At 58.9% G+C, this 57671-nt stretch carries 41 protein-coding genes and 1 pseudogene (1 of these 42 running past the window's edge); 23 read left to right on the top strand and 19 right to left on the bottom strand.

The window, feature by feature from the left end; all coding sequences use genetic code 11:
• Positions 1-275 precede the first annotated feature (275 nt).
• Together recO and pdxJ are read left to right on the top strand one after the other, a co-directional pair.
• Positions 276-965, top strand: coding sequence for a DNA repair protein RecO (recO, locus tag GBC55_RS17105; protein ID WP_162438716.1), 690 nt, complete (start codon positions 276-278; stop codon positions 963-965).
• Positions 966-1031: 66 nt separating this feature from the next.
• Positions 1032-1763: pseudogene (pdxJ, locus tag GBC55_RS17110) on the top strand (pyridoxine 5'-phosphate synthase); the annotation flags it as partial.
• 9 nt (positions 1764-1772) lie between these two features.
• Here pdxJ and mltF read toward each other — a convergent pair.
• Positions 1773-3233 carry a membrane-bound lytic murein transglycosylase MltF gene (mltF, locus tag GBC55_RS17115; RefSeq protein ID WP_162438717.1) on the bottom strand — a complete coding sequence of 487 codons (1461 nt, stop codon included), beginning with the start codon at positions 3231-3233 and terminating at the stop codon, positions 1773-1775.
• Positions 3234-3507: 274 nt separating this feature from the next.
• On the opposite strand from mltF, the gene purL reads away from it, so the two are divergent.
• Together purL and GBC55_RS17125 are read left to right on the top strand one after the other, a co-directional pair.
• On the top strand, positions 3508-7404 hold the full coding sequence (gene purL / locus GBC55_RS17120; RefSeq protein ID WP_162438718.1) for a phosphoribosylformylglycinamidine synthase: 3897 nt from the start codon (positions 3508-3510) through the stop codon (positions 7402-7404).
• Between the two features lie 5 nt (positions 7405-7409).
• On the top strand, positions 7410-7721 hold the full coding sequence (locus GBC55_RS17125) for a YqfO family protein (protein WP_162438719.1): 312 nt from the start codon (positions 7410-7412) through the stop codon (positions 7719-7721).
• A gap of 195 nt (positions 7722-7916) precedes the next feature.
• On the opposite strand, the gene GBC55_RS17130 is transcribed toward GBC55_RS17125, so the two are convergent.
• The 3 genes from GBC55_RS17130 to GBC55_RS17140 form a co-directional block, all read right to left on the bottom strand.
• Positions 7917-8738 carry a peptidoglycan DD-metalloendopeptidase family protein gene (locus GBC55_RS17130; RefSeq protein WP_162438720.1) on the bottom strand — a complete coding sequence of 274 codons (822 nt, stop codon included), beginning with the start codon at positions 8736-8738 and terminating at the stop codon, positions 7917-7919.
• A gap of 3 nt (positions 8739-8741) precedes the next feature.
• The gene (xseA, locus tag GBC55_RS17135; protein WP_162438768.1) at positions 8742-10121 is read right to left on the bottom strand and encodes an exodeoxyribonuclease VII large subunit; all 1380 of its coding nucleotides are present in this window, start codon (positions 10119-10121) and stop codon (positions 8742-8744) included.
• 125 nt (positions 10122-10246) lie between these two features.
• Entirely contained in the window at positions 10247-11143 is an 897-nt protein-coding gene (locus GBC55_RS17140; RefSeq protein WP_162438721.1) for a LysR family transcriptional regulator, read from the bottom strand.
• A 100-nt stretch (positions 11144-11243) separates the two neighbouring features.
• On the opposite strand from GBC55_RS17140, the gene GBC55_RS17145 reads away from it, so the two are divergent.
• The 4 genes from GBC55_RS17145 to guaA all read left to right on the top strand — a co-directional run bounded on the left by GBC55_RS17145 (position 11244) and on the right by guaA (position 16138).
• Positions 11244-12011: a sulfite exporter TauE/SafE family protein gene (locus GBC55_RS17145; protein ID WP_162438722.1), complete on the top strand. Its 768-nt coding sequence runs from the start codon at positions 11244-11246 to the stop codon at positions 12009-12011.
• A 190-nt stretch (positions 12012-12201) separates the two neighbouring features.
• Positions 12202-12750: a sugar ABC transporter ATPase gene (locus tag GBC55_RS17150; protein ID WP_162438723.1), complete on the top strand. Its 549-nt coding sequence runs from the start codon at positions 12202-12204 to the stop codon at positions 12748-12750.
• Between the two features lie 241 nt (positions 12751-12991).
• Positions 12992-14461: an IMP dehydrogenase gene (guaB, locus tag GBC55_RS17155; RefSeq protein ID WP_162438724.1), complete on the top strand. Its 1470-nt coding sequence runs from the start codon at positions 12992-12994 to the stop codon at positions 14459-14461.
• A 99-nt stretch (positions 14462-14560) separates the two neighbouring features.
• Positions 14561-16138 carry a glutamine-hydrolyzing GMP synthase gene (gene guaA / locus GBC55_RS17160; protein WP_162438725.1) on the top strand — a complete coding sequence of 526 codons (1578 nt, stop codon included), beginning with the start codon at positions 14561-14563 and terminating at the stop codon, positions 16136-16138.
• 151 nt (positions 16139-16289) lie between these two features.
• On the opposite strand, the gene treR is transcribed toward guaA, so the two are convergent.
• On the bottom strand, positions 16290-16994 hold the full coding sequence (gene treR / locus GBC55_RS17165; protein WP_162438726.1) for a trehalose operon repressor: 705 nt from the start codon (positions 16992-16994) through the stop codon (positions 16290-16292).
• A gap of 237 nt (positions 16995-17231) precedes the next feature.
• On the opposite strand from treR, the gene treP reads away from it, so the two are divergent.
• From treP to GBC55_RS17190, 5 genes are all read left to right on the top strand, one after another.
• A complete protein-coding gene (treP, locus tag GBC55_RS17170; RefSeq protein ID WP_162438727.1) occupies positions 17232-18674 on the top strand; it encodes a PTS system trehalose-specific EIIBC component in 1443 nt (480 codons plus the stop codon).
• 115 nt (positions 18675-18789) lie between these two features.
• Positions 18790-20439, top strand: a complete 1650-nt coding sequence (gene treC / locus GBC55_RS17175; protein ID WP_162438728.1) for an alpha,alpha-phosphotrehalase — start codon at positions 18790-18792, stop codon at positions 20437-20439.
• A 94-nt stretch (positions 20440-20533) separates the two neighbouring features.
• On the top strand, positions 20534-21757 hold the full coding sequence (locus GBC55_RS17180) for a carbohydrate porin (protein WP_162438729.1): 1224 nt from the start codon (positions 20534-20536) through the stop codon (positions 21755-21757).
• A gap of 44 nt (positions 21758-21801) precedes the next feature.
• The gene (gene ptsP, locus GBC55_RS17185) at positions 21802-24336 is read left to right on the top strand and encodes a phosphoenolpyruvate--protein phosphotransferase (protein ID WP_162438730.1); all 2535 of its coding nucleotides are present in this window, start codon (positions 21802-21804) and stop codon (positions 24334-24336) included.
• Positions 24337-24338: 2 nt separating this feature from the next.
• Entirely contained in the window at positions 24339-24632 is a 294-nt protein-coding gene (locus tag GBC55_RS17190) for a PTS transporter subunit EIIB (protein WP_162438731.1), read from the top strand.
• A 131-nt stretch (positions 24633-24763) separates the two neighbouring features.
• Here GBC55_RS17190 and GBC55_RS17195 read toward each other — a convergent pair whose 3' ends face one another.
• Positions 24764-26836 (bottom strand): TerD family protein, encoded by a 2073-nt coding sequence (locus tag GBC55_RS17195; RefSeq protein ID WP_162438732.1) that lies wholly within the window; start codon positions 26834-26836, stop codon positions 24764-24766.
• Positions 26837-27344: 508 nt separating this feature from the next.
• On the opposite strand from GBC55_RS17195, the gene GBC55_RS17200 reads away from it, so the two are divergent.
• On the top strand, positions 27345-28721 hold the full coding sequence (locus GBC55_RS17200; RefSeq protein ID WP_162438733.1) for a multicopper oxidase family protein: 1377 nt from the start codon (positions 27345-27347) through the stop codon (positions 28719-28721).
• Positions 28721-29218: a tRNA adenosine(34) deaminase TadA gene (gene tadA, locus GBC55_RS17205; protein WP_162438734.1), complete on the top strand. Its 498-nt coding sequence runs from the start codon at positions 28721-28723 to the stop codon at positions 29216-29218. Before GBC55_RS17200 ends, tadA begins: the two co-directional genes overlap by 1 nt.
• A gap of 131 nt (positions 29219-29349) precedes the next feature.
• Here the strand turns inward: tadA and cmoB are convergent, their stop codons facing one another.
• From cmoB to GBC55_RS17250, 9 genes are all read right to left on the bottom strand, one after another.
• Positions 29350-30306 (bottom strand): tRNA 5-methoxyuridine(34)/uridine 5-oxyacetic acid(34) synthase CmoB, encoded by a 957-nt coding sequence (cmoB, locus tag GBC55_RS17210; RefSeq protein ID WP_162438735.1) that lies wholly within the window; start codon positions 30304-30306, stop codon positions 29350-29352.
• Positions 30303-31082, bottom strand: coding sequence for a carboxy-S-adenosyl-L-methionine synthase CmoA (gene cmoA / locus GBC55_RS17215; RefSeq protein ID WP_178114314.1), 780 nt, complete (start codon positions 31080-31082; stop codon positions 30303-30305). The genes cmoB and cmoA overlap by 4 nt, the downstream gene beginning before the upstream one ends.
• Before the next feature lie 177 nt (positions 31083-31259).
• Positions 31260-31895: a lysoplasmalogenase gene (locus GBC55_RS17220; RefSeq protein ID WP_162438737.1), complete on the bottom strand. Its 636-nt coding sequence runs from the start codon at positions 31893-31895 to the stop codon at positions 31260-31262.
• 1 nt (position 31896) lies between these two features.
• Positions 31897-32289, bottom strand: coding sequence for a protease inhibitor I42 family protein (locus tag GBC55_RS17225; protein ID WP_162438738.1), 393 nt, complete (start codon positions 32287-32289; stop codon positions 31897-31899).
• A 130-nt stretch (positions 32290-32419) separates the two neighbouring features.
• Positions 32420-32872: a hypothetical protein gene (locus GBC55_RS17230; RefSeq protein ID WP_162438739.1), complete on the bottom strand. Its 453-nt coding sequence runs from the start codon at positions 32870-32872 to the stop codon at positions 32420-32422.
• Positions 32873-33046: 174 nt separating this feature from the next.
• The gene (gene lon, locus GBC55_RS17235) at positions 33047-35464 is read right to left on the bottom strand and encodes an endopeptidase La (protein ID WP_162438740.1); all 2418 of its coding nucleotides are present in this window, start codon (positions 35462-35464) and stop codon (positions 33047-33049) included.
• A gap of 314 nt (positions 35465-35778) precedes the next feature.
• Complete coding sequence (locus GBC55_RS17240) at positions 35779-36078, bottom strand: DUF6124 family protein (protein ID WP_162438741.1); 300 nt, start codon at positions 36076-36078, stop codon at positions 35779-35781.
• Positions 36079-36621: 543 nt separating this feature from the next.
• Positions 36622-39033 carry a glucose/quinate/shikimate family membrane-bound PQQ-dependent dehydrogenase gene (locus tag GBC55_RS17245; RefSeq protein ID WP_162438742.1) on the bottom strand — a complete coding sequence of 804 codons (2412 nt, stop codon included), beginning with the start codon at positions 39031-39033 and terminating at the stop codon, positions 36622-36624.
• A 214-nt stretch (positions 39034-39247) separates the two neighbouring features.
• The gene (locus GBC55_RS17250; RefSeq protein ID WP_162438743.1) at positions 39248-40630 is read right to left on the bottom strand and encodes a carbohydrate porin; all 1383 of its coding nucleotides are present in this window, start codon (positions 40628-40630) and stop codon (positions 39248-39250) included.
• Positions 40631-41035: 405 nt separating this feature from the next.
• Here GBC55_RS17250 and GBC55_RS17255 point away from each other — a divergent pair, with 405 nt between their 5' ends.
• Positions 41036-41266, top strand: a complete 231-nt coding sequence (locus GBC55_RS17255) for a VF530 family protein (RefSeq protein WP_162438744.1) — start codon at positions 41036-41038, stop codon at positions 41264-41266.
• A 2-nt stretch (positions 41267-41268) separates the two neighbouring features.
• The gene (locus GBC55_RS17260; protein WP_162438745.1) at positions 41269-41913 is read left to right on the top strand and encodes a Pr6Pr family membrane protein; all 645 of its coding nucleotides are present in this window, start codon (positions 41269-41271) and stop codon (positions 41911-41913) included.
• 295 nt (positions 41914-42208) lie between these two features.
• Here the strand turns inward: GBC55_RS17260 and GBC55_RS17265 are convergent, their stop codons facing one another.
• Positions 42209-42994 (bottom strand): siderophore-interacting protein, encoded by a 786-nt coding sequence (locus GBC55_RS17265; protein ID WP_162438746.1) that lies wholly within the window; start codon positions 42992-42994, stop codon positions 42209-42211.
• Positions 42991-43566, bottom strand: a complete 576-nt coding sequence (locus GBC55_RS17270) for a PadR family transcriptional regulator (RefSeq protein ID WP_162438747.1) — start codon at positions 43564-43566, stop codon at positions 42991-42993. Before GBC55_RS17270 ends, GBC55_RS17265 begins: the two co-directional genes overlap by 4 nt.
• A 503-nt stretch (positions 43567-44069) precedes the next feature.
• Here GBC55_RS17270 and GBC55_RS17275 point away from each other — a divergent pair.
• From GBC55_RS17275 to GBC55_RS17300, 6 genes are all read left to right on the top strand, one after another.
• Positions 44070-44564: a CS1 type fimbrial major subunit gene (locus GBC55_RS17275; RefSeq protein WP_162438748.1), complete on the top strand. Its 495-nt coding sequence runs from the start codon at positions 44070-44072 to the stop codon at positions 44562-44564.
• 112 nt (positions 44565-44676) lie between these two features.
• Positions 44677-47202, top strand: coding sequence for a CS1-pili formation C-terminal domain-containing protein (locus GBC55_RS17280; RefSeq protein ID WP_162438749.1), 2526 nt, complete (start codon positions 44677-44679; stop codon positions 47200-47202).
• Between the two features lie 4 nt (positions 47203-47206).
• Positions 47207-48421, top strand: coding sequence for a hypothetical protein (locus GBC55_RS17285; RefSeq protein ID WP_162438750.1), 1215 nt, complete (start codon positions 47207-47209; stop codon positions 48419-48421).
• A 44-nt stretch (positions 48422-48465) separates the two neighbouring features.
• On the top strand, positions 48466-49209 hold the full coding sequence (locus tag GBC55_RS17290; RefSeq protein ID WP_162438751.1) for a molecular chaperone: 744 nt from the start codon (positions 48466-48468) through the stop codon (positions 49207-49209).
• A gap of 33 nt (positions 49210-49242) precedes the next feature.
• Positions 49243-49743, top strand: a complete 501-nt coding sequence (locus tag GBC55_RS17295; RefSeq protein ID WP_162438752.1) for a CS1 type fimbrial major subunit — start codon at positions 49243-49245, stop codon at positions 49741-49743.
• 65 nt (positions 49744-49808) lie between these two features.
• The gene (locus GBC55_RS17300; protein ID WP_162438753.1) at positions 49809-51011 is read left to right on the top strand and encodes a hypothetical protein; all 1203 of its coding nucleotides are present in this window, start codon (positions 49809-49811) and stop codon (positions 51009-51011) included.
• Between the two features lie 83 nt (positions 51012-51094).
• On the opposite strand, the gene GBC55_RS17305 is transcribed toward GBC55_RS17300, so the two are convergent.
• Complete coding sequence (locus tag GBC55_RS17305) at positions 51095-55903, bottom strand: NEL-type E3 ubiquitin ligase domain-containing protein (RefSeq protein WP_162438754.1); 4809 nt, start codon at positions 55901-55903, stop codon at positions 51095-51097.
• Between the two features lie 161 nt (positions 55904-56064).
• Positions 56065-57671, bottom strand: partial view of a transglycosylase domain-containing protein gene (locus GBC55_RS17310; protein ID WP_162438755.1) — the 3' portion only. The gene runs 1525 nt beyond the window's last position; only the last 1607 of its 3132 coding nucleotides appear in the window; the start codon falls outside the window, past its right edge; its stop codon occupies positions 56065-56067.

Genomic DNA, 57671 nt, shown 5'->3' on the forward strand with positions numbered 1-57671 from the left:
TCGTCGGTTTGACCGATGCATTCCTTATCGGCGCTTTGGGTAGAAGGGGTGGGACGAGAAGTCTCCCACAGTCTGTACTGGTCAGAGTCAGAATCGAGTCTGTAGTCCCACCCCACCCCTTCAAGTCTAAACATACAAGCGAGCCTGCTCGCGATAGCGGTGTAACATTCAGCATTGATGCCGACTGTCACACCGCTATCGCGAGCAGGCTCGCTCCCACAGTGGTTTTGGGTGTTTCATAAGCCTGCGTTTCTTTATTGAGAACCCTGACTTCCATGTCGCAAACCCCGCCCATCGCCCAACCCGCCTTCGTACTCCACACCCGCGCTTACCGCGAAAGCAGTGCGCTGGTGGACTTCCTCACGCCGCAAGGTCGGCTGCGGGCGGTGTTGCGCAGTGCTCGGGGCAAGGCCGGGACATTGGCGCGACCGTTCGTGCCGCTGGAAGTGGAGTTTCGGGGGCGGGGCGAGCTGAAGAACGTCGGGCGTATGGAAAGTGCGGGTGTGTCCACCTGGCTCATCGGGGAGGCACTGTTCAGTGGCCTCTATCTCAATGAACTGCTGATTCGAATGCTGCCCGCTGAAGACCCTCTTCCTGGCGTATTCGATCACTATGCTGCGACATTGATTGCGCTGGCCGAGGGCCGTCCCCTGGAACCGCTGCTGCGTTCCTTTGAGTGGCGGCTGCTGGATGATCTTGGTTATGGCTTTGCGCTGAGTACCGACATCCACGGCGAGACGATCGCGCCGGATGGCCTGTACCGTTTGCAAGTGGACGCGGGGCTTGAGCGGGTGTATCTGCTGCAGCCCGGTCTGTTCAACGGCACTGAATTGCTGGCCATGGCCGAAGCCGACTGGTCGGCCCCTGGCGCGTTGTCGGCTGCCAAGCGTTTGATGCGACAGGCGCTGGCTGTGCATCTGGGCGGTCGCCCGCTGGTGTCCCGAGAGTTGTTTCGAAAGCCCTAGGGTCAACAGAGCCAATATCCCCGTGTATGCTGTGCACCGAACTTTCCCCTCTTCAGGAGCGCTTCCGTGACCACCAGCAATCGCATTCTTCTTGGCGTGAACATTGATCACGTTGCCACTCTGCGTCAGGCCCGGGGCACTCGCTATCCCGATCCGGTCAAGGCTGCGCTGGACGCGGAAGAGGCGGGCGCTGACGGAATTACCGTGCATCTGCGCGAAGACCGTCGGCATATCCAGGAGCGCGACGTACTGTTGCTCAAGGACGTTCTGCAAACCCGCATGAACTTCGAAATGGGTGTCACGGAAGAGATGATGGCGTTTGCCGAGCGTATACGTCCGGCGCACATCTGCCTGGTGCCGGAAACCCGCCAGGAATTGACCACTGAAGGTGGCCTGGACGTAGCGGGGCAGGAAGCTCGCATCAAGGCCGCAGTGGATCGCCTGGCGAAAATCGGCTGCGAAGTGTCGCTGTTCATTGATGCCGATGAGCGTCAGATCGAGGCCTCTCGTCGTGTTGGCGCGCCGGCGATCGAACTGCACACCGGTCGCTACGCGGATGCCGAGACGCCGACCGACGTGGCTGAAGAGCTGAAGCGTGTAGCGGACGGCGTAGCCTTCGGTCTGGCCCAGGGTTTGATCGTCAACGCCGGCCACGGTTTGCACTACCACAACGTTGAAGCGGTCGCCGCGATCAAGGGCATCAACGAACTGAACATCGGCCACGCGCTGGTGGCGCACGCGCTGTTCGTCGGCTTCAAGTCGGCGGTGTCGGAGATGAAAGCGCTGATTCTGGCTGCGATCTTTGCTTTAAAGCTGCGGCGTTTCCTGGCTCGGCTTGGTCTTGTCGATGCCCGGCACATGCAGGTTGCCCTCGGCCACTTGATCGCCTTCAAGCTGCGGCTGCGTGACCCAGGTCAGAATGTCGTAGTAGCGCCGAATGTTCGCCACAAAGTGCACAGGCTCGCCGCCTCGGGCGTAGCCGTATCGGGTTTTGCTGTACCACTGCTTTTGGGACAGGCGCGGCAGGATCTTCTTCACGTCCAGCCATTTGTCCGGGTTCAACCCTTCCTTGGCGGTCAGTTTGCGGGCGTCATCGAGGTGGCCGCTGCCAACGTTGTAGGCCGCGAGTGCAAACCAGGTGCGATCAGGTTCCTGGATCGACTCGTCCAGCTGATCCTTCATGTAGGCCAGGTACTTGGCCCCGCCCATGATGCTTTGTTTGGGGTCGAGCCGATTGGAGACGCCCATGGCCTGCGCCGTATTCTGGGTCAGCATCATCAACCCCCGAACGCCCGTCTTGGACGTGACGGCCGGTTGCCACAGGGACTCCTGATAACCCACCGCCGCCAGCAAGCGCCAGTCGACCTTCTCTTTCTTGGCGTAAGCCTTGAAGTGCTGTTCGTACTTGGGAAGCCGTTGCTGCAAATGTTGGGCGAAGGTGGTGGCGCCCATGTAGCCGAGGACATCGACGTGGCCGTAATAGCGATCCTTGAGCCGCTGCAACGTGCCGTTCTTCTTCACTTTGTCGAGGTAACTGTTGATCTCGTTGAGCAGGCTGTTGTCTTCGCCCGCTGCCACCGCCCAGCTCTGGTTGCTGGCGTCGCCCAGGTCGAAAGCGACCCGTATGTTGGTGAAGTAGACCTGGTTCATCGCCACTTCATTGGAGTCGACCAGGGTCAGATCGATCTGGCCTTCGTCAACCATCCGCAGCAGGTCCACGACTTCAACCGCGTCGGACTCTTCGTATTCAATGGCGGGGAATTTCTTTTTCAGCTCTGCCAATTGTTCGGCGTGGGTGCTGCCCTTGAGCACCATGATCTTCTTGCCGACCAGATCGCCTGCATCGGTTGGCCGCGATTGGCCATTGCGATAGATGATCTGGGGAGTGACTTCGAGGTAAGAGTGGGAAAACCGCACTTGCTTCTTGCGTTGCTCGCTGCTGACCAGACCGGCAGCAGCCATGACAGGGCCGTTAGGTTTGCCCACCTGATTGAACAGGTCATCAAGGTTGTCGGCGGTTTCGATTTTGAGCTCGACCCCCAGATCGTCGGCGAAACGCTTCACCAGCTCATATTCGAAGCCGGTTTCACCGTTGCGATCCTGAAAGTAGGTGGCGGGACTGTTTCGGGTAACCACCCGCAGCACACCATCCTCCTTTACGCGCTCCAGTGTGTTGGGTTTATCAACACACCCGTTGAGCATCAGGAAGAGTCCGGTTGCGATCAGCCATTTGGCGTACCGCGGACGCAAAGCCGTTGGGGAAAACATCTGCGCAGTATACGCAAAGGACCACGAGCGCCATATCTCGACAGCGAAGGGCTAGTCTGCTAGAGATCGAAAAACCGCTCCAGAGCCCGCAGGAATGGGCCTGAACGCTTATTTGTGACAGCAAAAATAACCCCGCATGCACTTCGATTTAAGGTTCGAATCCCCAGGCCGACGCCCGGGTATGGCCGCCCGTACCGTTTCGGGTGATGTCGCGGGCGGTTTAGGCTAGAATGCACGGCCTCAAAGCACACCCCTTCCCGAGGCTGTCCCGAAGATGTTGATCCTGCGCGGCGCTCCTGCCCTTTCTGCCTTTCGCCACAGCAAACTCCTTGAGCAACTGAGCCAGAAAGTCCCGGCTGTCAGCGGCTTGTATGCTGAATTCGCTCACTTCGCTGAAGTTACCGGCGTCCTGACCGGCGACGAACAGCAGGTGCTTGCGCGCCTTCTGAAGTACGGCCCAAGTGTTCCTGTCCAGGAGCCGACCGGTCGTCTGTTCCTGGTGTTACCGCGTTTCGGCACTATCTCGCCGTGGTCGAGCAAGGCCAGCGACATTGCCCGCAACTGCGGCCTGGCCAAGATCCAGCGCCTTGAGCGCGGCATCGCCTTCTATGTTGCCGGCCAGTTCAGCGACACCGAAGCGCAGTTGATCTCGGACGCCTTGCACGACCGCATGACCCAGATCGTTCTCGCCAGCCTCGAACAAGCCGCCGGCCTGTTCAGCCACGCTGAGCCGAAACCGCTCACCGCGATCGATGTGTTGGGTGGCGGCCGTGCCGCGCTGGAAAAAGCCAACACCGAACTGGGCCTGGCCCTGGCTGAAGACGAGATCGACTATCTGGTCAACGCCTTCATTGGCTTGAAGCGCAACCCGCACGACATCGAACTGATGATGTTTGCCCAGGCGAACTCCGAGCACTGCCGTCACAAGATCTTCAACGCCAGTTGGGATATCGACGGTCAGAGCCAGGAAAAAAGCCTGTTCGGCATGATCAAGAATACTTACCAGATGCACAGCGAAGGCGTTTTGTCCGCTTATAAGGACAACGCGTCGGTGATCGTCGGTAACGTTGCCGGCCGCTTCTTCCCGGACCCTGAAACCCGCCAGTACGGTGCGGTGCAGGAACCGGTGCACATCCTGATGAAAGTCGAGACGCACAACCACCCGACCGCGATTGCCCCGTTCCCGGGCGCGTCCACCGGTTCCGGTGGCGAAATCCGCGACGAAGGTGCCACCGGTCGCGGCGCCAAGCCAAAGGCTGGCCTGACCGGTTTCACCGTATCCAACCTGCAAATCCCGGGCTTCGAACAGCCGTGGGAAGTGCCGTACGGCAAGCCTGAGCGCATCGTTACCGCGCTGGACATCATGATCGAAGGCCCACTGGGTGGTGCCGCGTTCAACAACGAATTCGGCCGCCCGGCACTGACCGGTTACTTCCGTACCTTCGAACAGTCGATCACTACCCCGCATGGCGACGAAGTTCGTGGCTACCACAAGCCGATCATGCTGGCGGGCGGCATGGGTAACATCCGTGCCGAACACGTGCAGAAAGGCGAGATCACCGTCGGCTCCAAGCTGATCGTGCTCGGCGGCCCGGCGATGCTGATCGGTCTGGGTGGCGGTGCGGCTTCCTCCATGGCCACCGGCACCAGCTCGGCGGACCTCGACTTCGCCTCTGTACAGCGCGAAAACCCTGAGATGGAACGCCGCTGCCAGGAAGTCATCGACCGTTGCTGGCAGCTGGGTGACAAAAACCCGATCAGCTTCATCCATGACGTCGGCGCGGGTGGTCTGTCCAATGCCTTCCCGGAACTGGTCAACGACGGTAACCGTGGTGGCCGTTTCGAACTGCGCAACATTCCAAACGACGAGCCGGGCATGGCCCCGCACGAAATCTGGAGCAACGAATCCCAGGAACGTTACGTTCTGGCGGTCGGCCCGGCTGACTTCGAACGCTTCCAGGCGATCTGCGAACGCGAGCGTTGCCCGTTTGCCGTCGTCGGCGAAGCCACTGCCGAGCCGCAACTGACGGTCACCGACAGCCACTTCGGCAACAGCCCGGTGGACATGCCACTGGAAGTGCTGCTGGGCAAAGCCCCGCGCATGCACCGTTCGGCTGTACGTGAAAACGAACTGGGCGATGATTTCGATCCGAGCACCCTGGAGATCGCAGACTGCGTCGAGCGCGTTCTGCATCACCCGGCTGTCGCCAGCAAAAGCTTCCTGATCACCATCGGTGACCGCACCATCACCGGCCTCGTGGCCCGTGATCAGATGGTCGGCCCCTGGCAGGTTCCGGTCGCCGACGTTGCCGTCACTGCCACCAGTTTCGACGTTTACACCGGTGAAGCCATGGCCATGGGCGAGCGTACTCCGCTGGCACTGCTGAATGCTCCGGCGTCCGGCCGTATGGCCATCGGTGAAACCCTGACCAACATCGCCGCTTCGCGCATCAACAAGATTTCCGACATCAAACTGTCGGCCAACTGGATGTCCGCTGCCGGTCACCCAGGTGAAGACGCACGTCTGTACGACACCGTGAAAGCGGTCGGCATGGAATTGTGCCCTGAGTTGGGCATCACCATTCCAGTGGGCAAGGACTCCATGTCCATGGCCACGCGCTGGAACGACGAAGGCGTCGACAAAACCGTGACGTCGCCGATGTCGCTGATCGTGACCGGTTTCGCGCCAGTGGCTGACATCCGTCAGACCCTGACCCCGGAACTGCGCATGGACAAGGGCACCACCGACCTGATCCTGATCGATCTGGGTCGTGGCCAGAACCGCATGGGCGCCTCGATCCTGGCCCAGGTTCACGGCAAGCTCGGTTCCCAGGCTCCAGACGTTGATGATGCCGAAGACCTCAAAGCCTTCTTCGCGGTGATCCAGGGCCTCAACGCCGACGGTCACTTGCTGGCCTACCACGACCGTTCCGACGGTGGTCTGCTGACCAGCACTGTAGAAATGGCGTTTGCCGGTCACTGCGGTCTGAGCCTGAACCTCGACGGTCTGGCAGAAACATCCGCCGACATCGCTGCCATCCTGTTCAACGAAGAACTGGGTGCCGTGATTCAGGTTCGCCAGGACGCTACACCAGACATCCTTGCGCAATTCAGTGCTGCCGGTCTGGGCGAGTGCGTGTCGGTGATCGGTCAGCCGATGAACAACGGCCAGATCAACATCACCTTCAACGGCGAAACCGTGTTCGAAGGCCAGCGTCGTCTGCTGCAGCGTACCTGGGCTGAAACCAGCTACCAGATCCAGCGCCTGCGTGATAACGCCGATTGTGCCGAGCAAGAATTCGACGTGCTGCTGGAAGAAGACAACCCGGGCCTGAGCGTCAAGCTGAGCTTCGACGTCAACCAGAACGTTGCCGCGCCTTACATCAAGAAAGGCATTCGCCCACAGGTTGCCGTACTGCGTGAGCAGGGCGTCAACGGTCAGGTGGAAATGGCAGCCGCCTTCGACCGCGCCGGTTTCAGCGCGATCGACGTGCACATGAGCGACATTCTCGCCGGCCGTGTCGACCTGAACGAGTTCAAAGGTCTGGTCGCTTGCGGTGGTTTCTCCTACGGCGACGTACTGGGTGCCGGCGAAGGCTGGGCCAAGTCCGCGCTGTTCAACAGCCGTGCTCGCGACGCGTTCCAGGGCTTCTTCGAACGTAACGACAGCTTCACCCTCGGCGTGTGCAACGGTTGCCAGATGATGTCCAACCTGCACGAGCTGATTCCGGGCAGCGAGTTCTGGCCGCACTTTGTGCGTAACCGTTCCGAGCAATTCGAAGCGCGCGTGGCGATGGTTCAGGTCCAGGAGTCGAACTCGATCTTCCTGCAAGGCATGGCCGGTTCGCGCATGCCGATCGCCATCGCTCACGGTGAAGGTCACGCCGAATTCGCCAGCGAAGAAGCGTTGCTTGAAGCTGATCTGTCGGGTTGCGTATCGATGCGTTTCGTCGACAACCACGGCAAGGTCACCGAGAGCTACCCGGCCAACCCGAACGGTTCGCCGCGCGGCATCACCGGGCTGACCAGCCGTGACGGTCGCGTGACCATCATGATGCCGCACCCGGAGCGCGTGTTCCGCGCCGTGCAGAACTCGTGGCGGTCGGAAGACTGGAACGAAGACGCGCCGTGGATGCGTATGTTCCGTAACGCTCGCGTGTGGGTGAACTAAGCGTCGTGTACAAGCTCGCTTTCTTCGTCCCGGCCAGTCATGTCGAGTTGGTCAAGAGCGCTGTATTCGCTGCCGGTGGCGGGCGAATCGGCGCTTACGACCACTGTTCATGGCAGGTGTTGGGCCTGGGCCAGTTTCGCCCGCTGGACGGCAGTCAGCCGTTCATTGGGCAAGGTGGCCAGGTCGAACAGGTCGAGGAGTGGAAGGTTGAGCTAGTGGTGGCGGATGAGTTGATCGTGGCCGTAGTGGCTGCGTTGAAACTCAGCCATCCCTATGAAACACCGGCTTACGAAGTGTGGCGGCTTGAGGATTTCTGATCGTCTGGACCGCTGATATGAGAAACCCGCTGAAGCGTTTTCAGCGGGTTTTTTATTGTCCGGAGTTTGATGAGTGGGTGGAGATTTAAACCGTGAGAGCTGGCCTGCCAGCGATGGCAACCTGAAAGCCGAGGGCGGGTGGATCAAGATCAAAAGCCAGATCAAAAACCGTCGCTGAATTTTGCCGAATTTGATTCAAGGCTGAAACGCCCCAATAAATATCGCCGGATCAACCCGAGCATCATTCAGGCTGATGTTCCAGTGCATGTGCGGCCCGGTTGCCCGGCCGGTTGCACCAACCTTGCCGACCACGCCACCCCGGGCCATTTGCTGGCCGACTTTCACGTCAATCTTCGACATGTGGCAGAACATGCTGATGAACCCTTGGCCGTGGTCGACGAATACCGTGTTGCCATTGAAGAAGTAGTTGCCGATCAGAATCACCTTGCCCGCCGCCGGCGTCTTGATCGGTGTGCCGGCAGGTACGGCGAAATCCAGGCCGGCGTGAGGATTGCGTTCTTCGCCGTTGAAGAAACGACGTACGCCGAACTTGCTCGACAGTGGGCCGTTGACCGGTTTGTCCAGCAACAGGTTGCTCGGCGTGTTCGGGCTGAAGCTGCGGTAGGCCTGGATTTGCTCGGCCAGTTCACCCTCGATGCGTTTCAGGTTTGCCGGGTTCGGATTGACCTGCTGGGTATTTTTCAGGGTGATGTGCTGTTCCGGGTATTTCTTGTTGCCGACGATGAAGGGCAGGTTGCGGCCGCCGCTGGTGACCTGCTGCGTGCCCGGTTTGACGGTCAGCGGCACGCCGACGATGGCCAGCCAGTTGTTCTGTTCCTTGACCACCAGTACCGGTTTGCCCTGGTAGCTGGCTTTCGGCGCCTGGGCGGATGCGCCCAGATCAACCACCGCCACGCCGCCCGGTACCGGCTTGTTCAGCAGGCGGGTGATGTAGCTGTCAGCGTGGGCGTTGAAGGTCAGGCACAGCAGAAACAGCGAAGCTAAGAAACGCGGCATGGATCAATCCAGTAAAGAAAGGGTGACAGGCGTCAGGTGATTATCTTCGACCCGAACGTGCAACTCGCCTTCGCCAAGCTTGGCTTTCAGGCGCTGGCCGGTGTGCGTCTGGGCGGCGTTACGAATTGCGTTGCCGCGTTCATCCAGCAGAATGCTGTAGCCGCGGCCAAGGGTCGCCAGCGGACTGACCACATGCAGTGTCTGCATCTGGCTTTGCAGCTGCAGACGCCGGCCTTTAAGGCCTTCACGCATGGCGCGGGGCAGGCGTTCGGCAAGGCTATCGAGGCGCTGGCGCAACATCGCCAGTTGCCGGCCCGGATGCTGGCCGGCAAGGCGTGTTTCCAGGCGGATCAACCGCTCGCGACGGGTATTAAGGTTGCGTTCGAACGCGCGGCGCATGCGCATGTCCAGGTCGTCCAGGCGTTGCGCTTGCTGACGCAGGCGTTCGCCGGGATGACGCAGACGACGTGACATGCCTTCCAGGCGCAGACGGTCGCGCATCAGACGATCGCGGATACGCATGACCAGACGTCGATGCAGGCTTTCGACCCGGCGAACAAGATCGCTGGAATCCGGTGCCAGCAGCTCGGCGGCGGCGGACGGCGTTGGTGCGCGCACGTCGGCGACGAAGTCACTGATCGACACGTCGGTTTCATGCCCGACGGCGCTGACAATCGGCGTCACGCAGGCGTCCACGGCACGGGCTACGGCCTCTTCGTTGAAACACCAGAGGTCTTCCAGCGAACCACCGCCGCGAGCCAGGATCAACGCGTCGAAGCCGCGAGCATCGGCCAGCTTCAGCGCACGAACAATCTGCGCGGTGGCTTCGCGACCCTGCACGGCGGTTGGAATCAGCGTCAGCTGTACCTGCGGAGCACGGCGTCTGAACACGCTGATAATGTCGCGAATGACTGCGCCGGTCGGCGAACTGATGATGCCGATGCGTTGCGGGTGCACAGGCAGCGGCACTTTGCGCTCGGCACTGAACAGACCTTCGGCGCTGAGCTTTTCCTTCAAGGCATCGAATGCCAGGCGCAGGGCGCCATCACCGGCTGGCTCCACGGTATCGAGGATCAACTGATAGTCGCCACGCCCCTCGAACAGTGAAACCTTGCCCCGAACCTTGACCGCCAGGCCGTCCTTCAGCGCCTGACGAACCCGCGCGGCGTTCTGCCGAAACAACGCGCAACGCACCTGGGCGCCGCTGTCCTTCAGCGTGAAATACACATGGCCGGACGCCGGACGGGCGAGGTTGGAGATTTCGCCTTCGACCCAGATGTTGCTGAACACGTCTTCAAGCAACACCCGCGCGCGGCCGTTGAGCTGGCTGACAGTCAGGACTTCACGGTCCAGGCCGAGTCTTGCAAAGGGATCTTTAATCATGGGACGCATGATAAAGGCAATCTCCAACGGAATGCACGATCCCCTGTAGGAGCCGCCGCAGGCTGCGATCTTTTGATCTTCAAAATGTTAAATCAAGATCAAAAGATCGCAGCCTGCGGCAGCTCCTACAGGGGCGTGATGATGTGCTGGATGAATTGCTGAACCAGCGCTGTCGGGCTCTGCCGGCAGGCGAGGGCCACGGTGCTCTGGCAATCCGGGTCAGCCAACGGCAAGAAGCGGATGTCGGGCGGTGCAATGTCTTGCATCGATTCCGGCAACAGGGCGATGCCGAATCCGGCCTGGATCAATTGCAGTTGCGTGGTTTTGCGCGACACCACCCTGGCGGCTTTGGGAAAGAAGCCCTGACGCATGCACAACTCAGCCGACAGGTAACTTAGCCCGCCGCGCTGGGGATGCGGGATCGAGATAAAGGCTTCGTCCTTCAGCAGGCCCAGATCGACGCCCTGTGCGTGGTTATCCACAGCCAGCCAATGCCTGGGTGGAACGGCCAGCAGCAAGCGTTCTTCATATAAAGGAATAATTTGCACCCCTTCACGTTGACGCAGCACGGGCAGGCGCAACAGCCCGACATCCAGACGGCCCTCGGCCAATTCTTCGAGTTGCGCCTCGGAAGAGAGTTTGACGATGTCCATGGACACCCCAGGCTGCTGATCCAGGTAGTCGATGATGCCACGCAGCAGGCGACCACTCATGGGAACGGTGCTGGAATGACTCAAGCGCAAAGTGCCCAACTGGCCGTTGCCTACTTGAGTGGCCAATTCACTGGCCTTGTTCAACTCGGTCAGCAGGTTTTTTGCCCGCGGCAAGAACGCTTCGCCAGCCGCCGTCAGTCGGGGCTGGCGGGCGGTACGTTCGAATAGCGGCGTTTGCAGGCGACTTTCCATGTCCTTGATTTGCCGGCTAAGCGCCGACTGCGCCACGAACAGGCGCTCTGCTGCCGTGCTGAAACTTCCACATTCGGCGATCTCGACGAAGTACCGCAGTTGCCGGGTCGATAACACGAGGCATGCCTTTTTGAGATGAGTAAGCGACTTTTAAGATATTAGTCGCAACCCTCCTCGATAGCTAAAGTCATGACAGGTGTTCAAGGAAGGCGGGCAGATGAACGTGATTGAGTTGTTGAGCCAGTGGCCATTCGGCGCTACGGATTGGCTGGTGATCGGGCTGGGTATCGCCCTGGCGTACATCGTGTTTGGCATTGCCGGCTTCGGTACGGCGCTGGTGGCAGGGCCGATTCTGATTCTGTTCATGCCGCTGTCGAAGATCGTGCCGCTGCTGGTCTTGCTGGATTTCGTGGCGGCCTTTGGCAATTTGCTGCCTTCACGAAAGGAGGTGGCGAAACCCGAATTGCTGCGGCTGTTGCCCTGTATGGCAGTGGGGTGCACGTTGGGGGTGATCTTTCTGCTCAACCTGAAATCTGATCTGCTGCTGTTACTGATGGGTCTGTTCATCAGTGCCTATGCGGTCTATAGCTTGTGGGTCAAAAAACGGCCGGCGCAGTTGTCGGTCGGTTGGGCAGTGCCCATGGGCACGGTGGGCGGGATGTTCGGTGCGTTGTTTGGCAGTGGCGGTTTTTTATATGCGATCTATTTGAACAGTCGGCTGCCCAAGGAAGCGGCCCGCGCGACCCAAAGCGCGCTGATCAGCTGCAGCACGGTGGTGCGTTTGAGCCTGTTTGCCGTCGCAGGCGTGTATGCCGAGCTACCCTTGTTGGTACTGGCGCTGTGTCTGTTACCCGCGATGGCGTTAGGGCTATGGATCGGCCGGCGGCTGACCCTGCGATTGTCTCGCGAGGCATTCGTGCGGCTTGTGACCTGGCTGGTCCTGGCGAGTGGAATTGCCTTGATCGGGCGGTATTTGAGTACTTGACCTGTGCTTGTCAGGGATTAAGCTGCCGGCCGTAAACCCTGTAGGAGTGAGCTTGCTCCGGGCGGCGTTCCGACGATGGCGGTGTATCAGGCAAATCAATATTGACTGATCCACCGCCATCGTCGGAACGCCGCCCGGAGCAGGCTCACTCCTACAAGGGTGGATCATTCAGTATGAGCAGGCTTGCACCATGAATTCCCAAAGCATCATCGTCCCGAAAATTTCTACACTGCCGGTGCACGAACCCCGGGCGCGGGCGATCGTGCGCTGGCTGGTGCGCAAGAACATCATCAAGGAAGAACTGACCACCTGTGGCCGAACCGGCAATCGAATGGCTCATGCCATCGGCGACGGCGCTCGCGCGGTCGTGCTGCACCCGGAAGCACTACCATTTGGTGAACCGGTCAATGGCCTGGAGATCATCACCAAACGCTGCATCTACACCCCGGCCAAGGGTTTCCTGGAGGAGGCGGGCTGTGCCGAGTGCCGCAAGGAAATCGGCGAAGCGCTGTTCGAAAGCCTGGAAGAGTGGATGCCCGGACGTACCGACAACTTCACCTGCCCTGAATGCGGGCACGAGGACGACATCAACGGGTTTCTGTTTTTGCAGGAATGCGGGTTTTCCAACCTGGGGTTCATCTTCAACAACTGGGCCGAGGCCGGGTTCAAGCAGAGCTTTATCGACGAGTTTGCCGACTGGCTCGATCAGCCGGTCAGCTGGGTGAAAGTCGAACTCTGAAGCACCACAACCCCCTGTAGGAGCTGCCGAAGGCTGCGATCTTTTGACTTTGATTTTAGAAAACAAGATCAAAAGATCGCAGCCTTCGGCAGCTCCTACATAAAAGCAGCGGTGCCCGCAAATTCGTGAAGTAATCCCCGTATATCAGTAATGACAATAATACCCAGAGTTTTACATTGAACCCGAGGGGGTGTCTGACTATAATGGCGCGCTTCCATTTTCCCGCTCGGGAGCCCCCGCGATGCTGCGTATCAGCCAAGAAGCTCTGACATTCGACGACATTCTCCTAGTGCCTGGTTATTCAGAGGTGCTTCCTAACGAAGTCAGTCTCAAGACCCGCCTAACCCGTGGCATCGAGCTGAATATTCCCCTGGTTTCTGCCGCCATGGACACCGTCACTGAAGCCCGTCTGGCAATTGCCATGGCTCAGGAAGGTGGCATCGGCATTATCCACAAGAACATGACCATCGAGCAGCAAGCTGCCGAAGTGCGCAAGGTCAAGCGTTACGAGGCCGGCGTGGTCAAGGACCCGATCACCATCGAGGCTGACGCCACGGTTCGTGAACTGTTCGAACTCACCCGCATGCACAACATCTCCGGCGTTCCGGTACTGCACAATGGCGACCTCGTCGGCATCGTGACTTCCCGTGACGTGCGTTTCGAAAATCGCCTTGAAGCTACTGTCCGCGAAGTGATGACGCCTAAAGAGCGCCTGGTCACTGTCAAGGAAGGTGCCGACAAGAACGACGTTCGTGAGCTGTTGCACAAGCACCGTATCGAACGTGTGTTGATCGTCGACGACAAATTCGCCCTCAAAGGCATGATGACCGTCAACGACATCGAAAAAGCCAAGGCTTACCCGCTGGCCAGCAAGGACGATCAAGGTCGTCTGCGCGTAGGTGCTGCAGTCGGTACCGGTAAAGACACCGGTGATCGTGTTGCTGCGCTGGTCAACGCCGGTGTTGACGTGGTGGTGGTCGACACCGCTCACGGTCACTCCAAAGGCGTGATCGACCGCGTTCGCTGGGTCAAGCAGAACTTCCCTGAAGTGCAGGTCATCGGCGGCAACATCGCCACCGGCGCTGCTGCCCTGGCCTTGGCTGAGGCGGGCGCTGATGCAGTCAAGGTCGGTATCGGCCCTGGCTCGATCTGCACCACCCGTATCGTCGCCGGTGTCGGCGTCCCGCAAATCAGTGCCATCGCTAACGTCGCCGCTGCCCTTGAAGGCACTGGCGTTCCGTTGATCGCCGACGGCGGCATCCGTTTCTCCGGTGACCTGTCCAAGGCCATCGTTGCCGGTGCTTCCTGCGTGATGATGGGCTCGATGTTCGCCGGTACTGAAGAAGCGCCGGGCGAGATCGAACTGTTCCAGGGCCGTTCGTACAAGGCTTACCGTGGCATGGGTTCGCTGGGCGCCATGTCCCAGGCTCAAGGTTCCTCCGACCGCTACTTCCAGGACTCTTCGGCAGGCGCCGAGAAGCTGGTTCCGGAAGGCATTGAAGGGCGTGTTCCTTACAAGGGCACCCTGAGCGCCATCATCCATCAACTGATGGGCGGCCTGCGTTCCTCGATGGGTTACACCGGCAGTGCCGACATCGAAGAAATGCGCACCAAGCCTGAGTTCGTGCGGATCACCGGCGCTGGCATGGCCGAGTCCCATGTTCACGACGTGCAGATCACCAAAGAAGCGCCAAACTACCGCGTAGGTTGAGCCTTCCAGCAAAAAGTTAAGTAACCGGGGCTGTTTGATTCAGCCCCGAGTTGTTTCTGAATCACGACTGTTTCTGAATTATTTAGACGAGACTGAATCATGGCCCTCGACATTCACGCTCACCGCATCCTGATCCTCGATTTCGGTTCCCAGTACACCCAGCTGATTGCTCGCCGCGTGCGTGAAATCGGCGTGTACTGCGAACTGCATCCGTTCGACATGGATGAAGACGCGATTCGCGAATTCGCTCCAAAAGGCGTCATTCTCGCCGGCGGCCCGGAGTCCGTGCACGAAGCCAACAGCCCTCGCTGCCCGCAAGCGGTATTTGACCTTGGCGTACCAGTCTTCGGTATCTGCTACGGCATGCAGACCATGGCTGAACAGCTGGGTGGCAAGGTAGAAGGCTCCGAGTTGCGTGAGTTCGGTTACGCCCGTGTCGACGTCGTCGGCAAGAGCCGCCTGCTCGACGGCATCGAAGACCACATCGACGCTGACGGCCTGTTCGGCCTCGACGTGTGGATGAGCCACGGTGACAAAGTCACCAAAATGCCTCAGGACTTCCACATCCTCGCCAGCACCCCGAGCTGCCCGATTGCCGGCATGTTCGACGACGCTCGCGGCTATTACGGCGTGCAGTTCCACCCGGAAGTGACCCACACCAAACAGGGCGGTCGAATCCTGTCGCGCTTCATCCTCGACATCTGCGGCTGCGAAGCCCTGTGGACGCCTTCGAAAATTGCTGAAGACGCCATCGCCAACATTCGCGCCCAGGTCGGCACTGACAACGTACTGCTCGGCCTGTCCGGCGGCGTTGACTCCTCCGTGGTTGCGGCACTGCTGCACAAAGCCATTGGCGACCAACTGACCTGCGTCTTCGTCGACAACGGCCTGCTGCGTCTGCACGAAGGCGAGCAAGTGATGGCCATGTTCGCCGAGAACATGGGCGTCAAGGTGATCCGTGCCAACGCCGAAGATCAGTTCCTCGACAACCTGGCCGGCGAGTCCGATCCAGAGAAGAAACGCAAGATCATCGGCCGTACCTTCATCGACGTCTTCGATGCCCAGTCCAACAAACTGGACAACATCAAGTACCTCGCCCAAGGCACCATCTACCCGGACGTGATCGAGTCGGCTGGCGCCAAAAGCGGCAAGGCTCACGTCATCAAGTCGCACCACAACGTGGGTGGCTTGCCGGAAGAGATGAACCTGAAACTGGTCGAGCCGCTGCGCGAACTGTTCAAGGACGAAGTCCGTCGTCTGGGCCTGGAACTCGGCCTGCCGTACGACATGGTCTACCGTCACCCGTTCCCGGGCCCGGGCCTTGGCGTTCGCATCCTCGGTGAAGTGAAGAAGGAATACGCCGACCTGCTGCGTCGCGCCGACCACATCTTCATCGAAGAACTGCGCAAAGCCGATTGGTACCACAAGGTCAGCCAGGCATTCGTGGTGTTCCAGCCAGTGAAATCGGTTGGCGTTGTTGGCGATGGCCGCCGTTACGCCTGGGTCGTGGCCCTGCGTGCCGTTGAAACCATCGACTTCATGACTGCGCGTTGGGCACACCTGCCTTACGAACTGCTGGAAACCGTCAGCGGCCGCATCATCAACGAAATCGAAGGCATTTCCCGCGTCACTTACGACGTGTCGAGCAAGCCGCCGGCGACGATTGAGTGGGAGTGATCCCGCACGTTCCCCTGTTGACTTGATGGCGGGCAACACTGAAAAGCCGTGTGAAATCTGATTTCACACGGCTTTTTTCATGGGTGCGGGTCAGGCGCTCGAAGTAGAGACCACTACATGTCTCATCAAACGTATTTCGAGAGGTGACGTGTCAGCGCCGCGCCACATCCGAAAAGTAGAACTTGTCCAGCGTATGCCGCGATTCGGTGTACTCGAACTGCCGTCCGTCCTGCAAAAACGTCTGGTTGCTCACCACAATCACATGGCTCTGATCGTCCAGGTCCAGATGCTGCTGATCGTCCTTGTTGCGTGGCACGGCTTCGATGGTGCGCTGTGCATAGGCGATTTGCAGCTGCAGGGTCTGCTCGATGAAGGCATAGATCGACTGTTCGGCTATCTCGCGGGTGAGTCCGGGGATCACGTCGCTGACAAAGTGGTTGATGTCCAGGATCACGCGTTTTCCATCGATGCGCCTCACGCGCTTGATCCGCGTGATCAGGCTGCCCGCTTGCGCCTGGATATGCTCCAGCAGGACACCTTCAAGGGGAATCTGACTGAATTCGACGACCTCGGTGCTGACGTCATTGCCCAGCCGGGGCCAGGTCTCCTGGAAACTGACGATGCCCCCCAGCTGAAATTCGATGGGGTTGGTGGACAGGACAAACGTGCCTTTGCCATGGACTTTCTGAGCGAAACCGCGTTCCTGAAGTTGCTCGATGGCCTTGCGCACCGTGCCGCGGCTGGCCTGATAGCTGTCCATCAATTCAGTTTCGGAAGGCAGCCGGGCGCCACGTTCCAGCCGTTCGGTGGTGATGCTGGCAAGCAGATCGGTGTAGATCTGGTTGTATTTGCTCATGGTGATGACTCTGAACCGCGCTGAACTGAAGGTTTCGAACCTTAAGGGCAGGGTGGGAAATTGTCCATGCGGGTTTGGAAGCGTGCCCTCTGTGGGTAGGGCGGTTCCTTCAGTCTACCCGCCAGGCTTAAACAAATTGTAACTCGTCTGTACGAGTTGTTGATTTAACTCGTACAGACGAGTACTTTTCACGTCGGCGTGCTGCCAATAACAAAAAACCACAGCGGAAGAACTAGCATGAGCCACGACTATCCGAACATCGCCCGCGAGCTGCTGTTAAGCCTCGGTGGCAGCGACAACCTCGAGCAGGCCGCGCACTGCGTCACGCGCCTGCGCCTTGCGCTCAAGGACCCAAGCCTGGTCAACAGCGCCACGTTGAACCAGGTCGATCTGGTCAAGGGTTCGTTCTTTACCGGTGGCTTGTTCCAGGTGGTCATTGGCCCCGGCGAGGTGGAAAAGGTCTACGCCGAACTGCGCCGTCAAACCGGTCTGGCCGCGTCAACCATCGCCGACGTCAAACAGAAAAGTGCTGAAAAGATCAACGCTGTGCAGCGTCTGGTGCGGGTGTTTTCCGACGTGTTCATGCCGATCCTGCCGGCGCTGATCATCGCCGGCCTGCTGATGGGCATCAACAACCTGATCGGCGCCAAGGGCATGTTCATTGATGGCCAGACCCTGCTTGAAGCGTATCCCTCGCTCGACGGCCTCTGGAGCCTGATCAACCTGATGGCCAATACCTCGTTCGTGTTCCTGCCGGCGCTGGTGGGCTGGTCGGCGGCCAAGCGTTTTGGCGGGAGCGAAATCCTCGGCATCGTACTCGGCCTGATGCTGGTACATCCCGATCTGCTCAACGCCTGGAACTATGGCAAGGCCGTCGCGGGGCTGGACGGCCAAAGCCTGCCGTACTTCGACATCCTCGGATGGTTTCAGATCGAAAAGGTCGGTTATCAAGGGCAGATTCTGCCGATCCTGCTGGCCGCGTATGTGATGAGCGTCATCGAGAAATGGCTGCGGGCGCGGGTGCCTAACGCCATTCAATTGCTGGTGGTGCCCATCACCACCATCGTGGTCACCGGCGTGCTGGCATTGGCCGTGATCGGTCCGGTCACCCGGCACCTGGGGATCCTCATCACCGAAGGCGTGGTGCTGTTGTTCGACCTGGCGCCGATGGTGGGCGGGGCGATTTTTGGCCTGCTGTATGCGCCGCTGGTGATCACGGGCATGCACCACATGTTCCTGGCGGTGGACCTGCAGCTTATATCCACCCAGGGCGGCACGTTTATCTGGCCGATGATTGTCATGTCCAACCTCGCCCAAGGCAGCGCCGCGCTGGCGGTGTTCTACATGACCCGCAATGTTCGGGATAAAAGCATGGCCTCCACTTCGGCGATTTCCGCTTATTTCGGCATCACGGAACCGGCCATGTTCGGGGTCAACCTGCGCTACAAATTTCCGTTCTACGCCGCGCTGATCGGCTCGGCGCTGGGGTGCATTTTCCTGTCATTGAACAAGGTCACGGCCTCGGCGATTGGTGTCGGCGGCTTGCCCGGATTTATCTCGATCGTTCCAGCGTTCATTCCGATGTTCGTGATCGGGATGATCATCGCCATGGTCGTGCCGTTTGTTTTGACCTGCGGGTTGAGCATGAAAATTGTCCGGCCTGGATACCGGGTCGCCTGACAAACCGCTATCGCAAGCAAGCGGTGCTCCTACAGGGCGCACGCCTTGTAGGAGCAAGGCTTGCCCGCGATGAGGCCATAACGGACACCACAAAACCATTTGAAGGAACCCCGCCATGCAAGACTGGCAACGCTCCGTGATCTACCAGATCTACCCAAAGAGTTTTCACAGCCACGCCGGTAACCCCACGGGAGATTTGCTCGGTGTCGTGGCCAAGCTCGATTACCTGCATTGGCTGGGCGTCGATTGCTTGTGGATCACACCCTTCCTGCGCTCACCCCAGCGCGACAACGGTTACGACATCAGCGATTACTACGCCATCGACCCGAGCTACGGGACCATGGCCGATTGCGAGTTGCTGATCGCCGAGGCCGGCAAGCGCGGGATCAAGCTGATGCTCGATATCGTGGTCAACCACACCTCGATCGAGCACAGCTGGTTCCAGCAGGCCCGCAGCAGCCTAGACAACCCGTACCGCGACTTCTACATCTGGCGCGACCAGCCTAACAATTGGGAATCCAAGTTCGGCGGCTCGGCCTGGGAGTACGAAGCCCAGACCGGGCAATACTTCCTCCACCTGTTCGATCACACACAGGCCGACCTGAATTGGGACAACCCGAAGGTGCGCGCCGAAGTCTTCAAGATGATGCGTTTCTGGCGTGACAAAGGCGTGGGTGGATTCCGTCTGGACGTGATCAACCTGATCTCCAAACCGGCAGATTTCCCCGAGGACAACAGCGACGGCCGACGTTTCTATACCGACGGCCCGAACGTCCACGACTACCTTCAGCAAATGCATCGCGAAGTGTTCGAAGGGCATGACCTGATCAACGTCGGCGAGATGTCATCCACCAGCCTGGAGCACTGCATTCGTTACTCGAAGCCGGCCTCGAAAGAACTGTCGATGACCTTCAATTTCCACCACCTGAAGGTTGACTACCCGAACTTGCAGAAGTGGGTTCGCGCCGATTTCGATTTTCTCGAACTCAAGCGCATCCTTTCCGATTGGCAGACCGGCATGCAGGCCGGCGGTGGCTGGAACGCGCTGTTCTGGTGTAACCACGACCAGCCGCGGGTGGTCTCGCGTTTTGGCAATGACGGAGAGTACCGCGCTGTCTCGGCGAAGATGCTCGGCACGGCATTGCACTTCCTCCAGGGCACGCCGTTTGTGTACCAGGGCGAAGAACTGGGCATGACCAATCCGGGTTTCGATCACATCGATCAATACCGTGATGTCGAAACCCTGAACATCCATCGCCTGCAGCGCGATGCCGGTGTCAGCGACGCCGATAACATGGCGGCGATCATGCAGAAATCCCGGGACAACGGTCGCACGCCGATGCACTGGAACTGCGAGCCGAACGCCGGTTTCAGCGCGGGTGTGCCGTGGATCGACGTGCCGGCCAACGCTGCGCAGATCAACGTGGCCACTCAACTCGACGACGCGGATTCAGTGTTGCATCACTACCGTCAACTGATCGCGTTGCGTCGCCATGAAGCGTTGATGTCGGACGGCGTGTACCGGCAGCTGTTGCCCGAGCACCCGCAGATCTGGGCGTATGTGCGCGAAGGCGCCGGCGAACGCCTGCTGGTGTTGAACAACTTCTACGGCACGCCTTGCGAGGTCGAACTGCCGGATTACGTGATCAACGAGACGATGGCTCAACGTCGGGTGATCAGCAATTACCCGGACTGTCCGCCGCGACATCGCCAGGTGAGTTTGCGGCCTTATGAGTCGTTCGTGCTGCACCTGACCAACCACTAAAAACACGCGTTTTAAAAAACACGCAGAACGCTGCGCGGGGGAGTTTTGCGCGCCGATTTTGCTGCTGCACACAATAAAAATAATGGGGTGGCTCTTGAAAACAACAATAAATCGCAGTCTTTCAGTGGCAGGGGCTTGTCTGATGTTGCCTCTAACAGCCGAGGCGCTCGAGTTCGGCGGTTACTTGCGCAGTGGGGTCGGCACTTCCGTCAATAGCAGCGCCCAGTCGTGTTTCCAGTTGCCGGGCGCGCAGACCAAATACCGTTTGGGCAATGAATGCGAGCAATATGGGGAACTGGAATTACGCCAGGACCTGTACACCCTGGACGACGGTTCGGTACTCAGCGTCGATGGCATGGCGTCGTTGTACAACCAGTACGATCGCAGCCTGACGTTCAAGGGTGACAACGGTTCGGTTCGCTTGCCGCAGCTGTACTCGCAGTGGTCGAACCTGCCCAGTCTCAACGGTGGCTCGTTGTGGGCCGGTCGGCGTTACTACAAGCGTAACGATATCCACATTTCCGATTTCTACTACTGGAACCAGAGCGCCACCGGAGGTGGTATCGAGGACGTATTGATCGGCGACTTGAAATACAGCTACGCGTTCTCGCGCAAGGACAACCTTTACCAGAAGGACTACATCAATCGTCATGATTTCAACGTGGCCGGTTTCAACACCAACCCCGGCGGTCAGCTGGAAGTCGGGCTGAGCTACATCGACAAGCCCGACAGCCGCGATGCACATCGTGGCTGGGCGATAACCACCCAGCATGTGCAACAGGGTTTTCTGGGCGGAAAGAACAAACTGGCGTTCCAGTACGGCGAAGGTCCCGGCACCGGGCTGGGCTATACCGGTAACGTGAAACTGGACGACAGCAACAAAAGCTATCGGGTGGTGGAGTTCTTCGACTGGCAAGTGACTCCGCGATTTGGCGGGCAGGTCGAGGCGGTTTACCAGAAGGATATTCGTGCGGACGGTGGCGATCAGAACTGGATGTCCCTGGGCGTTCGTCCGGCTTACGCGATCACCGAGCAGTTCAAGCTGGTGACCGAACTGGGGCACGATCAGGTCGACGCCGCGGGCGGTACGCGCAAGTTGAGCAAGTTCACCATCGCCCCGACCTGGTCACCCAAAGGCCCTGAGTTCTGGGCACGTCCCGAGGTGCGTCTGTATTACACCTATGCCAGCTGGAACGAGGCGGCCAAGCGGGCGGCGAATGAACTGGCCAAGGGTTCGGCGCTGTCCGACACCGGCGCCTTCAGCACGGCGCGCCACGGTGCGAATGTCGGTGTGCAGGTCGAGTATTGGTGGAAATAAAAGATCGCATGTCTTCTATAAAGAACAAAACAGCAGGTGACGTCATGGCCACACCCCAACAACTGCAACTGCTAGCACCTTTGTCCGGCGTGTTGATGCCACTGGATCAAGTGCCGGATCCGGTGTTTTCCAGTCGCGTGATCGGCGATGGCGTGTGTATCGACCCGACTTCGCAATCCTTGTACGCACCGCTGTCGGGCGTGATCAGCAATGTGCAGGCAAGCGGGCACGCCGTTAGCATCACCGACGATAACGGTGTGCAAGTGTTGATGCACATCGGGCTCGACACCGTGAACCTGGCCGGCAACGGTTTCACGCGGCGGGTCGAAGAAGGTCAGCGGGTCGAGGCCGGTCAGGTGCTGATCGAATTCGATGCCGATTACCTCTCCATGAATGCACGAAGTCTGTTGACGCTGATGCTGGTGGTGAGTGGTGAGCCTTTCACGTGGCTGACACCGGAGTCGGGCCTGGTGGAAAGCGGCCAGCCGCTGCTGAGTTTGAATTCGGTCGGGCAGGCATCTGATGTGGCGACGTCGGACGAGGGCGAAGCGCTGTTTTCAAGTCAGGTAACACTGGCCAACCCAAATGGCTTGCACGCCCGTCCAGCGGCGGTGTTCGCCCAGGCGGCGAAAGAGTTTTCAGCCAGTATCTACCTGCATAAACAGCAAGAGCGTGCGAATGCCAAATCGTTGGTCGCGGTCATGGCGTTGCAGACGGCCTTGGGCGATAGCGTACACATCAGCGCGGCGGGGCCGGACGCTGAAGCGGCGATCCGGACCCTTGTCGCACTACTGACCGAGGGCTGCGGGGAAGCCGTAGTGCGGGTGGTCGACGCCGATGCCGAGGTCGTTGCAGATTCATCGCTGAAGGTGTTGCGCGGGGTCTGTGCGTCGCCCGGTTCTGTGTTGGGTGCGGTCGTGCAGATCGCCACCCAGACGTTCGACGTCAGCGAGTTCGGCATTAGTGCGCAGGTCGAGCGCGGACAGTTGGCCCGTGCGTTGGCCGAAGCGCTAGAGGGTTTGCAGACGCTGCGCGACAACGCCTCGGGGGACGCTCGTGCAGAAATCTTCAAGGCTCATCAGGAATTGCTAGAAGACCCGACGCTGCTGGAACAGGCCCATTCGCTGATCAGTGAAGGGAAGAGCGCCGCGTATGCGTGGCGTGAGGCAACCGAAGCCACCGCCCTCTTGTTCAAAAGCCTCGGCAGTTCGTTACTGGCTGAACGGGCGGCGGACCTGACGGATGTCGGTCAGCGAGTGCTCAAACTGATTTTGGGTGTGCAAGATGACGCTCTGGACCTGCCTGACGGGGCGATTCTGATTGCCGATCAACTGACGCCTTCCCAGACGGCCGGGCTCGACACGCGCAAGGTGTCGGGTTTCGCCACGGTCGGCGGTGGGGCTACCAGCCACGTCGCGATTCTCGCCCGCGCGTTCGGTTTGCCAGCGATTTGCGGGTTGCCGGTTCAAGTGCTGGCGCTGGCCAACGGTACCCAGGTGCTGCTCGACGCCGACAAAGGAGAGCTGCACCTTGACCCGGATCTGGCGGCCATCGAACAGCTGCAAGCCCGGCGTGAGCAACAACAGCATCGACATCGTCACGAACTGGCGCAAGCGACGCTGGCGGCCTGCACCCGCGATGGTCATCACATCGAGGTAACGGCCAACGTCGCCTCGCTCAGTGACACGGAGCAAGCGCTGACCCTCGGCGGGGAGGGTGTCGGTCTGTTGCGTTCGGAGTTCTTGTATCTGGATCGCAATCACGCGCCCACTCACGAAGAGCAGTCGTCCACCTACAGCGCCATCGCTCGCGCACTGGGACCTGAGCGCAATCTGGTGGTGCGCACACTGGATGTCGGCGGTGACAAACCCTTGGCCTACGTGCCGATGGACAGCGAAACCAATCCGTTTCTCGGCATGCGCGGCATTCGTTTGTGCCTGGAGCGCCCGCAGCTGTTGCGCGACCAGTTCAGGGCCATCCTGAGCTGCGTCGGGTTGACCCGGCTGCACATCATGCTGCCAATGATCACGCAGCTGTCGGAGCTGCGTCTGGCCCGCCAGATACTCGAGGAAGAGGCGCTGGCGTTGGGCCTGACCGAGCAGCCGAAACTGGGGATCATGATCGAAGTGCCAGCGGCGGCCTTGATGGCTGACCTGTTTGCGCCCGAAGTGGATTTTTTCTCGATCGGCACCAACGACCTGACGCAATACACCTTGGCCATGGACCGCGATCACTCGCGTCTGGCGAGTCAGGCCGACAGTTTCCACCCCTCGGTGCTGCGACTGATCGCCAGCACCGTGAAGGCGGCCCACGAGCACGGCAAATGGGTCGGCGTGTGCGGCGCCATGGCGTCCGAAACGTTGGCAGTGCCGTTGCTGTTGGGCCTTGGAGTTGATGAGCTGTCGGTGAGCGTGCCCTTGATTCCGACGATCAAGGCAGTGGTGCGGGAAGTGGACTTGCAGGACTGCCAAGCCATCGCCCGGCAAGTCCTGGGCCTGGAAAGCGCCGAGCAGGTTCGCGAGGCTTTACGGCTGTATCACGCAGCGACCGTCAACACTTCACGGGTTATGGAGTACTGAACATGTTCGAGAAAATGCAGCAGGCGTTCTGGAAAGCGTTGACGCCGGATCTGGTGGTGGACGAGCCGAAAGCAGTGGCACCGGTCCTTTCGGGCCTGGCGCCTGATGTCGTGGCAGCATTAGGTGGGGTGGATAACCTCAAATCGCAACAACCCGTAGCGCTGACCCGGGTTCGGGTGGAATTGCAGGATGTGGCGCGGATGGATCGGCAGGCTTTGACCCGTGCTGGTGTGCCGGCAGTCATGATGCTGGATGACGGAGTTGTGCATCTGATTACCGGCCTTCAGGGATCCTAGGGTTTTCAAAAGACCGCAGCCGTCGCCAGCTCCTACATTTTGAATGTCGTAATCCGTAGTAGCTGCCGAAGGTGGAATGCTCCGAAGCAAAAGCTGCCGTTTTCAATGAACGGCAACGGCTGGCGTAGGTATTAGAGAAACTGTGATCTAATCAAATCCGTATCGAATGGCGTTATTCCTTGATCAGGCGCAAACACCGCCTGTGCCTGTTGTGGCGAAGCCACCCGTTCGCCCCGTGCTCGAACATGTAAATCGAACAGCGTCTCCAAATCAGGCCGCGGTGTATGTACCAACGCCCGCAGCATCAACGATATCCCACTGAGGTTGTTCCCGACATTATTCCAGCGGGTAGATGAAGTGAGTCCAAGATCGGCCCAAATCATGCGCCGTTCCTGCAAGTCCATCACGAATGGCAGACAGATAACGGTGTCGGATGCTATATCGATACGGTCGAACACGGATCGAGGCTCGAATACCTCACCCGAAGCTGTGTCAGCGCGGGCCATCCAGCCTGCGAAGCACTCTGGAAGATCGCAGTACGGCTGCTCGGTGAATGAATTAATAGACGTGACGACGTAGCGGATACCCTTCTTAACGAGAAGGTCAAGGTCGAGATCGATGAACTCCGAAGCCCCGTCGGGCGCGTCGACGATGTCTCCGCTGTGGTACCCGCCGAAACCTTTCAGGTTGTAGTACGCGACCGTTTCTATGAACACGAAGTTGACGTCGAAAAATGCAGCTGATAAGTCGATGTCCGTGCGTCCGCGACCGTTCTTCCACCACAAGAAAAGGCGAATGAAACGTGTGTCAGGCATAGGCAACCGACTGCCTCGCACCAGCGTTCGTAGCGACTTTGATGAGGCACGCTGCGCCAGCGGCACCCTGAAGTCGCGTAATGCTGGATCGATGAAACAGCGGCCTAACGGCGGCAGTGACACGAAACGCTTTACGAGAGCGTCCTCGCAGATCCGAGCTGCACGAGCCAGCACGTCGGGGGTGAGGAGTTCGCGTCGATCCCTGATGCCATACACCTTGGCGAATGAACCTTTCGGTGTGAAGGCTCTTAGGGGAAGGGGGCGCGGAGCACGTACTTGAGCCAGCAACTGCAGCAGGACAGGTGAGGACACTTGTGTCGCAACAGCCTCGAAAGCGTTGAGAACCGACTCTGGTTCCGTCGCGCGCCGCAGGGTCGCGTCCAGCCGTCGCGCGAACTCGCCAGGACGGCTCTGTAGTATGGGCGTAAGTGTTGCTATGTGACGCTGGGCAAGCAATGTTTCGACACGTGATTCAAATGAAGTTGACGCTTCGTTGCGACGCGCTGCCGTGATGGCGGCTAACGCTCGTGGATATTTGTCGGCGTAGTCGCCAGGATGCAGTACTTCAGCCAGGCGTTTCCAGCGCTCAGCATGTCGCATTACGTCTTCTGCAGCGTTGGGTATGTGGTCGAGTAGGCGCAACAGCAGGCGGCGCATCGAGCGCTTCATCGCTGTGAAACGTGTTGAAGCTGTCGTCAGCGACACGTCTCCTCCATTCAGCGCGACCGCAAGTCGTAGCACATCAGTCGCCGTTTCGACGTTTCGCTCCAGGAATGCATCCACCCGTGCATCGCTGGTGACATGCAGGATAAGTGCGCCGCCAAGCTGTGCACGGATCTCCCGGAACGGGACGGCCTCAGGTAGCAGACGGAACACATCGCTTTTGTAATTTCGGACAAACCAGACGACATCGGCAGTTTCCGCGTCGGAGAGCGAGGTGTGCGATGAAACCAGCGGTTCGAGCAGTGACTCGAACTCAGAGACGCTTCCCGGTTCGATAACGCGGGATATGAAGTTGCCTTCAAGCATCGCAGGCCGCAGGTGTTCAGTCGGTGGTAAACGTCGAAGCGTGAGGTAGTGAATGACGGCGTTAAAGTACAACTCTGCCTCTGAGGCCGTCAGAACTTGATCTGGAAAGTCAGGATAAAACGGTCGGTGGTGTACGTGAGCGCCAGTCTCCCGCCGAAGCACTCCGACAATTTCGCGCAGCCAGTGCTTTAGTTCTGTCGCTGACAACATGCCGATTTGCTCAATCAGAGGCTCTGATAGTACGCATCGGAACGCCGCGACTTCCCGGACAGCCGACGCGACCTGAGCGCGCGTGGCACCGCCAGTGCCAATCGGTACGTGAACTTTGGTTCGGCGACGCAGGAACAGCTCCTGATTCATGCTTGATTTTCTCCTTGGCCGCCGTTGCGGACGAGCTGCAGCATCGTGTTTACAGCCGATATAAAAACGCCTGCAATAAGCAGGCGCGGTGTGGAGAGCGGAACCCCTAGGTCATAGGAGGTTTAGAAGGAAGGTGTTCCATAGCCACGGAGGCATTCTACGTAAGGTTGTTTATGTTTGTGGTGTCTCAAGGGTAACAAGCTGCTTCACCAGAAAAATAGAGGCTGATCAGCGGCAAGTCGCTCGTCCATCCTCCAGACGAGCAGTGGCGTCATTAGCTAAGTGCCTTCACGGGGTGGTGAAGTACCCATATTGTCCATCGTAGAGGTGGCATTGGTTTTTTTGCCACGCGCCGAATGTTCGATCAGCCCTCTTTTTGGAAAATACAGTAGACAAGCGCCACACGCTTATTCATCGAGTATTCCTTACTGTTTCTTATCTGCGGGTGTATCGTATTCGCCTTTTGCGGACCCACCAGTCCATCGCAGATGCAGAGGTAGTTGAGTTCATGTCCTTTACCCGTCGCCAAATCCTCGGTGGCCTGGCCGGTCTTGTAGTCGTTGGTGTCGGAGCGGGGGGCGCGTCGCGTTACTGGCTTGGCAAGATGGCCGACGCCAACGCGGGCCACGACTATGAGTTGATCGCCGCGCCCCTGGATGTCGAATTGGTGCCGGGCCACACAACCGAGGCCTGGGCGTTCGGTCCGTCGGCACCGGGTACCGAATTGCGGGTGCGCCAGGGCGAATGGCTGCGGGTACGATTCATCAATCACCTGCCGGTCGCGACCACCATTCACTGGCACGGCATCCGCCTGCCGCTGGAAATGGACGGCGTACCTTACGTCTCCCAGCTTCCCGTGTTGCCAGGCGAGTATTTCGACTACAAATTCCGCGTGCCCGATGCGGGCAGCTTTTGGTATCACCCCCATGTGAACAGCAGCGAAGAACTGGGTCGCGGTCTGGTCGGCCCACTGATCGTTGAAGAGCGCGAACCCACTGGATTCAAGTACGAGCGGACCTTGAGCCTCAAGAGCTGGCACGTCGATGAGGAAGGCGCGTTCGTCGCGTTCAGCATTCCTCGCGAAGCCGCGCGTGGCGGCACGGCGGGGCGGTTGTCGACCATCAACGGCGTCTCGCAGGCGGTGGTCGAATTGCCGGCCGGACAGATCACCCGCGTGCGCCTGCTCAACCTCGACAACACCCTGACCTATCGCATCAACATTCCCGGCGTCGAAGCGCAGATCTACGCGCTGGACGGTAACCCCATCGAGCCGCGCCCCATGGGCAAGGAATACTGGCTCGGCCCCGGCATGCGTATCTGCCTGGCGATCAAGGCTCCGCCCGCTGGCGAAGAGTTGTCCCTGCGCAACGGCCCGGTGCGCCTGGGCACGTTCCGTTCGGTGGCCAATGCTGAAGCGCCGACTCAATGGCCGCCCGCGTTGCCCGCCAACCCCGTGGCCGAACCGGACCTGGCCAATGCCGAAAAACTCAACTTCAATTTCGAATGGGTGGGTTCGGTGTCGTTGAACGTCGACAACGGCAAACCGCCAAGCCTGTGGCAGATTAACGGCAAGGCCTGGGACATCACCGACAAGACCTGCGCCGATCGCCCGATTGCCAAGCTCGAGAAGGGCAAGAGCTACATTTTCGAATTGAAAAACATGACCCAGTACCAGCACCCGATACACCTGCACGGCATGAGCTTCAAGGTCATCGCCTCGAACCGGCACAAGGTCATTCCGTACTTCACCGATACTTACCTGCTCGGCAAGAACGAGCGCGCACAGGTGGCATTGGTGGCGGATAACCCGGGCGTGTGGATGTTCCATTGCCATGTGATCGATCACATGGAAACCGGCCTCATGGCCGCCATCGAGGTGGCGTGATGCGTCAGATTCGTCCCGTCGCCATCATCGATCGCAGCCGTGACCGTGAATTCATGCGCGAAGCCCTGGCCCTGGCCGCACAGGGTGCCGCGCTGGGCGAAGTGCCGGTGGGAGCGGTGCTGGTGCAGGATGGTGAAATCATCGGTCGCGGCTTCAATTGCCCGATCAGTGGCCATGACCCCAGTGCCCACGCCGAGATGGTCGCCATCCGTGCGGCGGCGTTGGCCGCCAGCAACTATCGCCTGCCGGGCAGCACGCTTTATGTGACGCTCGAGCCGTGCAGTATGTGCGCCGGGCTGATCGTGCATTCGCGGATTGCGCGTGTGGTGTATGGCGCCCTGGAACCCAAGGCCGGGATTGTGCAGAGTCAGGGCCAGTTTTTTACCCAGGGCTTTTTGAACCATCGGGTGCTGTTTGAAGGCGGGGTGCTGGCGGAAGAATGCGGGGCTGTGCTGAGCGAGTTCTTCAAGGCGCGACGGGCAAAATCAACAGACTAAACACGAAACCAATGTGGGAGTGAGCCTGCTCGCGATGACGGTGTGTCAGTCGACATCAATAATGTCTGACACACCGCCATCGCGAGCAGGCTCACTCCTACAGGGGATCTTCATTGGCCGGGAGATCGAGATTATTTACGTGCCACGATCACCGCACGCATCGGCGCCGGCAGCCCTTCGATCGTCTTGCTGTGATCATCCGGATCGAGGAAATCACTCAACGACTGATACTTCATCCACTCTGTTCCACGCTGCTCCTCGACAGTGGTCACGCTGACGTCCACACAACGAACATCCGTGAACCCGGCGCGGCGCAGCCATAGCATCAACGCGGGCACCGACGGCAAGAACCACACATTACGCATCTGCGCGTAACGGTCTTCCGGCACCAGCACCTGCTGCTGATCGCCCTCGATCACCAGAGTTTCCAGCACCAGTTCCCCACCCTTGACCAGGCAGTCCTTCAGCGCGAGCAGATGCTCGATCGGTGAGCGACGGTGGTAGAACACGCCCATGGAAAACACCGTATCAAAGCCTTCCAGCTCCGACGGCAGGTCTTCAAACGGGAACGGCAGGTGCCAGGCATTGGGCTCGGACAGATATCGCTGCACCGCCTGGAACTGGCAGAAGAACAGCCAGTTCGGGTCGACGCCGATCACACTGTCGGCACCGGCACCGAGCATGCGCCACATGTAATAGCCGTTGCCGCAGCCGACATCGAGAATGCGTTTACCCTTCAGGTCCAGATGCGGCGCAACGCGCGACCACTTCCAGTCCGAGCGCCATTCGGTATCGACATGCACGCCAAACAGGTCGAACGGCCCTTTGCGCCACGGCGACAACCCCATCAACGCAGTGCGCATCTGCACGCGGGTTTCATCGTCGCAGTCGGTGTCCAGCTTCAAGCCGTTGAGCAAGTCGACTTCACTGGGCTGGATCTTCGGCAGCGCATCCAGCGCGCTTTGCCAACGCTCCAGATCGCCATGACCCTTTTCCATTTTCTTGTCGAGCTGGGCTTGCAGTGTGCTGGCCCAATCGGCCAGTGGAGTACCGGCCAGACGGCGGGCGAGGGGGGACAGATCAATCATGGCAGGGCAATCAACGAGGCAAAGTTAAGACACTGGAACCACGGCACGACTTTCGAGAATCCGGCCGCCAACAAGCGCTCGCGGTGTTCTTCGAGGCTGTCGGGCTTCATGACGTTTTCGATGGCGCTGCGCTTCTGGGCGATTTCCAGTTCGCTGTAGCCGTTGGCGCGTTTGAAGGCGACATGCAGGTCAGTGAGCAGCGCGTGTTCTTCGAGGTCGTTGAAGCGCAGCTTTTCCGACAGAATCAATGCGCCGCCCGGTACCAACGATTGATGAATACGGCTGAGCAATGCCGTGCGCTGGTCCGGGGCAATGAATTGCAGGGTGAAGTTGAGCGCTACCACTGAGGCCGGCTGGAAGTCGAGGGCGAGAATGTCACCCTCGACTACCTCCACCGGCAGCAGCTCCTGGAACATCGAGTCCTGACCATTAAGGTATTCACGGCAACGCTCGACCATGGCCGCAGAGTTATCCACAGCGATAACGCGACAGCCATCCGTGCGCACGTGACGGCGCAGGGCCTGGGTCACGGCGCCTAGAGACGAGCCCAGGTCGTAAAGCACGCTGTTGGGTTGGGCAAACTGCGCAGCCAGCACGCCGAGGTTTTCAACGATGGTCGGATAACCCGGCACCGAGCGTTTGATCATGTCCGGGAACACCCGCACCACGTCCTCATTGAAGGCGAAGTCGGGCACCTGGGCCAAAGGCTGGGCGAAAAGGCGATCGGGTTCTTTGCTCACGGCGGTTCCAGCGGTGTAGGTGGAAAAGGCCGGCATTTTAGCCAACTTGGGGCGGGGATGCGCGGGTTGTCTGATAAACCGGCGGACTGCACGAGGTTCGTTTCGTCAGTAATGCCGCCATTGCGAGCAAGCCCGCTCCCACATTGGCCTTCGGTGAACGGGATATTTGTGTACGGCTGCGACCCTGTGGGAGCGGGCTTGCCCGCGATGAATTCAGCGCGGTCGCTGGCTGAACGCCGACGCCGCAATCCCCCATTGCCCCAGCCAATAGCTGAGGATAATCACGTAAGGCGAGGCATCGAACGGCACGACAAAGCGGCTGATTCCGATCACGCTGTCAGAAAACACAAACGCCACCGCACCCGCCGCCGCCAGCATCGCCGAACGCTTGGGCACATCGCTGCCGAGCCGGGCCAATGCGCGCCAGAGCATGGCGCTGATGGCCAGGCCGTACACAATCACTGGCACCAGCAGCGGTCCCAGTCCGTGAGAAATCAGAATCCCCAGCAGCACCGCGCCCACACCGAGTGCCAGGATCAACGGCACTACCGCCAGGCGCCGGCAGTCGCTCAAATAGGCTTTCAGATACGCTAAATGCGCGACCAGGAAAGCCCCCAGGCCGAACACGAACAAGTCCCCAGGCCATGCCAGCAGCACATCGCCCAGCAGAGAGAAGATCAATCCAAGGCTGATCCAGCGGCGATAGTCGCTGGGCGGTGCATCGTGCAGCCAGCCGAGCAAGGCCAGCACGGGCAGCGGTTTGACCAGCAAACACAGCAGTGTCGCGTGCACGCTCAGGCCGTAGAGGAACGTCACGGCGCCCATCAGCGCGAGGATTAGCCAGCCCACGTCAGTTCACCGAAATCGCGCAGTCGAAGGTGTCCACCGGCAGCACTTCCGGTGCCCAGGGCTGCTGAGAGGTCAGGCGCAAACGTCCGTTGCCGTTGGCGAATGCCTGGAAGCGCCAGGTCGAGATGCCGGCACTGCCGACGATCCCGGCGTCTTCCGGATTGCTGTACACCTCAGGGCTGAGCGCCCGCAATACGCCACCGGCTGAGTCCTGGATTGCCCAGCGATAACCCGTGGTCGGGTTACTCGGCAGGGTCAGGATCAGGTTTTGTCCGTTGTTCAATTTCACCGGACACTGGCTTTGTTTTTCCACGGTCACGTTCTGTTTGGGGGGCGTGGCACAAGCGGCCAGCAACAAGAGGGCGAGGGGGACAAACAAGCGAGTGGGGGACATAAGGTCAGTGGCTCCGGCGTTCACGACGAACGGCGAGCATAACTGAAGATGAGACAAATTGTGACCAGGGCCGAGTGGGAGAGAATGCTAACGCGTCGGCCCTGCTCCATAAACGGTTTGGCTGTACAGATTAGAGTTTCATAGTGAATGAAAACTCGCCTTCGGATGTGAATGTCCGATTTTGTGGGTCATTAAATACTACATTCAGTGTGCCGGAGTATTGGCCCTTTTCAGCGTTCACAAACAGGTTTATGACACCCTTAATGGCCCGGTTAACAGTGTAATCCGGATAGAACTCGGTAAAGTCGATTTGGATAAATGGATTGTCTTTGTCAAATGAGTGGATACCCGTTTCGATATTTCTAGGTAGAGACATATCAAAGGTACGACGTTCGGGGGTGTTTTGGCCGGCGATGAAAGTAGCAAAGATGACTTTGGGGCCTGAGCCTGAGCTAAACCCTTCAGAGTTGAATGCGTCGCGATCCTGAAGAGTGGCGTTCAAGTAGTTTTGTTGGTCGCTCGGACGGACCTTAATGGTGTCATCGGTGCAAGGGGCTGCGAGATTTGGTTTTCGGGTGTCCATAAGTCTTGCTCTTTCAAGGAATGTAGAAGCCTTGAAGGTATCGTCGGTGAGAAGCCCGGGATACTGTTAGAACTGTCAGTTTTCTATTCGAATTTTCGATTAATAGCGAGCTGTTTGACGTGAAAAAAAACGGCCAGACTGCAGTCTGACCGTTTCGGTGTCGGTTCTGTCGGCTTAGAACAATATCTTCGCCACATCCGCAAAACGCTTGGCGAAATGCACCGTTATCCCTTCCTTCAGATAATCCGGCAACTCCTCGAAACTGCCACGATTCGGCTCCGGCAGGATCAATTCGAAAATCTTCTGCCGCCGCGCCGCAATCACCTTCTCGCGCACCCCGCCAATCGGCAAAACATGCCCGGTCAACGTCAGCTCGCCGGTCATCGCCACGCCTTTCTTCGGCGGTTGGTTGCGGGCCAGGGACAGCAGGGCGCTGGCCATGGTCACGCCGGCGCTCGGGCCATCTTTGGGGGTGGCGCCTTCTGGAACGTGCAGGTGGACGAAAGCTTCGTCGAAGAATTTCGGATCGCCGCCGAACGACTTCAGGTTGGAGCTGACGTAGCTGTAAGCGATTTCCGCCGACTCTTTCATCACGTCGCCCAGTTGCCCGGTGAGTTTGAAGCCACGATTCAAGGTGTGAATCCGCGTCGCCTCGATCGGCAGGGTCGCGCCGCCCATGCTGGTCCAGGCCAGGCCCGTGATGACGCCGGTGCCTGATAGCACCTGTTCGTTGCGGAACACCGGATGGCCGAGGGAGGCTTCGAGGTCTTTCGGCCCGAGCTTGATCACTGCTTTCGGATCGTCGATCAGCTTGACCACAGCCTTGCGCACCAGTTTGCCCAGCTGTTTCTCCAGCTGGCGCACCCCGGCTTCGCGAGCGTAACCGTCGATCAACGCCTTCAGCGCGCTGTCGTTGATGCTCAGGCTGCCTTTGGACACGCCGGCTTTCTCAAGCTGCTTGGGCCACAGGTGACGTTTGGCGATGGCGATTTTTTCTTCAGTGATGTAACCCGACAGGCGAATGATTTCCATCCGGTCGAGCAACGGGCCGGGAATCGAATCCAGGGTGTTGGCGGTACAGATGAACAGCATTTTCGACAGGTCCATGCGCAAGTCGAGGTAGTGGTCGAGGAATTCGACGTTCTGTTCCGGGTCAAGGGTCTCCAGCAGCGCCGAGGCCGGATCGCCCTGGTAGCTCTGACCCATCTTGTCGATCTCGTCGAGCATGATCACCGGATTCATCACTTCAACGTCTTTCAACGCCTGCACGAGTTTGCCCGGTTGCGCGCCGATGTAGGTGCGGCGGTGACCCTTGATCTCGGCTTCGTCGCGCATGCCGCCGAGGCTGAAGCGGTAGAACGGACGCCCCAGGGATTCGGCGATGGATTTGCCCACGCTGGTTTTACCCACACCTGGCGGGCCGACCAGCAGCACGATCGAACCGCTGATCTCGCCTTTATAAGCACCCACGGCGAGGAACTCGAGGATACGGTCCTTGATGTCGTCCAGGCCGGCGTGGTGCTTGTCCAGTACCTTGCGCGCGTGTTTCAGGTCGAGCTTGTCCTCGCCATACACGCCCCACGGCACCGATGTCGCCCAGTCGAGGTAGTTGCGGGTCACCGCGTACTCGGGCGAGCCGGTCTCCAGGATCGACAGCTTGTTCATTTCCTCTTCGATACGTTTTTGCGCCTGAGCGGACAGCACCTTGCCTTCCAGACGCTGTTCGAACTGTTCGATGTCGGCGCTACGGTCGTCCTTGGTCAGGCCCAGCTCCTGCTGGATGACCTTCAACTGTTCCTTGAGGAAAAACTCGCGCTGGTGCTCACCGATCTTGCGGTTCACTTCGGCGGAAATTTCTTTCTGCAGGCGCGCGACTTCGACTTCCTTGCGCAGCATCGGCAGGACTTTTTCCATGCGCTTGAGCATTGGCACGCAATCGAGCACTTCCTGCAACTCATTGCCTGTCGCAGACGTGAGGGCGGCGGCAAAGTCGGTCAGGGGCGACGGATCGTTGGGGCTGAAGCGATTGAGGTAGTTCTTCAGCTCTTCGCTGTACAGCGGGTTGAGCGGCAGCAGCTCCTTGATCGCGTTGATCAGCGCCATGCCGTAAGCCTTGACCTCATCGGTCGGCTCGGTGGGCTGGTGCGGGTATTCGACTTCCACCAGGTACGGCGGGCGATGGTGCTTGAGCCAGGTGCGGATGCGCACGCGGGTCAGGCCCTGGGCAACAAACTGCAGCTTGCCGTTTTCGCGGCTGGCGTGGTGCACCTTGACCAGCGTGCCGTAGAGCGGCAGGGCCGAGGTGTCGAAGTGGCGCGGGTCTTCCTGGGGCGTGTCCATATAGAACAGGGCCAGGGAGTGGTGATCGGATTTGCTGACCAGATCCAGTGTTTCAGCCCACGGTTCTTCGTTGACGATGACCGGCAGTACTTGCGCCGGGAAGAACGGGCGGTTGTGGATCGGGATGATGTAAACCTTGTCCGGCAGGTTCTGGCCTGGCAGGGCGAGGCCTTTGCCGGTGGAATGGTGTTCGGCGTTCTCCGGATCGGCGTATTCGCTCAGGTCTTCGGGGAGTTCTTGCTGGTCGCTCATGGGGCACCTGCGCAATGGGATATGGGTCTTAGATGGGGCAGGCGGGGGGTGGTTTCAATGGGAGGGGTTAATTCAGGGTATTCGAGTATTGCGCAAGCGTTCGATTATTCCGCAATAACGCAGCACATGATTGTGGCGAGGGAGTTTACTCCCGCTGGGTTGCGGAGCGACCCCAAAATAGGGACCGCTACGCAGTCCAGCGGGAGCAAGCTCCCTCGCCACAGGCCACAGGTCACAGGTCACAGGTCACAGGTCACAGGCCACAGGCCACAGAGTAAAGGCCACAGACCACAGACCACAGAGGCCTGCGTCTGCTAGGGAAGATTGATTTGATCCAGCACCCGGTTCGCCGTGATCTCCGCCAGCATGATGCTGTTTGAAATACCCAGCAAAACATTGCGCGATCCACCGTCGAGGTGGTCTACCATTTGATGGACCATCACATCGACCGAAGCCAGCGTCTCGACCAGATAAACCACAAGGGTTTCGGTCGTGGCCTCTGGGTCCACTGTGAATAGGGTGCTTGGCGTGCGCGGCGTGGCTTTGATGTCGGCAATCGACGGGCGGGGAGGGAGGTCGTCGACTTCAGGGGGATTCGGGGTTGGTTTGAACATGGTGAAGCTCCAAGTAGGTAATGGAGCTGCCACTGATCACCGCGACGCAATCAAAGGTGGCAGCTGTGCGCAGGTTCGCGGACCGAGCTACTTGGCAAACCCGGCATACCCGAAGGTATCCCACGCACAGCCACCATAAGACCAGACGACGAAAATTGAAGAACCGTCGGTTCGGGGCGGGTGATTATGCACCAAGTAAGCTAATTCGGGCCGCGACGCCCGTTCGCTGAAGTTTCAGCGACTCCAAAAGCCTATCTTTCCGGCTTCCGATACAACAACCGCTAGAGTCTGTCGGAATTCTCTTTGTTACCAAAGGCATCTGTAGGACCTGAACCCGTTTTTTCAGGCCGATCGCGATCAAATGTGGGAGTGAGCCTGCTCGCGATGACTGTTTAACATTCAGCATTGAAGTCACCTGACACAGCGCTTTCGCGAGCAAGCTCAGCTCCCACAGGTGGTGTCCCACAAATGGTCTTCCCCCAAGCCACAAAAAAAGGCGACCCCCTCGCAGGAGTCGCCTTTCCTAATAACTGCCGCTAAAACTTACTCGGACAGTTTGTACGCCATCACATAGTCACCTTGCTTGGTGCCCAGCGAGCCATGACCGCCGGCAACGACCAGCACGTATTGCTTGCCGTCCTTGCCGGTGTAGGTCATCGGTGTGGTTTGTGCGCCTGCTGGCAGACGACCTTCCCACAGCTGCTTGCCGTTTTTAACGTCATAGGCACGCAGGTACTGGTCGAGGGTGCCGCTCAGGAAGCCAACGCCACCGGCGGTCACGAAGGTCCCGCCCAGGCTTGGAACGCCCATGCTCAGTGGGATCGGAACCGGCGAGCTGTCGCGCACGGTGCCGTTCTTGTGTTTCCACAGGACTTTCGAGGTGGTCAGGTCGACCGCTGCCACGTAGCCCCAAGCGGGCGCCTGGCAAGGCAAGCCCATTGGCGATAGAAGCGCTTCGAGGACCACGCCGTATGGCGCGCCTTTGTTTGGCTGCACGCCTTCGGTTTCGCTTTTACGCGGGCCTTGGGCAGCGATTTCGGCAGCGGGGATCATTTTCGATTTGAACGCCATGTAGCTCGGGTTCACGAACGCGATCTGACGCACCGGATCAACCGAGATACCGCCCCAGTCGAACACGCCGAAGTTACCTGGATAAACGATCGAACCCTGCAGCGATGGCGGCGTGAACGGGCCGTCGTAGCGCATGGATTTGAAGTCGATCCGGCAGATCAGTTGATCGAATGGCGTCACGCCCCACATGTCGCGCTCTTGCAGCGGCGGTGGCATGAGGTTGAGGTCGGATTTCGGCTGGGTCGGCGAAGTGTGATCACCAGCGACAGCACCTTGTGGAACCGGCACTTCATTGATCGGCACAATCGGCTTGCCGGTGCTGCGGTCCAGCACGTAGATGCTGCCTTGCTTGGTCGACGCGAGTACCGCTGGCTTCACGCCGTCGGCGGTTTTCAGGTCCATCAGGGTTGGCTGGCCACCGACGTCCATGTCCCACAGGTCATGGTGGGTGAACTGCATGTGCCAGCGTACCTGGCCAGTGGCGATGTCCAGCGCGGTCAGGCCGGCGGCATGCAGTTCCGACTCAGGGGTACGATCACCACCGAACTGGTCCGGGGTCTGGTTGCCCATTGGCAGGTAGAGCATGCCGAGTTTTTCATCGACGGCGAACATGGACCACATGTTCGGCGAGTTGCGGGTGTAGACCTTGTCATCGGCAATCGGCGTGGTGTCGTCCGGATTGCCGCTGTCCCAGTTCCACACCAGTTTGCCGGTGTGCACGTCGAACGCGCGGATCACGCCGCTTGGCTCGTCGGTGGAAACGTTGTCGGTCACGTGGCCGCCAATCACTACCAGGTCTTTGGTCACGGCCGGTGGCGAGGTGGAGTAGTAACCGCCGGCATTGAAGCCGCCGATGTTGGCGCTCAGGTCGATCTGGCCTTTATCGCCGAAGTCTTCGCACATTTTGCCGGTGTCGGCATCCAGGGCGATCAGACGGGTATCGGCAGTCGGCAGGAAGATGCGACGCGGGCAAACAGCGCTGACTGGGGCAGGGCTGGCGGTGCCGGTCGGGCTCTGCTCGGAAGCGTAAACGGCGTCATCGTGATACGACACACCACGGCAGGTCATGTGCGCCCAACCCTTGAAGTTCGCCGCGTTTTGCGTGGAGAGCTTCGGATCGAAACGCCAGATTTCCTTGCCGGTGTCCGGGTCCAGCGCGATCACCTGGCTGTGCGGCGTGCACACGTAAAGCATGCCGTTGACTTTCAGCGGGGTGTTTTCAGCGGTGGTTTCGCCCGGATCGTTAGGGCCAGGAATGTCACCGGTGCGGTAGGTCCAGGCTGGAACCAGCTTGTGAGCATTTTCCGGGGTGATCTGCGCCAGTGGCGAGTAACGGTCGCCATGAGCGCTGCGGCCGTAGGAATTCCAGTCACCATCGGCCATGGCCGGGGCGGTGTTGGTCATGCCGTCAACGCTGTCGCGATCCAGCTGGCCCTTGATTTCACCCGGGTTGGTGAATTGGCTGGCCAGTGCAGTAACGCCAGCCAACACAACGGCCACGCTCAGTGCGCCAGTGCCCATGGGGGCCGCGCCGGTAAGCAGCAGTGGACGACGGAACCACGGCAGCAACATGACGATGCTGAGGGCGAACAGCAGTGCCAGACGCGGCACCAGTTGCCACCAGTCGAGGCCGACTTCCCACAACGCCCAGACGGTGCTGGCGAACAGCACCAACGCGTAGAGGCCCAGTGCAGCGCGGCGAGCAGCAATCAGCAGCGCGCCAGTCAGCGCCAGGCCAATACCGGCCAGCAGGTAGTACAGCGAGCCGCCCAGCATGCTCAGCTTTATCCCCCCGGCCAGCATGGCCAGGCCCATTAGCAGAAGCAGAATGCCGAGCAGCGTCGGCAATAGACGGCTTCGACTCAAAGCACCATCAGTGCTCATAGTGTGGTTCTCCGTGACGTTTTAAGTAAGTCCGCGCAAGTTCACTGTAGATGACGATCCTGTGCGGGCATGGTTCATATGAAAAAGTGAAACTGTTGGCGCGGTCATTGTGGGAGCTGGCTTGCCAGCGATGGCGGTGTGTCAGTCGGCGTCAATGTTGGCTGACACACCGTCATCGCTGGCAAGCCAGCTCCCACAGGTTTTGTGGTGTTGGTTAGAACGAAGACTGGATCTTGATCCCGCCAATCAGCGCGTCATCGACCTGGTCCACGCCACCGGGATGGCGGATGTATTGCAGGTTCGGGCGCACGGTCAGCCAGTTCGTGACGTGCACACCGTAATAGAGTTCGGCGCTGTATTCGGTGTCCTGCGGTGGCAGATAAGACGGATCGTCAAAGTCGTAGACGGCGCGAGCCTGATTGGTCGCCTCGGCGTTCTTGCGATAGGCCGGGTTGACGTGGACGCGGGCCATGGCGAAACCGATGTCGTCCTTGGCGCGTGCATTGAACAGGCCTTTGTAGACGACGCCTGCCTGGACGTAGTTGTCGATGGCATTGGTTTTCTTGTCGTGCATCGTGCCGTTGGCGAACACGCTCAAACCGCGGGAGTTGTCGCTGGCGCGGCTGGTCAGTTGTTGTTGCACACCCAGCCACACGCCGTGTTTGCTGGAGGCACTGCGGTAAGCCTCGCCACTCAAGGCAGCCGGCTGACCGTTGCTGTCCTTGTAGGCGTCGGTGGCCTTGGCGTTGCTGTAGTAGTAACCGGCGCGGTACTCGCCTGGCAGGCCATTGAGCTTGGGCGACCACACCAGTTCAACCGGCAGGATCGCACCCTGCGTGCCGCTGCCGCTGAGTTTGAAGCCATTACCGCGATCCAGGTTGGACGGGTTCTGCTCATAGGCACCGACCTGCGCGTACAGCTCGGGTGTCAGGTGATATTTGACCCGCATGGCCCACTGGCTGACCGGCCAGTTGTACCAGATGCCGCCGACCCAGTTACCGACCTGGGAACCGCAGAACGCCAGGTTCTGGAAGTCGCAGGGGAAGCTGTTGAAGTCTTCGCCTTCGCCGAAGCGGCCAGCCTTGATGTCGAGTTTCTGGTCGAAGAATTTTTGCTGATACCACATTTGCGTCAGACGCCAGGTCTGCCCGCGCCCCCAGACTTCCTGGGCCGAGGTGAACCCACCGACGCGGGGATCGTTGATGCGGTCATTGCTGATGTTGTTGCCGCTGCGTTCGGTGATCGTCAGCTGAAACTCCGCGTCGTCCCAGCCCAGGATTTTCTGCAGGTCCAGGTGCGTGCCGAAGCCGAACTGGTCGCTGTACCGCGCCGTGCGATCGTGGTCGTACCCGCCGTGCAGGTTGCTGCCCATTTCACCGGTGTAATCGACTTTGAAGTCGTAGCCTTTTTCCGAAAGTTCGGTGCGACTGCCGTTCCAGTCACCGAGCATCCACGGGGATTCGCTATCGAAGGCTGGAGCGGCCTGGGTGCAGGTAGCAAGGCCTAATGCGGTGAAGCCGCCAATCAGGTTGAGGGCTTTTCGACTGGCAACAGACAAGCAGACAGCGCTGTCTCGCAAAGTGTGGAAATCGGGCATGGGGGGAGATTCTTGATCTTTTTCTGGGGGATGAACTGAAAACAGCAGGCGTGAAGCAGGCAGCGGAAGCGTTTCAGCGGGTGCGGGCGTAAGGATAATGTTCTGTTACAAATAGAGAAAGGGCTTTTACTGACATGCAGCGTTTCGGATTTGGTAACAGTCAGTGGAAAAGATCGCAGCCTCGTTTCACTCGACAGCTCCTACAGGTGATCGCATTTCAATTTGGCCGCTGCGATAGTTCCTTCAGTTGAATGCATTCCAATGTAGGAGCTGTCGAGTGGAACGAGGCTGCGATCTTTTGCGTTTCACCTACATTTAACTCACCGTACACAGATCGCTTCCCCCAAACGAAGCCCTCGGCTAAGGTGCGCGGCTTCCAATCCCCACATCGCTCGAAGGCCCGGCATGACCGAACAGAACAACAACCCGCTGCACGGCGTGACGCTGGAGCAAATCCTCAATGCCCTGGTTGAGCATTACGAATGGTCGGGGCTGGCCGAGCGCATTGATATTCGCTGCTTCAAGAGCGATCCCAGCATCAAGTCGAGCCTGACCTTTCTGCGCAAAACCCCGTGGGCGCGGGAGAAAGTCGAGCGTCTGTACATCAAGTTGATGCGCACCAAGCGACCGGTCTGAACATGGTCAACCACTCTGCCGCGCGACGACGTTTTGTGGCCGTGGCGGCCATCCTCGGCTGGGCAGGTTTGAGCATTCAGCTGTACCTGATTCTCTACTCACGCTGGACGCTGGAAGCCAGTTTGCTCGGCGGGCTGATCAGCTTCTTCAGCTACTTCACGGTACTGAGCAACACGCTGGTAGCCACCGTCCTGACCTGTGAACTGACATCCCGCGAGTCGGCAGCACGCCGCTGGTTTTTGCAGCCGTGGGTGAGCAGCGCGGTGGCGGTGAGTATTGCCGTGGTTGGGCTGGCGTACAGCGTGCTGCTGCGCCATCTGTGGCATCCCGAAGGCTGGCAGTTCCTGGCCGATGAGTTGATGCACGACGTCATGCCGCTGCTGTTTCTGGTCTATTGGTGGTGCTGCGTGCCCAAAGGCACGTTGCGCCTGCGGCATATCGGCCTGTGGGTGATTTATCCGCTGGTGTACTTCGCCTATTCGCTGTTTCGCGGGCATGTGCTGGCGGTTTACCCGTATCCGTTTATTGACGTGGAAAAGCTCGGTTATCCACAGGTGTTGGTGAATGCGGGCGGGTTATTGGCGGGGTTTGTGGTGATTGCGCTGTTGGTGATCGGACTGGATCGGTGGCGCGCGGGTCGAAGCTGAACACCCACTGTGGCGAGGGGACTTCTGTGGTGAGTGGACTTCTGTGTTGAGTGGACTTCTGTGTTGAGTGGACTTCTGTGGCGAGGGGACTTGTCCCCGTTGGGCTGCGAAGCAGACCCAAAATTTATGCCCCCCCAAAATGTCGACAGCTGTCGAAGATTTTGGGAGCGCTTCGCACTCCAACGGGGACAAGTCCCCTCGCCACAGAAGTCCCCTCCACAGAAGAGCTCTAGCCACAGCAGAGCTCTAGCCCCAGAAGACCTTTAGCCACAGGAAACCGGCAAGACAAAAGCTGTCATTCGTCGTCGCTGTCATCCAGCCGCCAGTAGCCGACCGCCTTGACGAACTGCTCGTCCAGCCCGTGCTCATCCAGCAGAATCCGACGAATCTGCCGCGACACTTTGGTCTCGGTCGCTACCCACGCATACAGATTCCCGCCAGGCACCTGCAACTGCTTCACGGTCGTCAGCAAGTGGTCTTTACCACCCTCGCGCAATACCCAGATCACATCGACCTGCGCCGCGCTTTCGAGCGTTTGCTGCTCGGCGCCGTTTTCCACTTCAATAATCACCAGCGCCCGACGGTTGGCCGCCAGCCCCTCCAGCCGACGCGCGATGGCGGGCAGGGCGGTCTCGTCGCCGATCAGCAGGTAGCTGTCGAAAATGTCCGGCACGATCATCGAGCCCCGTGGCCCGCCGATGTGCAGGAACTGGCCGGGTTTGGCCTGTTCGGCCCACGTCGACGCAGGACCATCGCCGTGCAAGACGAAATCGATGTCCAGCTCCAGTGTGTTCAGGTCGTAGCGACGCGGCGTGTAGTCGCGCATGGCGGGCTTGGGGCCGTCGTCTTTGCCCGCACCGAGCACCAGGGTTTCCAGCGCCGCCTGTTCCGCCGCGTTTTGCGGGAACAGCAGCTTGACGTGGTCATCGGTTCCGAGACTGATGAAACCTGCCAGTTCAGGGCCACCCAAGGTGATGCGGCGCATCCGCGGGGTCAGGTCGACCACGCGCAATACTTCCAGTCGACGACGTTTGATCTCATGCATGACGCGGTGGATGGTTTGGGTTTCTACAGCAGTCATTCGGCGTTCTCCTGGGTGGCTTGAACGGCAGGGCCGTCGACGATGGCTTTGGCGGTGTCGTTGAGCAGCGAGCTGACGCGAAGGATTTCCGCCGGACTCCATCGTCCGTGATGCAGTTGCAGCGCATGACGCAGGTTATGCACAGCCTCATGGATCTCGGCGGGACGATCATGGCCGCGCAATGAGCGTTTGCTCACGTCGATGCGCATCCGTACACCTTCCAGCGCAATCGCCTGATCCGTGAGGGACTGGCGACCGGCGTCAGTCACCCCATAGCGTTTCTTGCCGGCTTCGGCATCGCCCTGAATCAGGTCGCTTTCTTCCAGAAAAGTCAGGGTCGGATAGATCACGCCGGGGCTGGGGCTGTAGGCGCCGTCGAACATGTTTTCGATCTGGCGGATCAAGTCATAGCCGTGACACGGCTGCTCGGCTATCAGCGCCAGCAGCAGCAATTTCAAGTCTCCGGGGGCGAAAACCCGTGGGCCGCGGCCACCGCGTTCGCGGCCAGGGCGCTTCTCAAAGCCGTCGCGGCCGTCACCGTGTTCGCGGTGGGGGGAATGATGGTCTCTCATTTTTTGCGTTCTCTTCGTCGTATTTAGATACAACGTAAGATATATCTTTAGCCGAGCGCAAGATGCGGGAGGAAAAAAGCGGCCTCAAGCTGACGAGCGGTAGGTAACCCCGCTGTGCAAATTATCAAAGGGCCAGCAAGACCTTTCTCACACCCAAAATTTAACCAGAAGTTAAAGCTATTACTCTAATTATTTTAGAGTTAGTATTCTAAAATTGTTAAAGCCCCGTGTTACATAGTTAAAGTTGCTGTATGGTTTTTTTAATGAAACTGTATGTAGGCCGTAACTTACAGTCACTGTTTGCTATTTGGGTTTTTTGTTTCTTTTTCCTTCGAGGTGTGGGGTGGTTTAACTACGCGCTCTTGGGAAGTTGCCTGCTTACTTTGATTCTTGAACAGTCGAAGATGCTCGGGCATTGAAAGTCCAGGCAAGTGGCCGACTAAAGGTCCTCTTGTTTGCAACTTTCAATGAACCGACTCCATAAAGAAAACAGGTACTTAACAATGTTCAAGAAACTCGCAATCGCTGCTCCTCTGGCTCTTCTGGCTTTGGGTTCGTCCGGTGCATTTGCTGCCGGTGAAGCGGCTCACTCGATCAGCATCGTTGCTCATGTGCCGACCAACGGTTTCTACGTGGTGCCGACTAACCCTGATCTGGTGAACAAGGATCAGGACATGAGCTTCCAGCCAAGCTCCGGCAAAATGGGGGAGGTCAATGGCTTCTTCGATTTGCGCAACAACAATGGCTCGGTCCACGCCAGCCTGGACACCACGCCAAAGCTGATCTCCGGCGCCAACTCCGCTGATCTGAAAGTCACCCTCAATAATGTCGAACTGACCACTACACCAAAACCGGTTGTGGGCGAGGCTGAGTCCGATGTCAACTTCCGTGCGGCGCTGAACATTGCACTCAAAGACGCCACCATTCCTGCACCGGGCGATTACACCGGTGTTGTCGCAATGACCTTCGACGCCGTTCCTCCGGTCGTCACTCCTTGATCGAGTCCTCGATCAACAAACGCTGACTGTTCAAGTTCGCGTCACCCGAGGGGGCAAACAGCAGTGTTTGCTCCGTCGGATTTCAATGAGTTCGTAATCAGAGAAAGAGTTCATGTTCCCGATGACACCCATCGCGGCGGCGCTTGCGCTGCTGTTTTGTGCCAGCGTAGCAGCGGCTCCGGTTTCCTCTGCCGGAACGACACCGCGAAGCCTGTTGGCCCAGGCCAAAGGTCTGCCGGCGGATTTCGAAGAGCATTTCTTTGATGTCCCTCTGGCTGTTCGGGTGGAGCTCGATCAGCAGCCACTGGGGGAAGCGATGGTGGTGCTGTCTCGCGATGATCGCATTACCTTGCTCGAATTCACCGACACCAGCGAAAACCGTTTCAGCCCCACCGAACGGGAAAAATGGGCGAGCTACCTCAAACCAGGCGTGCCACTGGGCAACTGCACCGGCACATGTCCGGATCAGGTGCTGGCGGTGCACTACAACCTGGAAAGCTCGTTGGTCTCCATCCTCACCGAAAACGCTGAGCGCGATGTGCAAGCCAAACGTTACTTCGATCAGCCTCTGGGCGGCAGTAGCGGTTTGATGGTGCGTAACCAGCTCAACCTCAACGGTGGCCAGGATCAGGATCTGGGCGGACGCTATGGCCTCGAAGCCAGCGCAAGCCTGGGCAACTGGAGCCAGACGTTCAACATGCAATTGGCCCGCCTCGGCGGTCCCGATGACAAGCTTTACCACGCGGTCCATGAGCTTTACACCCAGCGCGAACTGCAGGGCAGCTTCCTGCGCCTGGGCTATTTCACCCCCAATTCCGAAGGGCTGACCCGCCAACCGCGTACGTTTGGCACCAGCCCCGACACTGCCGTCGGCGTCATGTACGGCAGCTCCGACAGCCTGGCGATCAACAGCCCGATGCCCAGCGTCTACCCGATCTACGTCACGGCCAATCGCCAGGGCTCGGTGGAGATCTATCGCGACGGTCTGCTGATCAACACCCAGTCGGTGCCCGCCGGTTTGCAGACCCTCGACACCCGGCCACTGCCGGGCGGCATTTACGAAGTGGAAGTGCGCCTGGTCGAAGACGGCCAGATCACCTCCACCACCCAGGAGTTGGTGTACAAGCCCAACAACTGGCGCAACCTCGACGATCGCTGGCGCTACAACCTGTTCGCCGGTGAAGAAAGCAAGCTGCTGAGCAACTGGGATCAACAATCCAGCGGCAGCCCCACGGCAGGCGCCTCGGTCAACTACCTGATGCACCCGCGGGTGATTCTCGGGCTGTCGGCGCGGCAGATTCGCGAAAAACTGCAATACGGCAGTTCCATCGACTGGACCCTGGCCAACCACCTCAGCCTGTACGCCAACGTCTATCAGACGCAGGATCATGGCACCGGCCTCGATCTGCAAAGCCTCTATAACTATGGCGCCGGCAGCATCGTGATCAGCCACAACCGCAGCTGGCTGGACACCACCAACCTCTACGAAACCCTGCCGGACGGCACGCGGATACGCCAGCGCAATGTGTTCGTCGGCGAGACCAGCAACTCATCCCTGGCGCTCAATCATCGGCTCAGCAGCAAAAGTTCGATCAATGCCCGGGTGTCCCACAGCGAAGGCAACGTTGAAGGTGTCGGTCTGGACCTGGGCTGGAACCAGCGCACCACGTTGTTCGGTAGCGATGGCAACTGGCGGCTGTCGCTGTTTGACCGGCCCGGCAGCTACAGCAGCGGCAGCGCGCGCAATCGCGGTGTCGACCTGAGCGTCAACCTGGCATTGGGCGCACCCGGCCAGCAGATCACCGGCAGCATCGGCTCGCGCACGGCGCGGGACGGCGGTCGCGACAACAACGGTTCGATCGGCTGGCGCAAGGATCTGAAAGATCACGTACTGCAAAGCGTCTCGGTCACCGCGCTCACCGACACGTATGGCGTCGGCCTGTCCAGCCTGGCGAACTTCCGCACCGACCAGATCAATGGCGATGGCTTTGTTCAGCGCTCGTCCTACAACGGCAACTTCACCGGTGGCCTGAACCTGGACAGCACCCTGGCCATCGGCGGCGAAAAAATGATGTTGACCAGCCAGTACGAGATGCGCGGCGCGGGCCTGATTGTCGATGTGGAATCGGACATCGAAGACATTGCCCTGCGCGCCGACGACTACAGCGGCGGCAGCGCGGCGTTGAGGCCGGGGCGTAACTTCATCCCGATCACCGCGTATCAGAACAGCTCGGTGAGTTTCGACTTCGAGGGCAACCACGTACCGGCGGCGACCATCGAGCCGGCACGCACCCGCTATCACCTGAACAAGGGCGGGGTGGAGTATCGCAAGATCCGTGTGATGAAAACCCTGACCGTGCTCGGCCGGCTGATCGATGCCAAAGGGCAGCCGCTCAAGGGCCATCACGTGATCAACCACGCCAGCCGGGGTGTGACCGAAGTCGATGGTTTCTTCTCGATGGAAATGAACGCCGGCTCGCCGACCCTGGAAGTGCGCCAGGGCAATCAGTTGCTGTGTCAGTTCCGCCTCGACGCGAGCCGTCACCGCAGTGAAAACAATGTGCTGATGATCGGTGATCTGCGCTGCACACCGGACACCTTGGCGGACGTCACGTTTACCGAACAGAAGGCGGGTTGATCCTATGAAAAAATCCACGTGCTGCCTGGGGTTGTTGATGGCATTGAGCGTGCCTTCGGCGGAGGCGGCGACTCGGGAGATCAGGGCGTTGTTTCAGCCCGATCCTTCGCAACCGAACAAAAATGAATTTCTCAACAAAACACCGAACAGTGGGTATTGCGCGATCTATCCAAGCCAGTGTGCCGACAACAACATGTTCAGTATCCAACTGCCGGTTCGGTTCGACTCCAGTCGCTCGATCGCGACCGGCGAAAGCATCGGACTGAAAATGCCGGCCAACTGGCGATGGTTGACCGTCACCAATGCTGAAACGCAACAAACAGAGACCGTTGCAGTGCGCATCACCGGTGCTGGCTCCCAGTTTGTTCTGAGCGATTCGGCCGCCAACCTGGTCGGGGTAACGGACCCACTGGAAGGCCATCGAAAGCTATGGACCACCAGCAGTTGGGTCAACACGCGGCCACCTTGTCAGTACAGCGGCGTGGGGGCATATGGCGACAATTTCTATCGATTTTTCTGGAAAACACCTGTGGAGGCATTCTGTGAGAAGGTGGCTGCCTACCCCATTCCCTCCATCTACTTTGACACCCTCGACATCGCCTATGAGTTACGCACGCCCAACCCCTTGGGCATGTCGAGCGGGCTTTATACCGGTGCCATTTCCTACACCGTGGGCCCCGGCGCCGATATCGATCTGGGATCGCTGATGATTCCAAACGACGGCAGCCTGACCCTGGACTTCGTCCTCGACGTACAGCACACCCTGAAAGTCGATCTGCCACCGGGCGGCAACAAGGTGGCGCTGGAACCCGAGGGCGGTTGGCAGCGCTGGATCGATGGCGGTCGCAAGCCCACCAGGATCTACCGCGACCAACTGTTTTACCTGTCGGCGTCGTCGCGCTTCAAAGTCATGATGCTGTGCGACTCGACCGGTGGCACTGCCTGCAAGCTGGGCAGCCCCCAAGGCAATGTCACCGAGGTGGAAACATTCCTCACGCTGCCCGATGGCATTACTGGAGTCGACGGGGGGCCAGTCAAGCAGCAACCGTTGCGGTACAACACTTGGGCCGGCCCCTTTCAACCCGGGTTCTATCTGGATCGCAAGGCCGGCTCGCTACGGTTCGAGATGACCCGAGCTGCCATCGACTTCCTGTTGCGCCCCGGCTTCACCGACACGCTTAGCGGCAATATCACCATTATCTGGGACTCGGACGTATGACCGTTGCGGTCAGTTCTTTCACATTTTTCACAGGATTGAAAACCATGAACCGAGTGTGTTTGCTGGGGTTGCTCAGCGTGTTTTGCATGCCGGCAAACGCCGGGCCGCAGATCAATGTCGGCACCGTGTATGACTATCTGGATGCGGATAAAAGTACCTACCTGAAACGGGTATTCAACAGCGGCGACAGCACCGCTTTCGTCAAGGTCAACGTGCTGGAAATCGTCTACGACGCCGACGGCACGCCCAAGGAGGTCCCGGTCGAGACCGCCACCGACGGCGCCTCGCGCAATGGCGTGATGGCAAGCCCCGCGCGGCTGATCGTCCCGGCCCAGGGCATGCAGGGCACGCGCCTGTTGTACATGGGCGAGCGGGACCGCGAACGCTACTTCCGTGTGCGGTTCGTGCCGGTGGTGCCGGAGAAGGAAGACGAGTTCCTGGTCAGTAGCGAAGAGCGCGAGGACTACAAAAAGAACCTGTCGGCGGGGGTCAACGTCATGACCGGGTTCGGCACCGTGTTCTTCGTTCGGCCCAAGGACGCACGGTTCGAGAGCGTCATCAATGAAACCGACAATCGTTACGAGTTGCGCAATAACGGCAATACCGTGGTGATTGTCGATGAATTCAAAAGCTGTTCATTGAGCAATGAAAGCGACTGTGGCGCCACCACCAAACACCACGTCATGGCCGGCAAGGTCTTTGGCTTCGATAAGGAAAAGGGGCGCGAGTACCGGTTCAAACTGATCGAAGGCGACCGCAAAAACGACCTGAAGATTGTCAGTCGCTAGACCGGCTATTCATTGACGCAACGGGTAACGAACATGATCAAGCAATGCGCCGCCGTCGTGATGACGGCAATGACGGTACTGACGGGCTCGTTGACATGGGCGGCCCGGGAAGAGCACACCTTCGAGGTGTCCCTGACCATCCCGAGCCGTTCGTTTTACCTGATCCCGGCTGAAGCCGACTGGATACACCGGCCACAGCGACTGCACTGGGACCATCCGACCTCGACCCTGAGCAGTGTGCGCAAGAACTTCGATGTGCGCCATGACACCAGCGCGATTGAAGCCCGCCTGGAGGCCACACCCTACCTGTCCAACGGCAGGCCGAGCGACGACATCGCGTTGCGGGTCAGTTTCAACGGTGTGGAGTTGAGCCCTGATATTGCCCCCCGGCAAGTCGTGTCGGCGGCCGACGCGGCCGCGGGCATCCGGGTGCCACTGGAAATCGAGCCGGTAAAGCCGGTCGGGGGCTATCGGCCAGGGGACTACAGCGGCAACGTCCTGTTGTTGTTCAGTGCCAGGGCGCCGGGGGAGTAGTCAAAACAGGCATTAGTGTCGAGCTGCATAGGTGACAGCGATAAAAAACAGAGAGCGTATGAACCATGAATCTGGCAAAAAAAGTAAAGGGCCTGTGCGCACTGATACTGACAGGTTTTATGACTTCGGCCAGTGCTGCGAATGTAGAGATCACGGCACTGTTCCAGCCGGACCCGACGAATCCGATGCACAACGAATTTGTCAATAAAACACCCCAGGGTGGGTACTGCGGCGACCACCCGGATTATTGCGAAAACGGTGTTTTCAGTCTCGCCTTGCCGATTCGTTTCAAAGCTATCGCTGGCATTCAGGCGCTGCATGACGAACGTCAAGGCCCGATGTTTCGGGTGCCGTCCTCTTGGAGGGATGTCAGAGTCATTCATGACGAAACCGGAGAAGAAGAGACGGTAAGAATGCGCGTGAATGGTATCGGTGCCGCCTACGCAATCAATAAGGGTCTCCCGGAGAGTGTTTGGCGACTAAGTTGGGTCTATGCTCCGCCTCCCTGTCAATATGGCGGTGTGGGGTATGGCAACCACCTCTATTTTGCTTTCTTCTGGCGAGTTCCGGTTGATGCGGGTGTCTGCTCCAAACAAGCACAAACATCGATTGATCAATCCTATGATTTTGCTTACCGAGACATGGGGTTCTCTTATCAGCTCGTTACGCCCAATCCCCTCAAGATGTCATCGGGTACTTACCGCGGTGTATTGAATTACAGCATAGGTCCAGGCCGGGATTTCGACATGGGCGATGTCATGGTGCCTGACGACGATTTGATCTCCATCGACTTCACTTTGTATGTCCAGCACACAATGAAAGTTGAAATTCCCCCCGGAGGCAGCAAAGTTATCCTGGAACCGCAAGGTGGATGGCAGACCTGGCTTGGCCATGGGCGCAAGCCTGTGCGTCTTTACCGCGATCAAACATTCAATATTTCTGCTTCGTCCAGGTTTACGATGAAGCTCGAATGTGGAATTGATTATGAGCAGGGTTGCGGCATAAGTAACTCAAATGGCCGGTATGGGGCGATTGTGGATGTCAGCGTCAGTCTGCCTAATGGATTGACCGACGACAGCGGGCAACCGGTCAGGCGGATGCCATTGAGTCGCTCTGTCAGCCCGGTGTTCCAGCCCGGCGTCTACGTGGATCGCAAGCCGGGGACGCTGCATTTCGAGATTGACGAGCGTTTCACCGATTGGTTGATCAGTGCCCGACAGCAGCACTATAAAGGCGATATCACTGTGATATGGGATTCGGAAGTGTGATCGCTTAGGGCCGGAATCGGGGTGTGGTACCGGTCAGCCAGCCCATGCAAGGGCTGGCTGATCGTGTGCTGAGCCAGCCGAGGTCAGAGCCCGGCTCTGGCCAACGCTTCACGGGTCAATGTTCTAGCGAGCTGGTTTCGTTCGTTGGTCAATGGCAACACCAACTGGTTATAGAACTCGTCGGTCATTTCCTCTTCGGTGAAAACTTCGTTGTGCGCGACATTCAGTTGATTGGCCAAGTCCTCCAGAGTTTTTTGACGCACGGCCAATTGTGCCGGGTCCGATTCATTCACCCAGGCGTTTTGCGCTTCCCGCAAGTCTTCGACCTGACCCAGTCGTAAATCGAAAGAACGTTTGTTTGCCTCGATTTCGGCCGGGTGAGTGCTTTTCAGATAGTTCTCCCAGAACGGATTTTCGAAGGAGTCAATCATTGCGTTGACCAATCCATCGCCTGCTTCATCGGCGATGATTTTCCTGTAGGCCGCATCAATCATGTCCGGGGTTACCCGCGAGGTATCCCGGTACAACATGCGGTCAGATTGCCAAGGTAAATCCAGCCGCTTGGCCAGCCCTGTTTCGAATGCCAGGTGAACTTCCACTTCATCGGGTGCGTGGTAATCCGGTACGGGCGGAACACGTTGGCTCATGTCGCGCTGAGTGAGAATCTCCTTTCTGGCAATGTCGCCAACCTTTTCCAGACGCGCAGCGCTTTTGGCCAGTTTGACCAGACGGTTTTCGAGTTCCAGCACCGATGTCGACTCTGTGCGCGCCGCGGACACCAGCACTTTCAGTCCCATGCTGTTGAACAGCTGTGACCCAGCGTCCCCGCAGGTGTCGGGTTGTCTGGCCTGCTCGAACAGTTCTACGCGCAGGTCGGAATCCAGCGCGGCGGCATCGACCATCTGCCATACGCGCTTCGTCAATTGTGGGCGCGAGTCACTGTTCCGATAATCTTTGCTTTCTCTTTGCTTCCTGATGACTCTGAAAAAATCGGCAGCGCCAGGTTCAGACGCCAGATCGTGCCACGATTCATCCCGGAAAGTGCCGACGCCCGCCGAGGTGCTGTAAGGCGTTGCGTCGTCGGAGATCATTCTCCAGTTCCTGATTTCATCGGTCGCCGCTTGCTCATAAACCTGGCGAGCGGCCATGCCGACGGACTCTCGGTAAGTTTCCAGACGAAGTCGGTCGACATCGGAGAGCTTTCTCGTGTCGAGGCGCGCACGTGCCACTATCAGGGCATGGTCCGAGCCAGGCACTACGTCAGGGACGGTGGTGATCGGGCTGCTACGCAGATCGAGAGAAAAACCCCGTGGGCGGGACTTTCTGAACACGCCGTCCATGAACAGGCGTTCCGGCCACGTTTCGAGCCCGGTTGTTCTCAGGCTCAGCACCCGCAATCCAGGCATGCGCCCGACATCCAGCGGATGCAGCAATGGGTTGCCATCCAGTCTCAACGTCTTCAGGCGAGTAAGACCTCCCAGTTGCCTGGCGGAGTCAGGCGTCAGGCGGATTCTGTTGTTGGACAAACGCAAGGTTTCGAGCAGATGCATCCTGCCGATAGCGGGTGGCAGGGCGGTCAGATCGCTGTACCGGGCGCTCAAGTGACGGACTTGGGGGAGGTCGCTCAGCAGGCCCCTGGCGTCGGCGGAAAAACGCGCGTTGTCGAGGTTGAGGATCGTCACCTGGTCCAGGTATTTTTTGATGTTTGGCAGCTCTTTCAGATCGGTCCACCACCGATCAAGCTGGGGCCCCATCAGGTCGGATGACAAGTCCAGCGTGTAGCCGGCTTCGGGGTGAATGTTACGTTCACCGAATGCCTGGCTTTTGCGTTCGAAGCATTCAATAAGTCGTTCTTGAATGAAGCTGCCGCCTTTGAACCTGAAGTTATTCCAATCGCTGTTGGCGTCGAGTACGTCTGAGGTATCCACATTGGGATGATAGTTGTAACTCCAGTCGCGTAATGTTGTGTGTAACTCCTGAAGTTCATCCCTGAGCCGGTCAATCGCCTGATCGGGATCACCCTTGGCCCTTAAGGCCTCCACGAACGCGTGCGCTTGCTCTTCGCTCATACCGGAATACAGATTCATGACTCTTTCTTGCGGCGTTGCCGGCCTTCTGGAGAGCGACGGCCCACGCACCAGATTGACGGTTTCAATGGCGGCCACGGTACGAATCGGCGGCTCTGCCAGCAACGTCCGGCGCTGGGCAGGCGGCGCAGACTTTTCCATGATCCAGACTTTGAGCGAATGGCCGTGACCTCGCGGGTAGCCCAGGGCTGCACGTCTGTCGTCAGGCAAGGCGCGCAGGATCGCTTCGTAGAAATCGCCGGCTTCGTGCAATGGCTGATTGTCCCCGTCGAGCACCGTGTATTGGCCCTGTTCATCCCTGATCAGCCGGCGAACCGTTGCGGCGTCATCCGGGCCGACGCTACAGCGCAGTGTGCCGTCATCGGTACCGTCCCTGACTTCGATGCGCAGGTCGCTGAACGTGTCGGTGTTGAGTCTGAGGGTGTTGAGTGCAAGCCGTTCGGTGTCCGGTATCGTCTGTTCCGGGCGATAAAAACCGTCGTAGGCTCTCGCGGTTCCGGCTTCGAAGTTCATTTCCCGTGCCTGGGTTTTCACGCGTAACGGCAAGCGATTTTCCTCGGCCATAATGGTGCGCTCGTCGGCCGTGGCGTCCGCCAGCACGGTTTGCGCGACGGTGAGCGGGATGTCCGGGAAGGATTGCCTCAGCAACAGGACCTCTGCCTTGCTTGTTGCCTCTGCTGCCTGGTACAGACGTTTTGATGTTTCAGCTGCACGGCCGTCGACGGCTTTGACCTCGTCATAAGCAATGAAGCGCTTGATCGTGTCAGCCAGAATCGGCGGAGGCGGCGCACTATCGACATGCAGTTGGCGCAGCGCATTGGTTGACGTGCCGCTGCTGATGCGGATCTGCTCAAGCTCCACAGGTGAGAAGCGATCCACGCGGTGGCCAAGCCGGCGCATCAAGGTTTCGCCTTCCCAATCGCCCGGCTTTTCTCCCTCGTATATCCAGGCGCCATGGCCGTTGTGTTCCAGTGTGGGCGAGTAGGCATTCGGGCGAGTCGGGTGCTTGATGCGGTGTGTGTTGGAAGTCGCCTCGTTCGAGACTTTCTCGATGAAGTAGAACTTGTCCTCCAGCGGCAAAATGGTCTGGTTGGCGCGGCGATGCAGGCCGTATTCGTCCGGTTTCGAACCAGGCGTCAGGGTGAGGTTTTTTTGTTCGTAAGGGGCTAGATCGGGGAGCCACAGGGTTTGTTTGCCATCAGGCAGCCTGACCTGTTTCATTCCATCGACCAGCGGCGACAGTTTGAGCTTGAACGCGCTGCCTATTTGCGCACCTGCAACGAAGGCTGTCAGCTGGATGACATCCGTCACCACACTGATCACATGTTCGGCTGCTTCGAGCCCAAGGCCTTCCGCCAGATCGACGAGCCCTTCGATGACGTCACTGGTCAGCTGATAAACGGTGTAGGCCATCATCATCTCGCCCACTCCCGGCACGAACGGCGTGGCGATCAACAGCGCAACATTGAAGATGTCGGACACGATTTTTTTGAAATTATCCCACCAGGCCCAACGCGCTTTGCTGTCGGTGTCATCAGTGGACACAGCGATTTCCCGTGCGTCGTTGATGACCTTGTTGAGTTTTTGCTGGTAGGTGTGTGTCCAGAAATCCCGGGTAAGCGGCAGGTGCTGGAATTGCAGGCGCGGGCGGGTCACCGGTTCCTCACGCCACGTTGGGCGCTGATCCGTTGCATCCTCTTTTTGATGCCATTTGACGCTGGAGAGACGTTGGTCGAGGTCTGCAAAAAAGTGCCCGCGTTGCTGTTGATCCACGAACTGGCTGAAGAATTGTCGGTAGGTCTGCTTCGATGATGTGCCGATCTTGTTTTCTCGCAGTTGGCGCGTCAGCTCGGTCATGAAGGCGTCTGTTGATTCATATTCCTTGAGCGGGTGATCCGGGTCATGGGGCACATAGGCGATGAGCCGTCGAATGCCTCTGCTGTCCTTGATGGCAGGAATCAGCAGGACAATACCGGTCAGACGGGTCTCCATCATCGAGAGATCGCAGCACAGCATTTGTCTGCCGTTAAGCAGGAGTTGAGGTGCCTCCTTTGTCAGGTCCAGCACCAGTTTGTAAACGTCGTACTGGATATCCCCGGTGGTCAGCGCCAGTTGCGCGGCGACGGCGAGGGCGTCTTTCTGGCTGTTGGTGACCTTGAGTTTCATCACGGCTTCGGCCACGGGTTCACCGGGTAGCAGAACACTTTCGAGGTGCGCTTTGTACCGTGCGCCGATGTCCAGTTCCCGGCAAAGCGCCTGAAACTGTCCGACGGTCATTTTGTGTCTTATCGGCAGAACATCGAAGTGTCCGCGGTGGTCAGGTTTGCTGATGAATTCCGAGCCCGTATCGACCGTTTCGTTTTTTGCGAAGTTGTGCAGCGCTGCATCCAGCAGCGAAACGGTTCGCATGGTGAGCCCGTTCGAGAGATTGATCGTGTACCACGGCAGGTTTTTGGGAAGGTACAGGCGCAAGTACGTCGTCTTGACGTCATCGGTGATGCCGTATTTTTCCTTGAGTTTTACCTGAAGCAGGGGCGCAGCAAAGGAATGAACGTCCTGCAGTTGTTCGAACAGTTTGTCGACCTGGTTCTGAGAACTCCAGGCTTTGAGGTTGGCGGCTTTCAGCGAGTCGTGAAGAGCGCTGGGTACCGTGCGGTACCACGGCTCCATGTTCAGGGCTGTGGCACTCAGTGCCTTGGCTCTGCCGACGGTGGCGGTTTTGAACGGGTCACTGAGGATGTTCTCGATGAACGTGTAGTGCCGGCCTTTGTCGGTGGTTTGGGCAGGCGAGGGGGCGTCAGACATGGCAATCATCCTTGATCGTTTTAAGAAGGATCAGCCTATCTGTCGGGGCTCAAAAAAAAAGCCCGAATACCTGCGCTAAACCGGGGTTTGGTGCGGGCAAACCTTTGAATAATCGAATCTGAAAAATAACGGAATACCACCTGCTATTGGACAATACCGGGTCACGAAGTCGGATGGGCTGCCGCCACGGACGAACCCTCCACGGGGTGGCATTGCGAAGCACTGCCCGGTTGCAGATACGGCGTCAAAATCGGCGCCATGCCTTTGAGCACCTGCACCGGCAACGCCGAGGTGAACTTGAAGGCTTCGGCAGTACGTCCCGGCACAAACGCGGTCAAGGTGCCGAAATGGGTGTCGCCGATGTAGAACACGAAAGTCGCGGTGCGGTTGATCGATTTCGAGCTGAGAATTCGCCCGCCCGAGCCGACGGCTTCAATACGGTTATCCCCGGTCCCGGTCTTGCCGCCCATCGCCAACGGTTTGCCATCGGGCGTGATGAAACTGCCGGAGACGCGTTTGGCGGTACCGGCATCCACCACCTGCGACAAGGCCTCGCGCATGGCTGTCGCCACTTCGGAAGGCATCACCCGTTTGCCGACGTCCGGGTCATTGATCAGCCTAGTTTCATAGGGCGTGTTCGCGGCGAAGTGCAGGGTGTCGATGCGCAAGGTCGGCATCCGTACACCGTCGTTGAGGATGGTGCCGATCAACTCGGCCAGCGCGGCCGGGCGGTCGCCGGAGCTGCCGATGGCGGTGGCCAGCGACGGCACGAGGTGGTCGAACGGATAGCCGACTTTCTGCCAGCGCTGATGAATGTCGAGGAACGCCTCGATTTCCAGCATGGTGCGAATGCGGCTGTCGCGGGCGCCTTTGTGACGGCTCTTGAACAGCCAGCTGTAGACTTCCTGACGCTCGAACTGGCTGGCTTTGACGATCTGGCTCCACTTGGCATCCGGGTTGTTCAGCAGGTATCCCATCAGCCATAGATCCAGTGGGTGAACCTTGGCAATGAAGCCCTGGTCCGGCAGGTCATAGGCGCCGGGTCTGTAGTTCTCATAGAGCCGCTCAAGGCGTTCATCGGTCAGCTTCTCGGTGAGCTTGGCACCTTTGAGGTGTGCGCGAACAAAGGCGTTGAAGCTTTCCTGACTGGCTTGTGGCAGCAGGTAACGATGCACGGCCGCCATGCGAATTGGGGTCGGGCGAATGCTGTCGAGGAAGGTCTCCAGTCGCGCCTGGGTGTCTTTGTTTTTGTACTTTTTCCAGAACTTCAGCAGAAACGAAGTGCCTTCGCGGTCGGCGAACGAGGCGAGGTATTCCTGACGTCTCGGGTCGCGATCATCCTTGAGCAATTCGGCACTGTTGTTGGGGCCGGAGTAGGTGGCATAGCGCACCAGGTCGCGCATCAGGCGAATGAACGGCAAGTTGATCGACTCGCGCAGGGCGTCACGCAGAGTGGGTAGTCGGCCGTTGTCCTCTTTGCGAAAGTTGTTAAACGTGTGCAGCCCGCCGCCAGTGAAAAAAGCCTCGCCCGGGCTGGCGGAGTATTTACGATCCAGCGCGGCGCCGAGCATGGTTTGCAAATTGCGGTCTTTATTCTGGATCAAATAGTCGATGGCCCAGCGGCTCAGACGGTCCTGGTCCGGTACATCGAGTTTCTTGAGTTCCGGTACGGTCATTGCGCCGTACTTATCGTGCAGCTCGGCGATGATTTGCAGGTAAGTGGTCATCACGCGCATTTTGGCCGTGGAGCCGAGCTCCAGCTTGCTGC

This window comes from Pseudomonas sp. TNT3 (assembly GCF_010095445.2).
Lineage (GTDB): Bacteria > Pseudomonadota > Gammaproteobacteria > Pseudomonadales > Pseudomonadaceae > Aquipseudomonas.

What these genes read in the sequence shown, in the direction of transcription:
- GBC55_RS17130 (WP_162438720.1), bottom strand. Translation starts at nt 8,738, where the DNA reads ATGCCGCGTTTCTTAGCTTCGCTGTTTCTGCTGTGCCTGACCTTCAAC.
- guaA (WP_162438725.1), top strand. Translation starts at nt 14,561, where the DNA reads ATGGCCCTCGACATTCACGCTCACCGCATCCTGATCCTCGATTTCGGT.
- GBC55_RS17255 (WP_162438744.1), top strand. Translation starts at nt 41,036, where the DNA reads ATGACCGAACAGAACAACAACCCGCTGCACGGCGTGACGCTGGAGCAA.
- mltF (WP_162438717.1), bottom strand. Translation starts at nt 3,233, where the DNA reads ATGTTTTCCCCAACGGCTTTGCGTCCGCGGTACGCCAAATGGCTGATC.
- ptsP (WP_162438730.1), top strand. Translation starts at nt 21,802, where the DNA reads ATGGCCACACCCCAACAACTGCAACTGCTAGCACCTTTGTCCGGCGTG.
- treP (WP_162438727.1), top strand. Translation starts at nt 17,232, where the DNA reads ATGAGCCACGACTATCCGAACATCGCCCGCGAGCTGCTGTTAAGCCTC.
- GBC55_RS17300 (WP_162438753.1), top strand. Translation starts at nt 49,809, where the DNA reads ATGAATCTGGCAAAAAAAGTAAAGGGCCTGTGCGCACTGATACTGACA.
- cmoB (WP_162438735.1), bottom strand. Translation starts at nt 30,306, where the DNA reads ATGATTGATCTGTCCCCCCTCGCCCGCCGTCTGGCCGGTACTCCACTG.
- GBC55_RS17195 (WP_162438732.1), bottom strand. Translation starts at nt 26,836, where the DNA reads ATGAATCAGGAGCTGTTCCTGCGTCGCCGAACCAAAGTTCACGTACCG.
- GBC55_RS17280 (WP_162438749.1), top strand. Translation starts at nt 44,677, where the DNA reads ATGTTCCCGATGACACCCATCGCGGCGGCGCTTGCGCTGCTGTTTTGT.
- GBC55_RS17270 (WP_162438747.1), bottom strand. Translation starts at nt 43,566, where the DNA reads ATGAGAGACCATCATTCCCCCCACCGCGAACACGGTGACGGCCGCGAC.
- GBC55_RS17190 (WP_162438731.1), top strand. Translation starts at nt 24,339, where the DNA reads ATGTTCGAGAAAATGCAGCAGGCGTTCTGGAAAGCGTTGACGCCGGAT.
- treR (WP_162438726.1), bottom strand. Translation starts at nt 16,994, where the DNA reads ATGAGCAAATACAACCAGATCTACACCGATCTGCTTGCCAGCATCACC.
- GBC55_RS17200 (WP_162438733.1), top strand. Translation starts at nt 27,345, where the DNA reads ATGTCCTTTACCCGTCGCCAAATCCTCGGTGGCCTGGCCGGTCTTGTA.
- purL (WP_162438718.1), top strand. Translation starts at nt 3,508, where the DNA reads ATGTTGATCCTGCGCGGCGCTCCTGCCCTTTCTGCCTTTCGCCACAGC.
- treC (WP_162438728.1), top strand. Translation starts at nt 18,790, where the DNA reads ATGCAAGACTGGCAACGCTCCGTGATCTACCAGATCTACCCAAAGAGT.
- cmoA (WP_178114314.1), bottom strand. Translation starts at nt 31,082, where the DNA reads ATGCCGGCCTTTTCCACCTACACCGCTGGAACCGCCGTGAGCAAAGAA.
- recO (WP_162438716.1), top strand. Translation starts at nt 276, where the DNA reads ATGTCGCAAACCCCGCCCATCGCCCAACCCGCCTTCGTACTCCACACC.
- GBC55_RS17305 (WP_162438754.1), bottom strand. Translation starts at nt 55,903, where the DNA reads ATGTCTGACGCCCCCTCGCCTGCCCAAACCACCGACAAAGGCCGGCAC.
- GBC55_RS17260 (WP_162438745.1), top strand. Translation starts at nt 41,269, where the DNA reads ATGGTCAACCACTCTGCCGCGCGACGACGTTTTGTGGCCGTGGCGGCC.
- guaB (WP_162438724.1), top strand. Translation starts at nt 12,992, where the DNA reads ATGCTGCGTATCAGCCAAGAAGCTCTGACATTCGACGACATTCTCCTA.
- GBC55_RS17295 (WP_162438752.1), top strand. Translation starts at nt 49,243, where the DNA reads ATGATCAAGCAATGCGCCGCCGTCGTGATGACGGCAATGACGGTACTG.
- GBC55_RS17150 (WP_162438723.1), top strand. Translation starts at nt 12,202, where the DNA reads ATGAATTCCCAAAGCATCATCGTCCCGAAAATTTCTACACTGCCGGTG.
- GBC55_RS17290 (WP_162438751.1), top strand. Translation starts at nt 48,466, where the DNA reads ATGAACCGAGTGTGTTTGCTGGGGTTGCTCAGCGTGTTTTGCATGCCG.
- GBC55_RS17145 (WP_162438722.1), top strand. Translation starts at nt 11,244, where the DNA reads ATGAACGTGATTGAGTTGTTGAGCCAGTGGCCATTCGGCGCTACGGAT.
- GBC55_RS17285 (WP_162438750.1), top strand. Translation starts at nt 47,207, where the DNA reads ATGAAAAAATCCACGTGCTGCCTGGGGTTGTTGATGGCATTGAGCGTG.
- xseA (WP_162438768.1), bottom strand. Translation starts at nt 10,121, where the DNA reads ATGATTAAAGATCCCTTTGCAAGACTCGGCCTGGACCGTGAAGTCCTG.
- GBC55_RS17275 (WP_162438748.1), top strand. Translation starts at nt 44,070, where the DNA reads ATGTTCAAGAAACTCGCAATCGCTGCTCCTCTGGCTCTTCTGGCTTTG.
- GBC55_RS17225 (WP_162438738.1), bottom strand. Translation starts at nt 32,289, where the DNA reads ATGTCCCCCACTCGCTTGTTTGTCCCCCTCGCCCTCTTGTTGCTGGCC.
- tadA (WP_162438734.1), top strand. Translation starts at nt 28,721, where the DNA reads ATGCGTCAGATTCGTCCCGTCGCCATCATCGATCGCAGCCGTGACCGT.
- GBC55_RS17240 (WP_162438741.1), bottom strand. Translation starts at nt 36,078, where the DNA reads ATGTTCAAACCAACCCCGAATCCCCCTGAAGTCGACGACCTCCCTCCC.
- GBC55_RS17245 (WP_162438742.1), bottom strand. Translation starts at nt 39,033, where the DNA reads ATGAGCACTGATGGTGCTTTGAGTCGAAGCCGTCTATTGCCGACGCTG.
- GBC55_RS17250 (WP_162438743.1), bottom strand. Translation starts at nt 40,630, where the DNA reads ATGCCCGATTTCCACACTTTGCGAGACAGCGCTGTCTGCTTGTCTGTT.
- lon (WP_162438740.1), bottom strand. Translation starts at nt 35,464, where the DNA reads ATGAGCGACCAGCAAGAACTCCCCGAAGACCTGAGCGAATACGCCGAT.
- GBC55_RS17230 (WP_162438739.1), bottom strand. Translation starts at nt 32,872, where the DNA reads ATGGACACCCGAAAACCAAATCTCGCAGCCCCTTGCACCGATGACACC.
- GBC55_RS17265 (WP_162438746.1), bottom strand. Translation starts at nt 42,994, where the DNA reads ATGACTGCTGTAGAAACCCAAACCATCCACCGCGTCATGCATGAGATC.